Source organism: Fibrobacter sp. (assembly GCF_045112255.1).
GTDB lineage: Bacteria > Fibrobacterota > Fibrobacteria > Fibrobacterales > Fibrobacteraceae > Fibrobacter.
In genome coordinates this window covers 57,672-104,908 of the sequence record NZ_JBGUHR010000120.1, presented here as the reverse complement: position 1 = coordinate 104,908, position 47,237 = coordinate 57,672, and the positions used below count along the sequence as shown (strand labels likewise).

33 protein-coding genes (1 of these 33 only partly in view) are annotated in these 47,237 nt (G+C 48.5%); 13 read left to right on the top strand and 20 right to left on the bottom strand.

The genetic code is table 11. The features are described from left to right. The 3 genes from glnS to ACJMM9_RS15775 form a co-directional block, all read left to right on the top strand. On the top strand, positions 1-1,216 hold a 1,216-nt coding region (gene glnS, locus ACJMM9_RS15785), incomplete at its 5' end, for a glutamine--tRNA ligase (RefSeq protein ID WP_405329080.1). Positions 1,217-1,325: 109 nt separating this feature from the next. After that, entirely contained in the window at positions 1,326-2,318 is a 993-nt protein-coding gene (locus ACJMM9_RS15780; RefSeq protein ID WP_405329077.1) for a tetratricopeptide repeat protein, read from the top strand. A gap of 75 nt (positions 2,319-2,393) precedes the next feature. Further along, positions 2,394-3,452, top strand: a complete 1,059-nt coding sequence (locus ACJMM9_RS15775; RefSeq protein WP_405329074.1) for a DUF3300 domain-containing protein — start codon at positions 2,394-2,396, stop codon at positions 3,450-3,452. Between the two features lie 31 nt (positions 3,453-3,483). On the opposite strand, the gene nth is transcribed toward ACJMM9_RS15775, so the two are convergent. The 6 genes from nth to ACJMM9_RS15745 all read right to left on the bottom strand — a co-directional run bounded on the left by nth (position 3,484) and on the right by ACJMM9_RS15745 (position 7,990). Continuing rightward, entirely contained in the window at positions 3,484-4,116 is a 633-nt protein-coding gene (gene nth / locus ACJMM9_RS15770; RefSeq protein ID WP_405329071.1) for an endonuclease III, read from the bottom strand. A 152-nt stretch (positions 4,117-4,268) separates the two neighbouring features. Then, a complete protein-coding gene (gene cysE, locus ACJMM9_RS15765; protein WP_405329068.1) occupies positions 4,269-5,054 on the bottom strand; it encodes a serine O-acetyltransferase in 786 nt (261 codons plus the stop codon). A 54-nt stretch (positions 5,055-5,108) separates the two neighbouring features. Continuing rightward, a complete protein-coding gene (locus ACJMM9_RS15760) occupies positions 5,109-6,293 on the bottom strand; it encodes a phosphotransferase (protein WP_405329065.1) in 1,185 nt (394 codons plus the stop codon). A gap of 205 nt (positions 6,294-6,498) precedes the next feature. Then, the gene (locus ACJMM9_RS15755; RefSeq protein WP_405329062.1) at positions 6,499-6,861 is read right to left on the bottom strand and encodes a hypothetical protein; all 363 of its coding nucleotides are present in this window, start codon (positions 6,859-6,861) and stop codon (positions 6,499-6,501) included. A gap of 8 nt (positions 6,862-6,869) precedes the next feature. Further along, the gene (locus tag ACJMM9_RS15750) at positions 6,870-7,004 is read right to left on the bottom strand and encodes a hypothetical protein (RefSeq protein WP_254917272.1); all 135 of its coding nucleotides are present in this window, start codon (positions 7,002-7,004) and stop codon (positions 6,870-6,872) included. Positions 7,005-7,177: 173 nt separating this feature from the next. Next, entirely contained in the window at positions 7,178-7,990 is an 813-nt protein-coding gene (locus ACJMM9_RS15745; protein WP_405329058.1) for a nitrilase-related carbon-nitrogen hydrolase, read from the bottom strand. A gap of 66 nt (positions 7,991-8,056) precedes the next feature. On the opposite strand from ACJMM9_RS15745, the gene ACJMM9_RS15740 reads away from it, so the two are divergent. Both ACJMM9_RS15740 and ACJMM9_RS15735 read left to right on the top strand, forming a co-directional pair. Further along, positions 8,057-10,408 (top strand): hypothetical protein, encoded by a 2,352-nt coding sequence (locus tag ACJMM9_RS15740; protein ID WP_405329055.1) that lies wholly within the window; start codon positions 8,057-8,059, stop codon positions 10,406-10,408. Positions 10,409-10,460: 52 nt separating this feature from the next. Then, entirely contained in the window at positions 10,461-11,183 is a 723-nt protein-coding gene (locus ACJMM9_RS15735; protein WP_405329052.1) for a M15 family metallopeptidase, read from the top strand. Between the two features lie 161 nt (positions 11,184-11,344). On the opposite strand, the gene ACJMM9_RS15730 is transcribed toward ACJMM9_RS15735, so the two are convergent. Together ACJMM9_RS15730 and ACJMM9_RS15725 are read right to left on the bottom strand one after the other, a co-directional pair. Beyond that, positions 11,345-12,343, bottom strand: a complete 999-nt coding sequence (locus tag ACJMM9_RS15730) for an L-threonylcarbamoyladenylate synthase (protein ID WP_405329049.1) — start codon at positions 12,341-12,343, stop codon at positions 11,345-11,347. A gap of 27 nt (positions 12,344-12,370) precedes the next feature. Beyond that, on the bottom strand, positions 12,371-15,283 hold the full coding sequence (locus ACJMM9_RS15725) for a DUF349 domain-containing protein (protein WP_405329046.1): 2,913 nt from the start codon (positions 15,281-15,283) through the stop codon (positions 12,371-12,373). A gap of 130 nt (positions 15,284-15,413) precedes the next feature. On the opposite strand from ACJMM9_RS15725, the gene priA reads away from it, so the two are divergent. The 3 genes from priA (at position 15,414) to ACJMM9_RS15710 (ending at position 18,761) form a co-directional block, all read left to right on the top strand. Continuing rightward, positions 15,414-17,471, top strand: coding sequence for a primosomal protein N' (gene priA / locus ACJMM9_RS15720; protein ID WP_405329043.1), 2,058 nt, complete (start codon positions 15,414-15,416; stop codon positions 17,469-17,471). A 96-nt stretch (positions 17,472-17,567) separates the two neighbouring features. Then, positions 17,568-18,209: a hypothetical protein gene (locus ACJMM9_RS15715; RefSeq protein WP_405329040.1), complete on the top strand. Its 642-nt coding sequence runs from the start codon at positions 17,568-17,570 to the stop codon at positions 18,207-18,209. Positions 18,210-18,221: 12 nt separating this feature from the next. Further along, complete coding sequence (locus ACJMM9_RS15710) at positions 18,222-18,761, top strand: hypothetical protein (RefSeq protein ID WP_405329037.1); 540 nt, start codon at positions 18,222-18,224, stop codon at positions 18,759-18,761. A 3-nt stretch (positions 18,762-18,764) separates the two neighbouring features. Here the strand turns inward: ACJMM9_RS15710 and ACJMM9_RS15705 are convergent, their stop codons facing one another. After that, positions 18,765-19,460, bottom strand: coding sequence for a hypothetical protein (locus ACJMM9_RS15705; protein ID WP_405329034.1), 696 nt, complete (start codon positions 19,458-19,460; stop codon positions 18,765-18,767). Positions 19,461-19,889: 429 nt separating this feature from the next. Here ACJMM9_RS15705 and ACJMM9_RS15700 point away from each other — a divergent pair, with 429 nt between their 5' ends. Further along, entirely contained in the window at positions 19,890-20,801 is a 912-nt protein-coding gene (locus tag ACJMM9_RS15700; RefSeq protein WP_405329031.1) for a PD-(D/E)XK nuclease family transposase, read from the top strand. Positions 20,802-20,865: 64 nt separating this feature from the next. Here ACJMM9_RS15700 and ACJMM9_RS15695 read toward each other — a convergent pair whose 3' ends face one another. The 3 genes from ACJMM9_RS15695 to ACJMM9_RS15685 form a co-directional block, all read right to left on the bottom strand. Then, entirely contained in the window at positions 20,866-21,261 is a 396-nt protein-coding gene (locus tag ACJMM9_RS15695; RefSeq protein WP_405329028.1) for a hypothetical protein, read from the bottom strand. Between the two features lie 264 nt (positions 21,262-21,525). Continuing rightward, positions 21,526-22,419: a hypothetical protein gene (locus tag ACJMM9_RS15690; RefSeq protein ID WP_405329025.1), complete on the bottom strand. Its 894-nt coding sequence runs from the start codon at positions 22,417-22,419 to the stop codon at positions 21,526-21,528. Between the two features lie 15 nt (positions 22,420-22,434). Next, positions 22,435-23,379 (bottom strand): hypothetical protein, encoded by a 945-nt coding sequence (locus ACJMM9_RS15685; RefSeq protein WP_405329022.1) that lies wholly within the window; start codon positions 23,377-23,379, stop codon positions 22,435-22,437. A gap of 221 nt (positions 23,380-23,600) precedes the next feature. Between ACJMM9_RS15685 and ACJMM9_RS15680 the strand changes: the two genes are divergently transcribed. After that, on the top strand, positions 23,601-24,608 hold the full coding sequence (locus ACJMM9_RS15680) for a hypothetical protein (RefSeq protein ID WP_405329019.1): 1,008 nt from the start codon (positions 23,601-23,603) through the stop codon (positions 24,606-24,608). Positions 24,609-24,716: 108 nt separating this feature from the next. Here ACJMM9_RS15680 and gmk read toward each other — a convergent pair whose 3' ends face one another. The 3 genes from gmk to ACJMM9_RS15665 all read right to left on the bottom strand — a co-directional run bounded on the left by gmk (position 24,717) and on the right by ACJMM9_RS15665 (position 29,014). Then, a complete protein-coding gene (gene gmk / locus ACJMM9_RS15675) occupies positions 24,717-25,277 on the bottom strand; it encodes a guanylate kinase (protein WP_173465465.1) in 561 nt (186 codons plus the stop codon). Positions 25,278-25,420: 143 nt separating this feature from the next. Next, positions 25,421-26,332 (bottom strand): glycosyltransferase family 2 protein, encoded by a 912-nt coding sequence (locus ACJMM9_RS15670; RefSeq protein ID WP_109571725.1) that lies wholly within the window; start codon positions 26,330-26,332, stop codon positions 25,421-25,423. Between the two features lie 120 nt (positions 26,333-26,452). Then, positions 26,453-29,014, bottom strand: coding sequence for an NPCBM/NEW2 domain-containing protein (locus ACJMM9_RS15665; RefSeq protein ID WP_405329014.1), 2,562 nt, complete (start codon positions 29,012-29,014; stop codon positions 26,453-26,455). Between the two features lie 193 nt (positions 29,015-29,207). Here ACJMM9_RS15665 and ACJMM9_RS15660 point away from each other — a divergent pair, with 193 nt between their 5' ends. The 3 genes from ACJMM9_RS15660 to ACJMM9_RS15650 all read left to right on the top strand — a co-directional run bounded on the left by ACJMM9_RS15660 (position 29,208) and on the right by ACJMM9_RS15650 (position 33,084). Beyond that, positions 29,208-31,283 carry a transketolase family protein gene (locus ACJMM9_RS15660; RefSeq protein WP_405329011.1) on the top strand — a complete coding sequence of 692 codons (2,076 nt, stop codon included), beginning with the start codon at positions 29,208-29,210 and terminating at the stop codon, positions 31,281-31,283. Between the two features lie 172 nt (positions 31,284-31,455). After that, positions 31,456-31,899, top strand: coding sequence for a transcriptional regulator NrdR (nrdR, locus tag ACJMM9_RS15655; RefSeq protein ID WP_012820241.1), 444 nt, complete (start codon positions 31,456-31,458; stop codon positions 31,897-31,899). 138 nt (positions 31,900-32,037) lie between these two features. After that, positions 32,038-33,084 (top strand): class I SAM-dependent rRNA methyltransferase, encoded by a 1,047-nt coding sequence (locus tag ACJMM9_RS15650; RefSeq protein WP_405329007.1) that lies wholly within the window; start codon positions 32,038-32,040, stop codon positions 33,082-33,084. 98 nt (positions 33,085-33,182) lie between these two features. Here the strand turns inward: ACJMM9_RS15650 and ACJMM9_RS15645 are convergent, their stop codons facing one another. The 5 genes from ACJMM9_RS15645 to ACJMM9_RS15625 all read right to left on the bottom strand — a co-directional run. Beyond that, positions 33,183-34,754 carry a sigma-54 dependent transcriptional regulator gene (locus ACJMM9_RS15645; RefSeq protein ID WP_405329004.1) on the bottom strand — a complete coding sequence of 524 codons (1,572 nt, stop codon included), beginning with the start codon at positions 34,752-34,754 and terminating at the stop codon, positions 33,183-33,185. Between the two features lie 10 nt (positions 34,755-34,764). Then, entirely contained in the window at positions 34,765-35,139 is a 375-nt protein-coding gene (locus ACJMM9_RS15640; protein ID WP_088639330.1) for a response regulator, read from the bottom strand. Then, positions 35,139-37,433: an ATP-binding protein gene (locus ACJMM9_RS15635; protein ID WP_405329000.1), complete on the bottom strand. Its 2,295-nt coding sequence runs from the start codon at positions 37,431-37,433 to the stop codon at positions 35,139-35,141. Before ACJMM9_RS15635 ends, ACJMM9_RS15640 begins: the two co-directional genes overlap by 1 nt. A 108-nt stretch (positions 37,434-37,541) precedes the next feature. Next, positions 37,542-43,376 carry a glycoside hydrolase family 9 protein gene (locus ACJMM9_RS15630; protein WP_405328997.1) on the bottom strand — a complete coding sequence of 1,945 codons (5,835 nt, stop codon included), beginning with the start codon at positions 43,374-43,376 and terminating at the stop codon, positions 37,542-37,544. Positions 43,377-43,445: 69 nt separating this feature from the next. Next, positions 43,446-47,237 carry the 3' portion of a glycoside hydrolase family 9 protein gene (locus ACJMM9_RS15625; RefSeq protein ID WP_405328994.1) on the bottom strand. Its footprint extends 2,637 nt past the window's final position, so 3,792 of the gene's 6,429 nt are visible here — the last part of the coding sequence; its start codon lies off the right edge, out of view — the gene reads right to left on this strand; it ends in the stop codon at positions 43,446-43,448.

Sequence of the window (47,237 nt, the reverse complement as noted above, 5' to 3'; positions counted from 1 at the left end):
GAACATGAAGCTCTTCCACGAAATGCGCGACGGCAAGTACGCCGACGGCGAGAAGTGCCTCCGTGCGAAGGTGGACCTTTCTAGCCCGAACATGAACATGCGCGATCCGGTCATCTACCGCATCAAGCATTGCACGCATCACCGCACCGGCGACAAGTGGTGCATCTACCCGATGTACGACTTTGCCCACCCGATCAGCGACTGGATCGAAGGCATCACGCACTCCATCTGCACGCTCGAGTTCGAAGCCCACCGTCCGCTTTACGACTGGTTCCTCATTGAACTTGGTTTGCAGAATCGTCCGCAGCAGATTGAATTTGCCCGCTTGAACCTCACGTACACGATGATGAGCAAGCGCAAGCTCCTCGAACTTGTGCAGACAAAGGCTGTGCTTGGCTGGAATGACCCGCGTATGCCGACCGTTTGCGGTTTCCGCCGCCGTGGCTTTACCCCGAGCTCCATCCGCGAGTTCTGCAGCCGCATCGGTGTTTCCAAGGCCGACTCCATGGTCGACGTGAACCTCCTTTACTTCTGCATCCGCGAAGAATTGAACCAGACCGCTAACCGCGTGATGGCCGTGATTGATCCGGTCAAGCTCGTGATTGACAACTGGGAAGCGGGCAAGGTCGAAATGATCGAAGTCGAGAACAACCCGAACGACCCGAACGCTGGTACGCGCAAGGTTCCGTTCAGCGGTGAACTCTACATCGAAGCTGACGACTTCATGGAAGAACCGCCGAAGAAGTACTTCCGCTTGAAGCCGGAAGGCGAAGTCCGCCTCAAGGGTGCTTACTTTGTTACTTGCAAGAGCGTCGAAAAGGATGCTGACGGCAAGGTCAAGGTGATTCATTGCGTCTATGACCCGCTCAGCAAGGGTGGTGAATCTCCGGATGGCCGCAAGGTCAAGGGCACGATCCACTGGGTCTCTGCCGCACACGCTGTGGATGCCGAAGTGCGCCTCATTGATAACTTGTTCACGCTCGAAGATCCGGCTCAGGTCCCGGAAGGCGAAGACTGGCACGATTACCTGAACCCGAATTCCATGGTCATTAAGCAGGCCAAGGTGGAACCCGCTCTCGCCGACGCGAAGCTCGAAGACCGCTTCCAGTTCATGCGTCAGGGCTACTTCTGCCTCGATAGCGAAGACAGTAAGCCGGGTCACCTCGTGTTCAACAGAACTGTGGGCCTGAAGGATTCCTTCAACCCGACAAAGTAAAATCCGAATTGATGGTTTTAGTTGCCCCGGTACAACAGCCGGGGTCTTTTGTTTTATGATGAATATTTTGTATTTTATTTTGTAGACTAAACTAAGAAGGAATGGGTTTATGAGAAATAAAATCCTGGTGTTGCTTTGTGTGTTTGTTTCGCTTTCTTTTGCCGAAGTTGAGAATCCGCTAAAAAAGGCTATGGATCTTGTGAATGAATCCAAGACTCTTTATTCGCTGAAAATTGTGGATAAATCGTTTCCGCTGCCAGATCGAAGCCGGTTGATCAACTTCCCGGTCTATCGCGAGAAAAAGGGCGATAGCTATGATGTTAAGGCGATTAAGGCTACGGGCGAGGCTAAAAAGTTGCTTGATAAGGCTGAAAATTATTTTGGTTCGCATCAGTATGCAAAGGCTCGTGACGCCTACACGCTAGCCTTGCAAGAAGACCCGAAACTGTATAGCGCGATAACTTATATTGGACAGACTTACGGTATCGAACGAAATTGGGACAAGGCTGAACTTTGGTATAAAAAGGCGATTGAAGCAAACTATGTGGATTTTCTTGCACACTGGCTGCTTGCCGATGTCTATAAAGTTAAGGGCCAAAAGGAAAAAGCTCTTGAAGAAATTTCAATCGCGAAAGTCTTGAACCGTAATAACCCGCGACTGGAAGCGTTGCGCAAGGAAATTTACGGATTAAATGGATTGAATATCAAGAACTGGACTTTTAACCCGCAGATGCGCATTGATCGGGACTCTGCGACTGGGAATGTGAATATGCAGTCCGATTCCATTTGGACGTATTATGCGTTTGTTCAGGCGGCATGGCTGTATGAACCCTATTATAAAGAAAAGGCGAAAAAAGTGCTGATGCCGCAAACCATGTACCGTGAATGCCTGATGGGCTTGTTGCCTTTTATGGAAAATAAATCCCTTAAGGAATCTGTTGAAGTGCTTCGCCGGCTTGATAAAGCTCTCAATGCGGATAAATTGAGCGAATTCGTATTCTATGAAATTCTCCTTCTGGATTATCCGACTGCGTCTTTCCAGTTGGATAAAAAGCAAATCGAGGACCTCAAGGATTACTTGATTTGGGCTAATCGAATGTAGTTTTTGGATAATCATGAAACCAAGGGGTGGTCGGCAGCATCTAATAAGATGTATTTTAAGGATAAGGAGGTTCCTATGTTTAAAAAGACGCTAAAATATGTTCTGCCATTGGTGTTTCTTTGGGCCGGATTGGCAAATGCCCAGGCGCGCTATACGCCTTCGGAACTGGATACGCTCGTTTCGACGATTGCACTTTATCCGGACCCGCTCCTGGTTCATGTCTTGGGTGCTTCCGTGCATGTCGATGACATTCCGAGAGCAAGTGCTTTTGCAAATGCCAATCGTCATTTGAAGGGCGACGATTTGGCTTATGCCATTGAACGTGCCGAATTGGAATATGATGAATCGGTGATTGCGCTCATTCCGTTCCCGGATGTGCTCCGTAAAATGTCGAAATATGCGACATGGACAAAACAGCTTGGCGAAGCTGTTGAAATGCAAAAAGCCGATGTGATGGATGCTGTGCAGAGAATGCGCAAGGTCGCTCACAAGAATGGTTATTTACAGAGCGATGACAAGGTTGCGGTGACGGTTGATGATAACGTATCCATTCAGCCTGTTCGCGAAGAATATGTGTACGTTCCCGAATATGACCCGCGTGTTGTTTATTATGTCGTATCGAGTGATAATGCTCGAATCCGTTATGTCGGTGGCGCATGGACGGGTGCGGGACTCATTTATTGGGGCTGGGATCCGTTCTATTATGACTGGGTGCACCGCCGACCGCATTACCGTCATCCGCACCGTTACGCACCGCCTCCGCGTCATCGCGCAAGGCCGCGCTATGATAGACCTGCGCCGAGGCCTCGTTTGGACAATCCTCCTCCGCGTGGGCGTTTCAACAATCCGCCGCCTCCGCGCCCGCATTCTTCGTGGGAAAGGCGACCCTCCGCTCCTGCGCCGGCTCCGTCGCGCACGTTGAACAAACGTCAGGAAACACCATTGGTACAGCCGTCAAACAATAGTCGTCCGGCTCCGCCTCCTCCGCCGAATTACAAGCGCCCGGCGCCACCTCCGCCACCGCCGCAGGCTTCTAGTTCGAATGATGAAGAGGATAACCGCTGGAATTCTCGTCGTTCAGAACGCCATCACGGCTCACATAACCCTCCTGCGCCACCATCGCGTAGAAGGTAAGGTCAAAGACGCTGAATCTATTCTTTCGTCTCTAGTCTCTCGTCTTTCGTCTTATTGTGCTGCAAATCGGGCATTCTTCGTCTTTGTGCCCACGCGCCTTGCAGTAATTGCGCCCAAAATAAATGATTTGCAAGTGACGCTTTTCCCATTCGCTTTCGGGAAAAGCTTTTTTTAAATCTTCTTCGGTTTTTTCGACGCTCGAACCGTCGCTTAAGCCCCAGCGTTCGGCGAGACGGTGAATGTGCGTATCGACCGGAAATGCCGGGAGCTTGAAAATGTGGCTCATGATGACGCTTGCCGTCTTGTGGCCGACTCCGGGGAGGCTTTCGAGTTCTTCGAACGTGTGCGGAACTTCGCCTTTGAACTTCTCGACGAGCGCTTGCGAGAGCTTGAATATGTTTACGCTTTTGGTGTTAAAGAAACCGCAAGGTTTGATGATTTCGGCAATGCGGTCTACACCGAGCTTGATCATCTTGGCAGGGGTGTCTGCTTCTTTGAAGAGGACGGCGGTTACCTGGTTCACGCGGATGTCTGTGCACTGGGCGCTCAGAACGACTGCTACAAGGAGCGTGAAAGGGCTTGTGAAATCTAGCGGAATGGGCGGATTTGGGTACAGCTCGTCCAGCTTATCGCCGATGAATTTTATTTTCGCAGCTCTGTTCATTTTTCAGCTCCTTCAAACTTTACTGGATCCTTCACTTTCGTTCAGGATGACGAGTGCGTTTGTGCGATTCTTGCTCCTTCAAACTTTATCGAATCCCTTCGCCTTTGGCGTCAGGATGACGAGTGTGCTTGTATAATTCGCACTACTTTCGTTTAAACGTCGCGCGTGAAGTCCTGCTGCATGTTGAAGCTCGGCATTTCGTCGTGCGGGTGGCCTACCTGAACGGCCGGAACGCCTGCATACGTCGTGTGTGCCGGAACGTCGTGAAGCACCACTGCGCCGGCCCCGATCTTTGCTCCATCGCCAATGTGAATGTTGCCAAGCAGCTGTGCGTGGGCGCCGAGCATAACGCCGTTACCGACTTTCGGGTGACGGTCGCCAATTTCATTGCCTGTACCGCCCAAGGTCACGCCATGCAAGAAGCTCACGTTGTTCCCGACGGTTGCAGTTTCACCAATCACGATGTTTGTGGCATGGTCAATCAAAAGTCCGTGGCCGATCTTTGCTGCCGGGTGGATGTCCATACCGAACTTGCGGCTGATGATATTCTGGAGCATCTTTGCCGGGAAATGCCTGTGCTCTTCCCACAGAACGTGGGCTACGCGGTAAGCCTGCAATCCTTGGAATCCCTTGAACAGGAGGAGTGGTTCCAGATGGCTGGTGCAAGCCGGGTCGCGGAGGACCGTTGCGCGCAAGTCCTTTGTCGCGCAAATGAGCAGATTGGGGTATTTTTCGTACATGGCACTGAACATCTTCTCGAGTTCCGTGCGGTCGATGACTTCACCGGCGAGCTGACAGGCGAGGGTTACACCAAGCATATCCGCAAAGTTCTTGCGGTTGAGGACTTGCTCTTCGAGCATTAATTTCGAAAGCGGCTCGGTATTGACGAGTTCTTGCGCTTCCTTGCGGAGAATAAGTTCGATTTCTTCTGGTGCCATGATGCGCCCAAATATAGAAAATATGCAGTCGTGGCGCGTTTCTATTTGCTTTTCTTATAACTCAAGCAACGCTTTGGAGGGGATCCAGAACCAATCGGGCCTAAATTCCAGCTCGTAACACGCTTCGTAGATGGCTTTTGCCAAAATGTAGGGCTTGGATTCCTTCTCGATTTCTTCGGTGGAAATCCCGGAGACCTTGGAGTATCCTGTGACAAATGCTTTTTGCGCTTCGGTTGGGTCGGTCTTGGCGACGGCGCCTGCGTAGGCGAAGCTGCGCAGCATCCCGGCGATATCGACAGCGGGGGAGCGGATGGTTCGCCTGTAGTCGAGGCTGCGCGTGGGTTCGCCTTCAAAGTCTATAATCTCGAAATGCTTGGTGCCGTTTGCACTTTGCGTAATCAGCACTTGCCCCAGGTGGTAATCCCCGTGGATGCGTTGCTTTTTGATGGTCTTGTCGCTGAAAGTCTCGCGGAGTAGGTCGCTATAGCGGATGCGCAGTTCCGGGAGCTTCTCGCGCAGTTGCGGGGCATATTCAGTGTCCGTTGTGTTTTGAAGCAATTGTTGCAATCGGTCAAATGGCGGATCGATGCCGCTGTACTTGGGGCCGCTTAAATGCTTCAGGCTTTCGTGCATCTGGGCGGTAGACATCCCGAGCTGGAAGGCGTCCGTGCTGTTCATGTTGCTGCAGAACTCGCTCCAGGCGTCAAGTGCATTCGGGAAATGCTCTTCGAGGATTCCCCACGTGTAGATTTCGCCGCCTTTCGTCTTGTAGTTGCACACGGCATAGAGCCTCGGGACGCGGCTGCTGTCGGCTTTATTCATGGCTTCCAGAATTTCGGCTTCGGGGTGGATGCCTGGTTCTAGCCTGCGGTAAAGCTTGAAGAAAAACTTCCCTGGAGCGCAAAATGCGGAGTTGCTTTGCTCTTTAGAAATGGGCTTAATGCTTGTCAGGGCGCCCCTAGAAATCGGTCTTGTAAGCCGAAACGAAAAGAATCCTTTGTCGCCTGAAAATATGGATTGCTGCGCGCCGTCGAGGAATGCGTCTTCGAGAATTTTTCCGACCGCGTTCTCGTCATCGATGATTGCGTAAATATCGCTTTCGCCATCGGCAAACGAGACTTTTGCAAGCCTGATGCGAGTGCCTCCGGCCTCTGTGGAATCGAGCTGATCCACACGGGTTACGTTTCTGTTTTTCCCCATGAACCAGCGTTGTTTGCTAAAATATTTTATGAGGTTCATGTTTCGAATATATAATTTCTGAGATGAAAATATTTTTTTAATAACAATTTTTCTCGATCAAATAATATATAATATAAACCATAGGAGATGGAAGGGTGGATTCTCCTTGGAAAAATAAAGAAAGTGTCTTCGATTATGTTTCGACTAGTTCATGACTAGATTCGAGCGGGATTAGGAGAGGGCACTTTCTTTTTCGTTTTATCAGCTATTTACCTGGATTTGTGAGAGGTGCGAAATATCCCTGGGAGCGCAGTGAGGCTAAAACTTTCAGCTGCTGCGGGACGGGTTCGCGTGGAAGGCCTTCGACGACGAAGGGCGGAATTTGCTTGATGGGCTTGAATGCTTCTGGAACATCACTGTAGTCGCAGAGTTGCCATGCGGCAAGCAGTTTTTCGATGAATGTACTCCACGGAAATTTGTCGGTGGGGTGCATCGTGAATCTTGCGGGTTTGAGGTTGTCCCTCGCATCGAGCAAGAGGCTCCCGTCTTTGTAACAGGCAATAACGGCGGCTTTCCTGGATATGCCGTCTGTTGCTTTCTGGGCGGGAATGTCTAAAATGAGCTGCAAAATAGAACTTATGCTGTAGCGAGTTCGCGTTGGATCAGGCTGTACTCGTATTCGGAAATGGAGGTCATCTTTAAGATCAGTTCGCGCTTGAGACCTGCTTTGATAAGTTCCTTTGCTTCATCAATCTTGCTTGTTGTTGCCATATAGAGCCTCTTATTTTACAGAATGTAATATAAAAATAATTTTTCTGTGGCAAAAATGTCAATATTGGAAAGAAAAATTTTTGGCAAATATATAAAAAATGTGTTCTGTAACACATTGATGGTCAATGAATTAGAATTGACAGATTGTCCAAGGCCGATTTTTGGAACTGGGCCTATAAAAATTCCGGTGGAACAATTCCGTCGAGAACGGGGAATGACTTGCGGTAGTGGCGCTCGGCCTCGAGGTCCAGTTCGGCAGAAATGACGGCTTCGCTTTGGGCAGGGCCTTCGGCCAGGATGTCGCCGTTGGGCGAAATGATGAGAGACGTGCCGGCGAGTGGAACCTGGGTGTCTGGGGATTCACTTACGGCATTGACGGCGGCGATATAGACCTGATTTTCGATGGCTCGTGCCTTGAGGAGCGTTTCCCAGTGGGTGCGCCTTTTGGCGGGCCATGCCGCCTGGATCGTGATGAGGTTTGCTCCTTTTTGTGTTGCCTTGCGGAAAATTTCCGGGAAGCGCAAATCGTAACAGATAAACGATGCTACCGTCCAATCTTGTAGTTTAAATAAATTAACCTCAACCCCTGGTCGGAACGAATCCTTTTCTGGGAAGAATAAATTCATTTTATCGTATCCGCAAAATTCCTGGGCTGAGCGCGGATTGTATATGCTGACGTGGTTTAAAAATTGATCGCAGCTGTTTGCTTCACGCGCTCTTGAAATGCCAGCACCCATGATGGTGCAGCCTGTTGCGGTCGCGACTTCGGAAAGCATGTGTGCGGTTTCGCCGGATTTGCAAGTGCTGAAGTCTTCGGCAGCTTCGCTTAGATTGGCCGGTACGTAGCCCGTGGCAAACATTTCGGGGAGGAGCACAAGGCTTCCTTCTGTAGGCTTTTTTTCGAGAATAATTCTCTTTGCTCTTGCGATATTCTCGGTTTTATCGCCTTTGGCACTGTCCAGCTGGATTAAATAAACTTTAAGCATGCGTATAATATAAGATGTTGCGACGTGGCTAAAAATTTTCTTGCATAAATTATCTATTTTGAAAGCATGAATTTTCGCCTAATTTTCAGTTTTGTCCTATTTGTTGTGGTTGGGGTCCTTGCTGCTTCGCCAACAACGGTTATTGGTGTCGTTCTTGAGGCTGAATCGGACTTGCCTATCAAGGATGTCGCTGTCTCGTATCAGTCCGGCAAGCGCATCGGGGAGACTGATTCCCGAGGTCGTTTCGAGCTGACGGTTGATTCTAAAAATGCGACGCTCGTGTTTAAAAAGGAAGGCTACGATAGCGTCTTTGTGGAACTGCAAAATTTTGCAGATCTTCTGGACATGGTCATTACGCTTAGCACGAATGTTACAAACCTCGGCGCAAGCACGATTATCGGTGATGGCGAACCTATCAAATGGGAAGTCGAACGCACTGTGAAGCTCGAAAAACTTGAAGATGCTGCCGGCATGCGATTTGACTTGACGGAGCATTTGAGCCAGATGCCTGGGGTTTCGGGCCAGAAGGATTTTAGCAGTGCCCTTTATTATGATGGATCGCGCGCAAGCGATGTGGCATACCATTTGGGCCGCCTCCGCATTCCGAATATGCGTCACTTGGACGTCGGTTTTCCGGGTAACTTGTCCATCGTGAATCCGCATACGTTGAGTGGCATTGAAGTCCACGACCATTACGGTCAGGGACCGCTTGGGCAAGGACTTGCAACTTCGATCCAGTACATTCCTGAGCAGACTAAAGGCGAATGGGGCTTAAGAGGCTCTGCAGGGCTTACGCTTCAGGAAGTTGTCCTTGATGCTCCATTCTTTATCTGGGATAGTTTCCGCTTTGCATTCCGTCGCCTGGATGGTGATATGCTCAAAAATTTGGGTGAAAAATTCTTTACGGAATTCCGCAAGCGTAACGACGACTGCTCTGGCGACTGCAAGGTGAAGTCTTCGGACCCGTTTGACCTTTCGGCGTTTGACATTTATGCGCAGTTGAACGGTTCTGATTCCTTGGGAAATGCGACATGGGCTTTGCGTACTTTGTACAGTTCTGATGAATACAAGGTGAGTCAGGATACATCGTCTACTTATGGCGCTGTCAATTCAATTGATATTATTGAAGGTAGTCAAAGTTATTTGGTTATCGGTGCTGAGTATGCATCGAAGTTCGGAACGAGTTTCCATGCGGGACTTGTCCGTGAAAGTCTAAGCGACACGCTGCGCGATACGACGGGATTCCGTACGGGCAAGATTTCGGACCCGACGGCAAGATCGTTTATTGATGGTTACAGCCAGACTCATACAACACTGAGTGCCGGTGCTGACAAGAATTTTAATGCAGATATTTTCGGTGCTGATTTGCGTGGTGCTGTTCTTTATGAACATCACTTGGTTGAACGTAGCTATCCGGTTCCTGGTGGCGAAGAAAGTAGTGACTACCAGACAGGTGTCTTGTCGGGTGCTGTAACGCTTGACTGGAAAAATGATTATTCAGAACACATGATTTCTGTGGGTGCTGTTGCCGACGCTGCTGACCATAGGGCGCTTCCGACGGCTTCGTTTGATATGGAACGCAATTTGTCCAGGACGGATACCGCTTACTGGAGACTCTTTGGTAATGCCGCTTATCGTGCAGACTGGAAACATTATTTTGATGACGGTGATTTGACGGGGCGCCTGGAATCCGGTACGTCGCTCAAGTTGGGCTTGGGCTACCGTTCAAAATATCTGGTCGCCCAGTTCGCGGGCTTTGGACGTTTCTACTTTGATCCTTTGTTGCCGTTGCCGAAAGCTTTTGCAAATTATAAAGATGTGACTCCGATTGATTTTGCCTGGGTTACCGGCGCTTCGGGTTCGTTCGAATGGAAAACTTCGCACCACTTCTCGATGGCAATGAATGCAAGCTCTGTTTATGGTGAATATGAACTGAAGGGAGGCAAGTCCTTGCCGTGGGAAGCCAACTCCCGTCTGGATGTAGTTTCGCACTTTAGGTATTATCCGCGAAAGGATTCCATCGTGTCGGTTATTTTGACGCACCATGCGGCATGGCATAGACCTCTTTATTACTATGCCATTAAACCGGCATCGGATGGCAAGAGCGGAACCCGAGAACTCAAGGACTATAACAAGTTTACGGATTTGTACAGAACCGACGTGCGCGTGAATCTCGATTTGACGAAGACGAAGGGATTCTTTAGAAATGCAAGATTCTATTTGGAACTTGACAACATCTTCTCGAAGCTCGATGTGGCTGCGCTCAAGTTCCTTGGTTCTGAAAATGGTCGTGAACGCTCTTGGGTCGCTCGCGATAAGGACAAGAATACTGCGAATGGCTATGACCTTGTGCCGTTTATCGCAAAGGGCATGGGACTCTTTTTTCAGTTTGGCGTAGAAGTGCAATTGGGAATTTAATTAGACGAGAGACGAAAGACGAGAGACTAGAGAAAAAATGTCATTGCGAGGAATGAAGTCTATTCTTTGGGTAATTGCATTTTTCGCTATTTTTTCGTTTGCTCACGTGACGGATAGCTTGTTTGTACCGCCGAAGCCTGCTAAGCCTTTGCGTTATTGCACTTCGGCTAAGCAATGGGTGGATTATGCCAGTCACGATTCTAATTTAGTTGAAATTACGCACATGCGCGGGCTGCGCATAGATTTGCGTTATGCCTCGTTTAACAATGTGACCGGTCATGATATGTATTGTGGGATCCAGCGCGCTTTTATCCATAAGGATGGTTTGGCGAAGCTGAAACGTGCGCTTTCGATTCTCGCCAAGGAATTACCGGGATATTCGCTTGTGATTTTTGATGCAGCGCGCCCGATGTACGCGCAATCGGTTCTAAAGCAATCTGTTGCTGGGACGCCCTACAGTCATTTCGTTTCATCGGGCAAGACTGGCGGGCTTCATAATTACGGGCTTGCGCTTGATTTAGGAATTGCCGATAGCACTGGCAATTTGCTTGACATGGGTACGGATTTTGATTCGTTTGAACGTTGTGCAGGTGCTGTGGGCGAGGCCGAAGCTTTACAGAGCGGGCGCCTCACGCAACAGCAAATTGATAACCGCAACTTGCTCCGCAATATCATGAAACGTGCGGGCTGGGTGATGCTCCCGAGCGAATGGTGGCATTTCAACGCATTCACGCGTACTTATACCAAGGAAAATTATCCGCTGTTCCCGATTTGAGTTAAGAACTCTGTGTTTTTGTTAGTCATCCTCCGTTCTGCCTGGCTACAGACAGAACGGAGGATCCATACAATAAAAAAAGTAATGTATGGATTCCCTCCTTCGCTACGCTCAGTCGAGAATGACTTTTTTAACAATCTCTAGTAACTATAATCTCGTATTTACGATAATGACTTTATACTTGCGCGTTTTAAGCGGTCGTTGAGCGCCATGCCAACGCCTGTGTTCGGGATAGGGTCCACGAGAATCAAATCGAACTTGGGATCGTCAAGGTCGTGCATAAAGGCGTAAAGTTTTGATGTGGCTTCGACCATGTCGCCTGTAGCAGACAAGTTTACGGTCGCCGGAATAGGGCCTGCTTGAGTGCCAAACGCAATGCGTACGGTATGCTCAGGGAGCGTGTAGCCTGCTGGAATTTCGCCGTAGTAAAGCGGAACTTGCGGGCGGTAATGCGTATCGCACTGGCCGGGGGCTAGCATCGGCTGGCCCGGCTTGGATGTAGATTCCTTGATTTTGACTTCACCGAGGATGGCCTTGAACATCTCGGGCGTGATGGCGCCTGGACGCATCACGGTCGGTTCACCGACGAGCGAGATGATGGAACTTTCAACGCCAACGGAGCAGGGGCCACCATCGACAATGCCGGCAATGCGGTCGGCGAGCTGGGCGGCGACATGTTCTGCCGTTGTCGGACTCACGTGCTTAAAGAGGTTTGCACTCGGGGCGGCGAGCGGGAGTCCTGATTCCTTGATAATCGCCTGTGCAATTGGATGGCTCGGGAAGCGCACGGCCACGGAGGGGAGGGCGCTTGTGCAAAGGTCGGGAATGCAATCCTTCTTGGGAAGGATGATGGTCATCGGGCCCGGCCAATAGGCTTCAGCGAGCTTGTAAGCGCTATCGGGGATGTCCTTGGCAATGTCGGTGAGCTGTGCGATGTCTGCGATATGGACAATCAGCGGGTCGAACGTCGGGCGTTCCTTGGCGGCGAAAATCTTGGCGAGAGCTTTGGGTTCGAATGCGTTACCGGCGAGCCCGTAAACCGTTTCTGTCGGGATGGCGACGACTTCGCCTTCCTTGAGGAGGCGGGCTGCTTCGCTGACACTTGTCCATGGCGGGAATTTCATGACCCAAAAATAGAAAAAGGATGGCTTTTCTGCCATCCTCTTTTTTGCTTAAATGTTTTTCGCTTAAGCTTCGGTCGTTGCGGCTGCCGGAGCTTCTTCCTTCTTTTCGTCCTTGCGGCCGAAGGCAAACACCTGGTCGCAAGCAGAATTGAAGCGCTTCCAGATCTTTTCGGAGTGTTCACGAGGAACGGCACCGACTTCCTTCCACAAGCGGCGGAAATGCTTGACCTTGTTCATCGAGGCAACGACCGTCTGATCGTTCAAGTCGGTGAGCAAGTCTTCAGCCTGTTCGCAGAGGAGAATCTTCTTCTGGAGGTTGTTCTGGCGAGCTTGTTCCTGAATGTCGAGCTGGTCACGACGGCGGGTGAAGAAGTCATCGCAGACATCGCGGAATGCCTTGCGGAGTTCGTCATCGTCGTTACCGCAAGAACCAAGCGTGACCCATTCCTTCTGGATGTCACGAACGGCATCGGCGAGCTGGTTGGAGCCTGCGCTTTCGGCAAACTGGCGGACCTTTTCGATCATTTCCTGCTTTTTCTTCTTGATGTCTTCAATCTTGGCCTGGAGTTCCGGGTCAGATTCAGCCATCTTGGCGACAATCTTATTCACGATTGCGTTGAAGCGTTCGTTGATGGATTCGACAGCGTCCTTCGGGACCATGCCAATCGTTTTCCATTCAGCATCGATGGCCTTGTAAGCTTCGATGACTTCCGGAGTGATATTGGCAATGTCGAGAGCTTCGAGCTTTTCGCAGAGAGCCTGCTTCTGTTCGAGGTTCTTCTGCTTTACGGCATCCATTTCTTCAAAGTGGCTGCGCTTCTTTTCGAAGAAGGAATCGCAAGCGGTGCGGAAGCGAGTCCAGATTTCGTCGGACTTGCTCTTCGGCACTGGGCCTGTAGCCTTCCAGGCGTCCTGCAACTGCTTGAGCTTCGTGGAGGTGGCATTCCAATCGGTCGAATCCTTGATGGCTTCGGCTTCGATGCAGAGGGCGACCTTCTTTTCGTAGTTGGCTTCGCGGCTTTCGTCTTCGTGCTTCACGTTTTCTTTGTGCTGGGCATAGAAGGCGTTCACGGCGTCCTTGAAGCGCTTGTTCAAAGCGGCAAATGCTTCCTTCGGGACCATGCCGATATTCTTCCAGTTTTCCTGGATTTCCTGCACGGCCTTGAACTTGTCCTTCCAGAAAATTTCGGCGTTTGCAACGAGTTCTTCGACCTTCTGGCAGAGGGCTTCCTTGTCAACGAGGTTCTTCTGGCGTTCGGCGTTCTGTTCTTCGATGAACGGAGCGCAGTTTTCCTTGACCTTGTCTACGAGAGCCTGGAAGCGGTCGCGGTAGTCCTGGAACTTGGCTGCAGAAATCGGGCCGATTTCACGCCACTTGCCGCAGAGTTCGCGGAACTTGGCAAGCACGGCCTGGCTCGGAGTTTCCTTGGAGAGCGCGTCCATTTCTTCGATGATGGTGTCGCGGTCCTTTTCGTTGTGCCAGTTTTCCCACTGCTGCATTTCCTGGAAACGGGAGGTGGCAATCTTGTATTCCTGCCAGAGATCGTGGTACTTGAACTTCTGTTCGCCGACGATTTCCTTCCATTCCTGATAAGTGTCGCGGAGAATCTTGTGGATTTCGCGGAACTCCTGGTTCTCGTCGATGTTCTGGATGCGTTCGATGAGACCGCGGAGCTTCTTGGAGTTTTCTTCGATGACCTTCTGGGCTTTTTCGTTGAATGCGCTGATGAGTTCATTCAGCTTGGTGCGGAGTGCATTGTAAGCCTGGAGGATCGGATCGTCGCCTTCGAGGAGGGCGAGCTTTTCCCATTCGCGGACGATGGCATGCAGATGCTTGCCCGTGTTTTCATCGATTTCCGTTTCGGAAAGAGCCTGGAGACGTTCGAGAAGGCTCTTGCGGATTGCAATTTCTTCTTCGCTTGCGTTTTCAGATTCTGCGGACGGAATTTCAATCTTCTTTGCTTCCTGGGACTTGAAGTAGGCGTTGTTGAAGCGCTTGATCAAGGCGGCATCCATGACGGACTTGCCTTCGTTCCATTCCTGGATGATTGTATTTACGCGGTCAGCGTTTTCTTCGGTCGTGCCGGCTTCGAGCAATCCTTCAAGTTCTGTGAGCGATTCCGTGAGGCGCGCAATCTTTGCCTGCTTTTCGGCTTCGGCATTTTCGGCGGCCTTCTTTGCGGCGTTTGCTTCGTCGTAGAACTTGTTGAAGCTTTCGTAAATTTCATTGAGCGTTGCAGCAGATTCGCCCATGCCGAGTGCGCTTGCTTCGTTCATCAGGTCGTCAAACTGCGGCTTGGTGGCAAAAGCGTCCTTCTGGGCGGCGAGGAAGTGAGCCTGCTTGATGAGGGCTTCGCGCTTGCTCTGCAAGAGTTCGGCTGCCTTTTTGCCGTTGTCTTCAGCATCTTTCTTTGCACGAACTTTGTCTGAAATCTTCTTGCGGACGGAGGTGTGCTTGGAATTCTTGATGAGATCTGCTTGCAGGGATTCCGACGTGACGCGGTCTGCGGCGTCGAGTGCAATTTCTTCGCTGGAATCGCGTGTTGCAATCTGGGCGAGCAAGGACTGCTTGCAGCACTGCTTGACAAGTTCTTTCTTTAAAATTACGTTGTCTGTAGCCTTGAGGACGTCTTCGGTATAACGAGTATCCTTGATGGCATCGATATAGCCAAGAACTTCGCTGTTCAGTGCAGATTCGTTAAAGCTCTTCAATTTTTTGACGATTTCTTCGAAGGCTCTTGTTTCGGCCAAACGGCGTACGCCGGAGTCATTGTCTTTCGTAGAAATTTCCTGAAGTGTCTTAATAATTGCAAGTTTCTTAACTGCAGCCATTCGCACTTCGACATTATCATCGGAAAGGGCAACTCGTTCAATAATATCTTGACAAGTGAGTTCATCCAAGTCGGCAATGGCTTCGATGCGCTTTGCTGGGTTGGAATTTTGCCATTTCGGTTTAAATGCGTCAAAAATGCTCATAATATCTCCAATAGGTAGGTGGGGCTTCCTCAGCTCCATATAGCATAATCTAACTAAAAAAATATTACGGTCAGGAAAAACAGTGCGAATTTATGCCCATTTAAGCTTGTAACAATACTATCTTTGCCCCGTGGCTAAAAGAATACCCAAGACAACGGCTCCAGAGATGGTTAAGGAACGCTGCAATTCGGCGCTTCTCTCTCGTTTTTGCGAAGTCTATATTCCCTTGTCCCCATCTGTTTTTACTTACGGGGTGCCTGAAGGCGTAAATATTCAGCGGGGGAGCGTTGTCTGGGTGCAGCTGGCTCGACGTAAGCCTGCTCTTGCCTTGGTCAGCCGCGTTCATGACGAAAAGCCTGCTTTTGATGTTCGGTATGCATGCCCGCATGAGTCTGGATACGTCTTTTCCGGACGTTATATGGAATCGCTGGAATGGGTCGCTAAGTATTATATAACAACGCCCATGCGCGCATTGAATGTATTTTGGCCGGCAGATTTTGATAAGTATCTTGATGCCTTGCTTGCCGAAAAAAATGCTGAACCTCGGGGTGAGGCTCCATCGGTTGGACCTGAAATGGTCGTCTGTTCGAACTTGCCCCCCTTGACAGCGGAACAGGAGACTGCACTTGCCAGTCTTGTGGATGATTTGGATAAGGAAGGTTTTCGCGGATCGCTTTTGCATGGTGTGACCGGCAGTGGCAAGACGAGAGTTTATCAGGAATTGGTACGCGAAGCGCTTAAGCGCAATAAGCGTGTACTCATTCTCGTGCCTGAAATTGGGCTTACTCCGCAGACGGCGTCTCGTTTTGAAGACTATTTGAAAGTTCCTGTGGTTGTGTTGCATTCGGCACTCTCGGCTCCGCAAAAGCGCGCTGGTTACTTGTCCGTACTCGACGGTTCGGCTAAGGTTGTGCTTGGAACACGCAGTGCGATTCTTTCGCCGTTTGATTTTGATGTCGTTATCTTGGACGAAGAGCATGATTCTTCGTTTAAGCAGCAAGACCCTGCGCCGCGCTATCATACTCGCGATCTGGCTTTCCATTTGGCTCAGAAGTACGGGGCGCTTGTGGTGCTTGGTTCTGCAACACCTTGCCTTGAAACGTATCGCAATGCAAAGACAGGGAACATCAAGCTTTTGACGCTCAAGAATCGAGCCACGGCGGCACCGCTCCCTGAAGTGAACGTGATTGACATGGGCAAGGTCCGCCAGCAGAAGGGAATGCTTTTGTCGCCTACGTTGCGCGAAGCGCTTTCGGATTGCATCACGGGCGGCGACCAGGCGATTATCCTCATGAATCGTCGAGGTTATTCTAAAATTAGAGTTTGTTCTAAATGCGGTGAAACTCTTTATTGCAAACATTGTCATATACCATTAGTTTATCATAAGCAGTACAATGCGCTGATGTGCCATTACTGTGCGGCGCTGTATCATGTTGATACGCCGTGCCCGACATGTGGTTCGGAAACTTATGAGTTTGTGGGGGGCGCCATTGAAAAGCTTGAAGAAGAAATTCAGGAATGGATTGCCAATGCAAAGGTGATTCGCATGGATCGCGATACAACGCAGAATGTCGGCGCTGTCGAAAAAATATTGACATCGTTTCGGAATCGCGAATACAACATTTTGCTTGGAACGCAGATGGTTGCGAAGGGCCATGATTTCCCAGGCGTAAAACTTGTGGGAATTGTCGGTGCTGATTCGGGCCTTGGAATCCCTGATTTTCGTTCGACGGAACGCTTGTATCAGCTGTTGAGCCAGACGGCGGGCCGCGCGGGGCGCGCCGATGGCGGAGGCCGCGTGTTTATCCAGACTCTCAATCCGACAGAACCCGTGATGCAGTATGCCATTCGCCATGATTTTAATGGATTTGCCAATATGGAATTTTCAAATCGGCAAATGGCTTTTTATCCGCCGTTCTGCAAGCTTGTTGAAATCAGTTGCGGATCGAAAGATGAAAACTTGCTTCGCGATACGGTCGATCGTTTAGAAAGTATTTTGCGCAAAGAATCTTCGATGACGGTGCTTGGGCCTGTCGATGCGTTTGTGCCGAAAGTGCAAAACGTGTTCTGGGTAAAGCTCTATATTAAAACGCAAAATCTTGCGGTTGTGCGTAAAGTTCTGGCTCCGATTATGAATGCGCCCAAGGCATGGGTTCCTGGCGTAGAAATTAAAGTTGAATTTGAATAAATAGCGAATTATCTTGGTAAAATATTTTTACATAAAAAGTTGACTCTGAAAAGCGAATTTTGTAAATTTACGAAAAACTTAAAAAATGGAGCTGGAATGCTTAAAAAGATTTTTGTGTTTTCCGTAATGCTTGCAAGTATGGCTTTTGCAGGTAATCCCTATGGTTATGGCTCTTCTGAAGATGCCGATGCTGCTGCAGGCGTTCTTGAACAGAATAAAGCTTCTGCAGAAAATCAATCTGTAGTTAACCAAACTCAATATGAAGATAAAAAGTTTGCCCTTGTGTTCCACCCGATGAGCACAATAATCAATGGTGCGCAAGGTGTATTTACCTTTTACTTAAACTTTGAAGCCGGCTTTGGTTCCCTCTTTTCCTTGATAACCCGTCCTGCTTATTTGAATGGCACTAATAACGGTGTTACTGCTTCTGGTTTTGGCATTGAAGAAGGTTTCCGTTTCTATGTAAGCGGTAAAGGCCATAAGGGATGGTATGTGGAACCAGAAGTATTTTTTGGCTCTTATGATATTTCCAATTCTCGCGTTAGTGCAACTGCTAGTAATTTTGGCGCGGCAGTAGTTGCAGGTCATAAATATGTAAATGGACACTTTGTGTTTGGCTTTGATGCTGGCTTTGGTTTTGCCTCTGCGTCTGCTTCGTCTGATGATGTGGATGTTGACGATTTTGTCCAAAATTCCTTTGGTATAGCAATGGATGTCTATTTAGGTTTTGCTTTCTAGTCAGGAGAAAAAATGCGCACGTCTATTTACGCCGTTCTTGTTTCCCTATTGATGCTTGTGGGTGCATCTTTTGCCCAGTCCTGGGACAGCTACTCGTCTAATGGTTCGACAAGTGAATATAGCGAAACTTCTTCTGCACCGAAATCCAATGCTGGAAAAATTTCTCAAGTAGAAAAGAAGTGGTTCATCGGTGAAAACATGGTGACGCAGGATGCTGTCGAAGCGGCCTTGAAAACGAACTCGGAAGCTGCAAGTGATCTGAGCACGTCGAAGATTTTCTACTATCCGGCTCTTGTTATTGCCACTGCGGGTGGTGCTGCTGTTGGCTATGGCGTTGTAGCCTGGATCAAGGGCGATAGCGATCTTGGCATGCCGCTTACACTTGGCGGTGTGGGCGCTTGTGGCCTTGCATTCTTGCTTGGCTATGTTTCTGGGAATTATTTTGATTCTGCTGTGGAAATCTACAACAAGGCTCTTGATTCCCAGACTAGCTTGCAGGTAAAGTTTGGCGTGATTCCGCAGGGCGGAATTGGCCTCGCTTTTGCTTTCTAGAATTTAGTTGTCTGCAAGCAGACCAAAAAATTGACCTTTCACGAGCCAGCTCACGCCAAAGAACGTGAGCGCAATGGCTTCGACTATGAATATTTTTGCAGAGAAGGTGATGGGGAGGATCAATAAAATCAGCGTGGAGAACATTCCGATTCCGCAGACTTTATAAATGATGTTCCTTATCCTTTTCTGCTTGGTATTGCTTTCGCCGAGTGTGAACAGGAACAAGCTGTTTATGGCTAATAGCAGGAAAAATAGAACTGCTGCTGTACAGTGAATCTTGTCTGAAATCTCCACCGGCAGTTGGAAAAATCCGACAGTGCCTGGGGCAATTGAACATTTGCATGGGAATATGACAATCATCAGTCCAAAAATGCCGGACAGCGTGGACACAAGATCGTCGCGCCAGTCATAGCCTTTATAGCAAATCAGGACGATTGCCGCTGTTGTAAGGATTCCGGTCAGAGATGGCGTCAGGTAATAGGTCGCTGAAATGGAGAGCGTTTCCCAGAAATCGTCGGCGATGATGTTTGGCTGTGCTTTGGCCACGATTGCAGCGCCGGTGAGTGCTATCCACGGGAGAATCATTCCCAGGAAACCCGCAAAATTGCGGATGCGCTTCATCCATGTTTCGGCGCATTTTTTTGTAATGGCTTTAACGTCTTCTGCGTTGCATTCGCTAGTAACCTTTTCTTCGCTCATAAAGAACCTCTTTGCTCCGTTTGCTTTTCAACAGAAGCTTAATATAATAAACTCTTGAAAAAGTCTTGCTTATAATTCTACGATAAATCGGTAAAAACAGAGCGCGGAAACACCGAGAATAAAGATGAGCACGATTACGAATTGTATCGGGTGTTCATGAAAATCATAATCGGCTTGACCGTACGTAAACTTGCCGCGGACAATCGCGCTTATGAAAAGAGCCAAGAAAAGTATGCCTAAAAGAAGTGTCATGGCGGATAAAATAGAAATTAAACGTGATTGTGCTTTAACCCCATTGAAAAAGTGCTTGTTCAATAGTTGACAAAATAAACGATTTTGCAAACGGTTGTTTGCAAAATTTACAATGTTTTGCTTTTTGAAAATTTTCTGTTGTAGATTAACACCTCCAAACTTAACGGAGGGACATTTATGAACCAATCTATTCCTGAAAAATTGAAAGGCAAAACATACATCGACCCGAGAACCGACATTGGATTCAAAAACCTATTTGCAAGCAAGGATGCCATCAAGGACTTTGTTGACGGAATTTTGCACTTAAAGGGCGATGATCAAATCAAGGATTTGAAATACTCGTTCGATGAGGCTATCCGGTTTATGGTTCCCGAAGAGCGGAAGGTCATCTTGGATGCTTTCGCAACTACGGGATCCAAACGCTTTCTTAATATTGAAATGCAGAAGGCTGACCATAGTTTCTTTATAGACCGCACTATACTGTATAAGGCGTTCCTAGTTATTAAAGGCAAGCATGAAATGGAAAAATCAGAAGAATTCAAAACGCTCACAAAAGAAGAGAAGGAGTATCGGCGTTATGAAATCCCCGAAACAATTTCCATTTGGATTTGTAATTTTGAATTGCCACATCGCATGGGAAATTACATCGATGAATGGGCTATTTATAGCAAGGAAATGCTGAATAGAGGAACTGTTGAGACTGTTTTCCCTAAAAATAAGTATATTATTGTATGTCTGCCGAAGTTCAATAAGACCGCAGATGAGGTAAAAGACCCTGTTGATGCTTGGCTTTATGTGCTCAAACATGCACATGAGGGCGACCCGCTCCCTGACTTTGGAAACGGAATTGTCAATGAAGCTTTAAAACGCATCAAAATCGAAAACTTGGACAAAACAACCCTGACTGAATTGGAGCGAGAAATGATTGCGAAAGAAGAAATTGAATGCCGTTTGGCTGGAGCCAAGATTGAAACTCGATATGAAATGATTGATGCTATGTTTGCTAACCCAAAATTGACAGATGAAGATATTTCTGCCATTTCTCGAATTTCTTTGGACGAAATCAAAAAGCGCCGCGCTCAACGCTGATGTCTAGAATGTTTTTGATTGTTTTTTCGCCCGGCTCGGCTGGGCTTCTTTATTTTAACCCCGCTCAAAGCAAACTCTTATAAGATTGTGGAATTTCAATGAGAAGCTCATCTTTATTGGAATTCCATTCTTTTTCTTTATTTTTATCCCAATACCATACCGTATAGTGATAAATCGTATCGTTTGTTCCGTCGAGTACAATGGGTTCTGCTCTGTCCCATTCAAAGTTTAACCTACTTCTAGTTTTATATAGTTCTTTATCGGAACCGAAATGTACCTGTGTCAGCAAAACCGAGCGATGGAAATCCCTTATGTCAACGGTCTTTTTGGCAAGCAATTGTCGCCCACCTCCCGATTTACGTTTTATATAGATTTCCATATCAGCAACATCTCTTAAACGACGCCGGCACGGAAAAATATCCCCCCCCCTGCAAAAAAACATTGCAGTATTTTGCAGCATAAAATTTCAAATTTCCACTCCAAGTTTGTTTATAATTTGAATCATTTTGACTATAGGAAATATCCTTTTGTTCCTTTCCATTGATAGTGTATTCCAGCACATATTTTTCAGTAAACTTAAGAGGACCATCAAGAATTCCATAAACAAGCATTTGTTCAGCATCTTCATAATACGAGTGCATTCCTTCCAAAACAGGATAAAAGCACGATGACAGCAGAATGGATATAGAAAAGAATAAAATATTTCTGAGCATACAAATAACCGTTAGTTACTGCAACCTTTGGTCGGGTCGATTTTTGAATCGTTAACAAGACTCGTGATTTTCTTTGCTAAACGCTGGGCGTTGGGATGATATTCATCAATGTCTGGAAGTTTCAATATTATCGTTGTTGCGTTTTTATTATTGGCAAGTTCAATAAATACGAATGGATGAAAACATAGGTCTCCTACCCAAGAGTATTCAATCTCCGGTTGATAATAGGTGATTTCTTCAATGATGTCTTGAACTAAGTCACGTGGCAAGTCGTTGCGATAACAAGAATCTGTTTGCGATTTTTCATTGCTTATATAACGGAGTTCCGTTGTTTTTAGAGTTATAGAATCTTTATATACGGATATATTTGCTGTGAACTCATCTGCTCCGGTTTGTATAGATGCGAATATATTGATGTCGCTGTTTTTATCAGCTTCAGGATGTTTCGAGTAAAAATCGTTTATGGATAGTTCAAACCGTTCCGTTTGAAAAACGTATCCAAACGCTCGATTGTATAGAAATTCAGATCCTGACAGAATTAGGAAAAACGTAATAAATGAAATGGTGAGATAACAGGTCTTTTGCTTTTTTGTTTTTTTGCTTATAGTGAGGTAAAATGTTGATAAAGGAAAAATAGCTATGAGTAGCCAGCAAATACACCATGCAAAAATATAGGGTCGCTGTGTGGAATCCTGCTCGTTGATTGCAAATATTACGGATATCGAAAGTGAGATGACAATGAAAATTGTGAGTAAAATCGATACGGTTTTCCCTGCAATGAACATTGCCCTGGGATGCTTGGTCGAAATGTTGGCGAAAATGCCTAATAGTAAAGGAATTATTGCAAAAATGATAAAAAGTACAATATTTACAATTATCATGAATAATGCGTCTGTCGGTTCCATAAATTCATTCCTTTTTTAAAATAAATCCAGCGTACTGTCCAGATAAATTTCTTCGCGAACTTTGAGTTGGTGTTCGGGCTTTGTCATGTAGTAAAGCAAAAATTCCAGAATGAGGGCGCTGCCGAGACTGCGGCCTTCGATTTTAAAGTGCTGGAATCCTGCGGGGGCGTAGATGTTTTGAATGTCCTCGATTCCGATGAAGCCGGGATTCTTCATGGCATCGGAGAAGCGATAGCCTCTTTGGGCTGTGGGCGAGACGCAGACATGGTCTTCGCTGTTTTCGCCGAGGTTTTTCTGGCTCACGTTCTCGTAGCATTTTTTGCGGTCGTAACAGCCGAACCAACAACATTCATTGCAAAGGAATTCGACTTTTTGCTTTTGCGCGTCCGTGAGCGCATTCAGCTTATCGAATTGCTTGTTGAGCCTAAAATCGGGAACGACATAGCGAAATTCTTCGCGGTCAAGCTCCGCTTTGAACGGTTCAAAATCGGTAATGACTTTTGTGGTCGATGATACAAAGTAATAACTGGGGTACTTTGACTTGATGTAATTCAACAACAAATCGGAATGAACAATGATTCCGTTTTGAACTTCGCGCATTTCGCCATCGTCTTGAAAAGCGCGATTTTTGTTTGCATTGGAAACTGCGCCGCTTTCAAACATTTTGCACAACTTGTTGCATCGGGTGTCAGCGAGGTGTTCTTCGCGAATCAATGAATTGCTGAAAGTGAGCCGTGCTGAAATCCTGTATTCGCGCATGAGTTCCGCAACTTTTCGCGGCTCAGCATCGCCAAAGCCTACGCGGCCTCCACCCCAGATGCAATCGCTCGGCGCACCGTATATGGAACCGATTTCGCACCAGTTGTAAAAATATTCCCGGTGCTCGCGCCAAAGCGGCAAGAACGCCTTGTACAAGTCGTAAAATTCAAATAATCCGGGAAGGTGGTAGTAGATTTTCATTGGAAATGAGTGAAATCCTGTTCAAATGATGTCAAAAATATATAAAAAGCGATAATGAGAAAATATGGTAAGATAAATTATTTACTATCCCAAGAAATATGCGCAATATGGATTTTGTTCTGTTTCCCCAGCGAAAAAATTTTTGCAAAATTTTGAAATGTCATTATATGACACTGTTAAAATCTAAGTTTACATTGTAACCTTCAGAAAGGAGGCCTGCAATGGCAAATGAAATGTTTTACGTGAAGATTGAAACGTCCCGGAACATAACGGTTTACGGGTTCTCGCGAAGCGCGACCGGGATTCTTGATTTTGTTGATGGCGCATCGGCAAAGGATGAGGATCTTTCGCAGATGCAGTGCGTTGACGGGAGTGCTTATTTCACGCCTTCTTGGTACATGTTCCTGCCCAAAGATCTGCAAGCGACGATCAATGTCTATTTGCCTAGCGATGTCAAGAATCTGGATGTCGGGCAGTATTCGTTCTTGCTGCATGTAGGCGCGCTGTTGCTTGCTGTCGATGAACGTGATGGCTTGCTTGTCGCCGAACTTTTACGCCGCCGTGTGACAGTGTTTTCGAGCTTTTTACCGCTAGTGCTTCACCTCATAAAGCCTGTGGCGGCGGAAGCTTTGTTTGCATATGTCTATGGCGGGTTCCGTGGCGATTCGAACTTTACGCAGATTTACAAGGCTAATGTTCCGATTGCAACGGGCGAAACGGATGTTTCTGCGATTCTCCTAGAGGCTGCAAAGGATGCTCTCAAGCCGAATCCCGAAAAGGAATCTCCTGAAGAAATGTTCATCCGCTATTTCCGCGAAAAGGAATCGTTTGACTTTACGATCGGGCTTGTGGGCGCAACGAACCACCCCTGGATTGCTGGTATCGAAAAGTATGAATCCGTTGTAAAGGCGGCGACGGCATTTCGTTTCTTTGATGATGCTGCGGTTGGCTCCAAAAGTCAGGAGTTCTTCGCATCGCTTGCGACCAAGGTGCAGGCGGAACCGTACAATCCGCATGACCACAACGCGATTAGCGTGAGCATTGATGACTTGGGGGCAAAGCTTAAAGGTCTGTCGTCCAAGAGCAAGGCTGGGTATCTGCGCGCGACGGGGGCTGCAATTTTGCGCAAGGCTCGTCCGAACGTGTTTGCGTACGGGTCTAAGCTGTGGCGCTTGGGAGCGGATCCGAGCTTTTTTGAAAATTCCATTGTCGTAAGAATTCACACATAACACCTCACACAAAAATTCCCGCCTCTCGTTGAACGTTTGAGGCGGGAATTTTATCAAATGCGAATTCGATGTAGGATCATGGCCAATGACTAATGACCAGCAATCAATTTACTTCTGGCTCAAGATGGCGCGGAGTTCGTCAGCAGCCTTTTGCAAGTCGTCGTTCACGATGGTGTATTCGTACTTGCCTTTGGTCTTTGCAAATTCGATTTCCTTCTTGGCGTTTGCAAGACGGAGCTGGATGACATCTTCGCTATCAGTGCCACGGCCGCGGAGACGGCGTTCGAGTTCTTCTTCGCTTGGTGGCAAAATGAAGATGCCGGTTGCGTCAGGGTAGACCTTGTCGAAGTTCACCTTGCCGAAAACGTCAAGGTCAAACAGTACGCGGTTCCCTTCAGCGAGAGTCTTCTCGACAAAGCTCTTGGGCGTTCCGTAGTAGTTGCCGTGGACCAGGTTGTATTCGACCAATGCGTCGTCTTTGATCATCTGCTCGAATTCTTCCTTGGTCTTGAAGAAGTAGTGGACGCCGTCAATTTCACCTTCGCGCGGCTTGCGCGTTGTCGCGGAGATGGAATACTTGATGTCCGGGAAATCCTTGATGACAAGATCCTTGAGGGTGGTCTTGCCCGCGCCACTGGCGGCACTCATAACGAAAAGCTTGTTTTTCATTTTTTTAGTCAATGGTCGATAGTTGTTAGTCAATAGTCATTAGCTTTAACTAGGCTCTATATGCGCCAAATATAACTAATAACCAAAGACTAACAATCCTCTCGTCTGTCGTCTGTAGCCCGCTATAGCGGGCGTTCTTTCGTCTATTTCTTGTCTTCGATGTACAGCGGGCGCTGCTTGACTTCGTCGTAGATTCGGCCGATGTATTCACCGAGAATGCCGATGGTCAAAAGCTGCACACCTGCGAAGAACACGATGGCGGTCATGAGCGATGCCCAGCCCGGAACCGTTGTTGCAGGGGAGAGGAACTTTTCGAGAATCGACCAGACGAGGAGCGCAAAGCCAACGATTGTTGCGATGAAGCCCATGTAGAAGCTGATTTTGAGCGGAGCCGAGCTGAAGCCCGTGATGCCGTCGAACGCGAGACGCAACATCTTCTTGAGCGGATACTTCGAAGTGCCTGCGGTGCGTTCGGCGCGGTCGTACTTGACGCCAATCTTCTTGAAGCCGACCCAGCACACGAGTCCGCGCAAGAAGCGGCTGCGTTCCGGGAGGTTCTTGAGCTGGTCCACCACGCAGCGGTCCATGAGCCTGAAGTCGCCTGTATCAGGCGGAATGTCGATGCTCGTGAGCTTGCCGATGATGCGGTAGAAGCAGAATGCCGTAAAGCGCTTGAAGAGAGTCTCGCCTTTGCGCTTGTTGCGCTGGGCGTAAACGACCTGGTAGCCTTCGCGCCATTTTTCGAGCATCTCGTGGATGAGACTCGGCGGGTCCTGCAAGTCGCCGTCGATGATGACGACTGCGGCGCCCTGGGCGTGGTCGAGGCCTGCACTGAATGCGGCCTGGTGACCGAAGTTACGGCTAAAGTTGATGATCTTGTTGTTCGGGTTCCCGGGGAGGAGTCCTTCCACGATTTCTCGGGTGCGGTCCTTGGAACCGTCGTTTACGAAAATGAGTTCGTGCTCGATATCCTTAAGCTCTTCCTCCAAGACGCGGTAAGTTTCGGCAACGATCTCTTCTTCATTAAAAACAGGTATAATTACGGATAAAAGCATAATGCAATTATAGCAATTTTATGATAAAGTTGTTAGTAGTTGGTCATTAGTCATTAGCTAAACAATCGCGGCTTTGCCGCCATACGTAAAAACTAATGACTTGTGACTATTGACTGATGACTATGGTATAAGTACCGGGTTGATGATATCGACGTGGCTACAGTTGATGCCATCTTTGGGGAATGTCCTGATGGTAAGCGTTTGTACGCCTGCGATGTTTGCTTCGACTTTGTGCAATTCGCCGTTCCTAAAGAAAGGAGTCTTTGCAAGCGACTTTCCGTCACCGAGAACTTCTACAGCAACGCCTTCGCTGCAAAGGGATTCGTCGTCAAGTCCTGTAGAAAATTTGAGCGTCGAAAAACTTTTCTCGATATCAAAAACTGTTGTAGAGGAGGCGTGGACGCCGATGCCATAAATATAACGCTGTCCGTTTACGTTAAACTTGTTTCCTTCGATGCTTTCGTTCTTGTGCATCTTTCCCCATTCCTGAGTGTGGCTTTTAATGGGGTAATCGGAAAGCGCAATGACGCCATTGACATCGTAAAAGAAAAATTTTGAGATATCGGCAAGCTTGCTTTTGGTTGCTGCGTCCTGTACTGTAAAGCGGATTTGGTTATAACCTGGCTGCAATCTTTCGATCTCAATATCCTTGCTGTATTCGCCAGCTTGGTATTGCGTTGCGGTAGCAGGTTCGTCATTCACTGTTAGTGACAAGGACCAGTTGGCTGCTACAGCTCCTTTCTCATTCAAGTTGTAGTTTATTCTTAATGACTTCGCTTTGCTATTAGTGGAATCTTCCGGCACGACTTCTAGTTCGCTGGTGGAAATGATTTTTTCTGGGTTGTAATTTTTACGTCCGTTGAACTTTGCGATTTGGACCCAGTAGTTGTTTGTAATCAGGATGTTCTTGACGCCTGTCAAATCCATTTCTCGTTCAAAGATATCGCAGGTCGTGGCGATGCGGTGTTCCACGGCTTTCCTGTGGTAGGTGTGGCTATCCCAGCAGTCCAGTCCACGGATGTAATAGACTTCGCCTTTGTACTTGTCGATGAGTTCGTTCATTTCGTGGTTGGACATCTTGCGCGCGTTGTCATAATGGATGGATGACATGCCGTAACCCACAAAGTGCCATGGACGACCGTAAATAAAGAACCTGTCGGCTTTAGGCTGTTCCTTGAGCCATCCGAGAATTTCGTATTCCTCAATGGTCAAGTGGTTGCGGTTGTACATGATGTTTTTGTTAAAGTCGTTTTTGTAGTGGTATGTCCAGCCGCTGAATATCAATGCGGCAATGAGAATGCCGAGAACGGCACCCTTGCCGTTCTGTTCGCGGCTTCCGCTCGGTGTGGCGAAGTACTGGATCATGTGTGTTACCGGGAGGGCTGCTACAAAAGCCATGGAAGGCAACATCACGAGACTATAGCGCTGGTTGATTTCAATGCTGAAATCGCCGGAGACATTTTCCAGAATCACAAATGTTTGCAGATGGTACAGGAGTAAAAATCCGAGAATCTTGAGGTATGTGAAGTTGTTCCTTCTGGCATCGCTGATAGCGCGGAAGACGAGGTAAATGCCGCCAATCGCAAACAGGTAGTTGAAGTAGCTGAGGAACGGGTTTTCGAGTTCTCCGTTGCTCTTGAGTGGCTTTGTCATTACTTCCCAGTTCTTGGCGAGGTCTTCAAAGAAGTGCCCATGGGCGTTGAACTCGCCTCCCTGGAATCCAAATCCCTGGAAGTAGCTGATGGTGAGAAGCGCTGGCACCGAGAAAAGCGAAAGTGTCACGAAGAAGATAGGGGCTTTTTCGTCTTTCTGGTCGAGAAGTTTCGGGAGTGCAAAAAGGATGAATGCAAAGATGCAGAAGATTGTTTCCTGGCGTGTCTGGGCGAAGAAGGCGAGGATGAGCGCGAGAAGTGTCCAGTGCCAGACGGTGTTTCTGTCGTATGCCCATTTAAAAACAAGGAGCGACAGCGCGGAGAGGAAAATATAGAGCGGTTCAACGGACATCGCGCGGAACTGGAATAGTACGGTCGGCTGGAGTGCCATGAGGAGTGATGCGAGGAATGCAAGGAGCGGTTGCCTGGTCCAGGCGACAATCGCAAGGAACATGAGCAGGAACGCAAGCGGCAACATCAAAAGTTCAGCTTTGAAAATCCAGCGAAGGTCGCTACCGAACAGTGGCATGCCAATGCGGTAAAGGAACGACAGACCTTTCGTCTTGAAACTGTTGGAGGTGGATTTACATGTTAGGGCGCCGTTCTCGAATTCGCCCTGGTTGCAGGTGCCGGATTCGTTATTGTAGTACATGTTCTGGGCAACGGACATGAATACGCTTTCGTCGCTCTGGACACGGTGGCGGGCTTCTATTTGTGTGCCTGCAAAAATTGAAACTGCAACGGCGAACACGAGCGTCATGATACTTATGGACTTTGCGGGGAGGATTCCCTTGATCCATTCCCTGAAATCCTTGCTCAACATGCAGAACAGGACGATGCCTGCGATGAACTGTATCGCAAAAAGCGGCAGGGGAAGGTTCAAATCCATTTGCCGGATGGTTTCCCTGCGATTAATGTTCGGGGCGAGGTAAATTAGGAACGGAATGGCTATGGCAATGAGGGTGCCGAAAATGCCGGCGGGGTGAGCTAAGTTCTTGAAGAGTTTCAAGATAGCGTCTTTGTAGTTCATTTTAATCCTTCTCGAAAACACGTAAAATCGCTCCAGGAATTGCTTCTTTTGGGGCGTTTGGGCTTATTTTAAGTTGTTGCTGAAATATAACTTTTTATTGCTTTGGGCTTTTCATTTGACAATATACCTTGAGAGTTTCGCAAGAAAAAACTAAATTTGCCGCGTAAAAACAAAACTCTAAAGGGGTTAGACCGTGCAAGATTCATTAGTTACAAAAGCAGCTGACAACGTCCGTATCCTTTCTGCCGCGATGGTGCAGAAGGCCAAGTCCGGACATCCGGGTGGAGCCATGGGCGCCGCAGACGCCATCACGCTTTTGTTTGCCGAGTTCTTGCGCTATGATCCGGACGACGCCAACTGGATGGCTCGCGACCGCTTCTTCATGGACCCGGGCCACATGAGCCCGCTCCTCTACTCCGAACTCGTCCTTACGAACCGCCTCACGCTCGAAGATGTGAAGAACTTCCGTCAGCTTGGCAGCCGCACTCCGGGCCATCCGGAAGTCGATGTCGCTCTCGGCATTGAAAACTCCTCGGGCCCGCTCGGTATCGGTCATGGCATTGCTCTCGGTGGTGCTATTGCCGAACGCTTCATGGTCGAACGCTTTGGCTCTATCCTCGAACACAAGACCGTCTGCCTCGTTTCTGACGGCGGTCTCGAAGAAGAAATCGCATACGGCGTGGGCCGCATTGCAGGTCACCTCAAGCTCTCGAACCTCATTTTCTTCTACGACGCAAACCAGGTCCAGCTCAGCTGCAAGACCGAAGACGTGATGGACCACGACTTCGTGAAGCAGTACGAATCCTGGGGCTTCCGCGTCATCGAATGCGACGGTTCCAACATTGCAGAACTCCGCAAGGCTTTCAAGGCCGCTTGGGCCGAAACTGAAAAGCCGGTGCTCGTCTACGGTCACACCACGATGGCCAAGGGCGCTATCGCCGAAGACGGCAAGAGCTACGAAGGCGCTGTCTCTACGCACGGTCAGCCGCTCAATGCCGCAGGCGCTTCTACCTCTGCTACGGTCAAGAATCTCGGTGGCAATCCGGACGATCCGTTCCAGGTCTTTGACGACGTGAAGGCTGCTTTTGAAGCCCGCGCAAATGAACTTCGCAAGCAGGTCGCCGAATGGAAGAAGGCCAAGGCTGCTTGGGACAAGGAAAACGCTGAAAAGTCTGCTACCCTCAATGAATGGCTTTCTGGCAAGGGCTTGAAGATAGACCTCTCCAAGCTCAACATCAAGGAAGGTGTTGCCACTCGCGTCACGAGCGGTACGGTTCTTGGCTACCTTGCCGAAAACTATCACAACATCATCTGCAGCTCTGCTGACCTTTCGAACTCTGACAACACGCAGGCATTCCTCGACAAGACGGGCATTTTCCGCGCTAACGACTTCAAGGGTGCATTTGTCCAGGTTGGCGTTGCAGAACTCACGATGGGCGCTATTGCAAACGGTATCGCTCTCCACGGCGGTCTCTATCCGATTTGCGCAACGTTCTTTGTCTTCAGTGACTTCATGAAGCCGGCAATCCGTATGGCTGCTCTCATGGGCCTCCCGGTCAAGTACGTGTTTACGCACGACAGCTTCCGCGTGGGTGAAGATGGCCCGACGCACCAGCCGATCGAACACGAAACGCAGATCCGCTTGCTCGAAAGCCTCACGAAGGCTAGCGGCAAGGCCGAAATGCTCGTGCTCCGTCCGGCAGACGCTTATGAAACTCTCGCCGCATGGGAAATGGCTTTTGAAAACAACGACAGCCCGACGGCTCTCATCCTCACTCGCCAGGTCGTGAACACGCTCCCGGGTGACAACCGCTACGAAGCTGCCAAGGCTTGCCGCAAGGGCGCTTACATTGTTAGCGACAACACCGCCGCAGGCAAGAAGCCGGATCTTACTTTGGTTGCAAACGGCAGTGACGTTCTCCTCGAACACCAGGCTGCTGAACTCCTCCGCGACGAAGGCAAGTCCGTGCGCGTGGTTTCTATGATCAGCCCGGCCCTCTTCCTCAAGCAGCCGAAAGCCTACCGCGACAGCGTCATTGCTCCGTGGACTCCGGTGTTTGCAAAGTCCAGCGGTCTTCCGCTCCTGTTTGCTCAGGTTGTGGGTGGCTTCGGTAAGGTCTCCGGTCTCGAACGCTTCGGTGCTTCTGCTCCGGCAGGCGTCCTCGAAAAGGAATTCGGCTATGTTCCGGAAGCTGTTGCCGCAGCCGCTAAGGAATACCTCGCTGAATACGCCAAGAACGTCGAAGACTTCAAGAAAGCTAACGCTTAAAAATCGGGGCCTCGCGGCCCCTTTTCTTTTGTCATCCCCATTTCTGTTTTTTGTCATCCCCGCCTTCGTGCGGGGATCTCCTTTTTTGGTTAACTTCAAACATCCTACTAAAACAATGTAATTTTATTGTGATTTTGCGCACATTCTCTTCAAAAAGTGTTATATTCAAGGCATGATTTGCCCGTTTTGCAAGAATGATAACGACAAGGTTGTCGATAGCCGCGTGAGTGGCTCGTCGATTCGTCGTCGTCGTGAATGTTGCGCTTGTGGCCGTCGCTTTACGACCCGTGAATATATCGAAGTCCAGCCGCTGACCGTTATCAAGCGCAGCGGCGAACGTGAGCCGTTCCAGCGCGAAAAATTGCAACGAGGCATCATGAACTCCTGCAAAAAGCGCCCGGTGTCCATGGACGATATCGAACAGCTTGTGACGCGCGTGGAAAATTCGTTGCAGATGTCGGAAGGCTTTGAAGTGAGCTACGATCAGATAGGCAACCTCGTGATGCAGGAACTCAAAAAGCTAGACGCTGTGGCGTATGTGCGATTCGCTTCCATCTACCGTGAATTCAAGGAAGTGGGCGAGTTCGTGGATCAGATCAAGACTCTGGATAAGTAAATTAGGATTTCGGAATTAGGAATTCGGAGTTGTCTGAATTTTCTATTTTTGCTGTGTCATCCTGAGCCTTTCGACTAGCTCAGGGCAGGCTTCGCAACGAAGTTGCGAAGTCGAAGGATCTAGGATTAATTTTCGCGAATGGCTTTTGATTTAAAAAACAAGTTAGCGATTGCGCTTGAAAAGCGCGCTCCGTTATTTGATGTTACGGATGCTTTGCGCATTGTGAATGGCGCTGCCGATGGTTTCCCGGGACTTACGATTGACAAGTTCGGCGATCGATACCAGATGCAGTTTTTTGGACCGGAGCTTTTGACGAGCAAGACTGAAATTGTCGAGGCTTTGGTCGCTCTTTTCAATCCTGTTTGTGTTGTGACAAAGGAACGCCTTTCAAGTTCTGGGCGTTCGCTTGAAAACGCTCCGATGGATGTTGTGGTTGGTTTGCGAGAAGATGCCGTGGGTACCGTTCGCGAAGGCAATGCCAATTTTCATGTGGACTTGCTCGATACGATCAATCCGGGGCTTTTCCTCGACATGCGTCACGTGCGCCTTGAAGTCGAAGAACGCTTCCGCGCCATGTCCGGCGCATCCTCCGCGCATCTTGAAAATTCCGCGCATCTCGAAACCACATCATCGGCGAATCTCGAGAATCCCGCGCAACCCGGCCTTCGCTTTTTGAACTTGTTCAGCTATACGTGCAGTTTTTCTGTGCATGCCCGTCTAGGCGGTGCTGCTGTCGCGACAAACGCCGATATCAGCGGCAAGATTCTCGACAAGGGTCGTGAAAATTATGCTTTAAACGGCCTCGATTTGCGCCCAGGAGAATTCTTCCGCGGTAATGCTATCGAATATGTGCATTGGGCACAAAAGAAGGGACTCCGCTTTGACGGTATCGTGCTTGACCCGCCGAGCTTTGCGCGTTTCAAGGGCTTTAACTTTAACGTGCGTGAACACCTGATGCCGCTCGTTGCCGACTGCGCGACGCTTTTAAATCCCGGCGGATTTTTCATGGTGAGTTCCAACTACAGTGAGTTTAACTTGTCCGCTTTTGCCCGCGATGTCCTCGCCGCAGTTTCTTCCGTGCACCCGAAAGCAAAAACGTCTTGGAAAAAATCCCAAGACGTAGACTTTGTCGGTAGCGGTTCTACAAAAGATTCTTGCTTAGTCGCGACTCTCGTAGAAGTGTAGATCTGAAAAATAAGATATTAATTCTTAATTCGGATTTCGAAATTAGGATTTACAATAAAATATAATTCCTAATTCCTATTTCCTAACTCCTAATTGCCTTAGTCCTCGCCGCCGTCCATTTCAATTTTAAGCTCTTTGAGCTTGCGCCAGAGTGTCGCACGGCTAATGCCGAGCTTCTTACAGACTTCAGTCTTGTTGCCTTTGCAAATGCTTAAGGCATGCAGAATGTGCCTGCGTTCCATCTCGTCGAGCGAAAGAATTTCTTCTTCTTCGGGCGTCGGATTATGCGTGATGAACTTTGTCGGGTTGTGCGTCAGAAGCCCTGCGCTATCCGTCTTGCCCGAAATCGGTTCAAAGTGAATCGGTTTTCTGAGCGGATTCTCGGCAGACTTTTCCTCTTCCTCGACTTCCTCGACAATGTCGCGAGCGGTTTTATCGTAAGCATGCTCGCTGGCACTATCTTTATTGCCCACAGCATCCTTGATATGCGGAATCGCAACCGTCTTTTCGCGGGCTTCGATCTGCACGTATTCCGGCAAGTCTTCGAGCTTGATGATTCCACCTTCAGAAAGCACGATCGCATGCTCCATGATGTTTTCAAGTTCGCGGATGTTGCCGGGGTAGGGGTACTTTGTCAAAGCATAAAGAGCCGCCGGTTCAAGGTCATGGATTTCCTTGCCTTGCGCCTCCTTGTTCTTTAAGATAAAGTAACGAATTAAGTTCGGGATGACGGGCTTCCTGTCGCGGAGCGGCGGGAGCTGCAAGTGGAACGTGTTTAAACGGTAGTAAAGGTCCTCACGGAATCGACCTTCGTGCATCGCCTGTTGCAAATCGCGGTTGGTAGCTGCAATAATGCGAATGTCGAGGTAACGTGCTTCCGTTTCACCCACGCGACGAATCTCGTGGCTTTGTAGAAAACGTAAAAGCTTCACTTGCGTTGCGAGTGAGAGTTCACCGACTTCATCGAGGAACAGCGTACCGCCATTGGCGGATTCGAACAGACCTTTCTTGTCGGCTGTAGAACCTGTGTACGATCCCTTCTTGCTACCGAAGAGTTCGCTTTCTACAAGGTTCTCGGGAATGGCTCCGCAGTTGACTGGCACAAACGGTTCGTTCGCGCGCTTGCTGTAGCGGTGGACGACGTTTGCCAAAAATTCCTTGCCCGAACCAGACTCGCCGGTTATAAGCAGGGTACTGTTGGTCGGTGCGACCTTATAAACGGTCTTTAAAATCTTGCGCATCTCGGGCGTGTCGCCGAGAAGGCTGTCCAACACCTGGGATTCCATGAGCTGCGTGTTGGACTTGTTTTGCTGTTGAGCCTGGATCTTGCTTGCCGTGCTCTCAAGGAGCGAAAGCGTGACCGGCTTTTTCAAGAAACTGCTTGCACCACGTGTAATGGCGCTAGCGGCTCCCTGCCAGTTGCGGTCATCACACAGTACGAAAATTTCGACACCAGGCTGGCGTTCCTTCAAATAGCTGATCAAATCCATATTGTCGAGCATTAAAAAAGGAACCTCGATAAACGCAAGGTCTATCGACGTCTTTTTTATTAGCGGCATCAAAGTTTTTTCGTCGGAGCAGACCAGGAGGTTCGTTCCGGCGATAGACCAGTTCCGCTGTAGCTCCTCGACAAATTTCCGATCAAAATCAGCGATCAGGATATTCATCATTTATGCGCTATTACGAATGTGCTTTGATAATCTCGTCAACTTTGTTGCGAAGCAGCTGGAGATCCAGCGGCTTGCTGAAAATTGCGGCAACATCGAAGTGCTGCGCTGTTGCAAGGTAGTCTTCTGCAGAAGTACGGCCACCACCGCTAATGGCGATTGTGCGGTCGCTCATGCCCATGCGACGAAGATCAAGGACAACTTCAAATCCATCACCTTCCGGCATAATGATGTCGGTGATAATCACATCGTAGGTATTCTTCTGATAAAGGGACTTTGCTTTCTTACCGTTGCTAGCAGTATCGACAGTGTAACCTTTCAATTCCAAAGCAGACTTCAACATGAGGTTGAGCTGAGCGTCATCGTCAATGATGAGTATTGTAGACATTAAGCCTCCATTTTCTCGTTTCTTATAGACCAATATAGATTAAAAATAGTTCCTTCGCCCAAGGTTGTTTGAACTGTATAGCCCGCATTGCCTTCTTTTAGCAGTCTTAATGCTGACGACAAGCCCAAACCGAGTCCTTCACCCGGTGCCTTGGTCGTAAAGAACGGTGAAAAGATGCGTTCGAGGGTCGCCGTATCCATACCGGTGCCTGTATCCTCGACTGTGATTTTGGCATATGTGCCTGCATCGATTTGCGGGGCGTATGGCGTAATGAGCGGTTCTGTGAGCACTTCGCGCTTGAGTGCGATCGTGAGTGTGCCGCCGTTTTCCTTCATGGCGAAGATGGCGTTGTTTGCAAGGTTGCTGATAATGCGGTCGAGTGCCGATACGTTTCCGACAATGCGAATGTTCTTGTCGAGGTTGTCCGCCTTGACCTTTACGTTTGGCGGGAGCGTAATCCAGAGCTTCTTCACCACATCGTCGATAATCATGTATGGGGCAAATTCGGTAAGCTTGTCCTTTTCAGAAGTCTTTCCGCGAATTGTGTTCAGGAGTTCTTCGAGAGATTCCTTGCCGCGGGTGGCGGCCTTACGCGCTTCCTGAATGAACATGTAAGCCTGGTTGTCTTTATCGAGGACTTCGAGCGCGAGATCGCAGAACCCAATTTGTGAACCGAGAATGTTGTTGTAGTCGTGGGCAAAACCACCGCAGATGGTGCCCAGTTCTTCGAGCCTTGAATGAATGTGCTTTTGTTCTTGCAGCATGTCTCGTTCTTTTTCGAGACGCATTTCCTTGGTAATATCGATCTTGATACCGATGATTTTGTACGGCTTGCGCGGGGCCATAATCGGGATGAACATGTTGTTGAAAATCATGATATCCTTCGCAATTCCTTTGCGGACGGCCATGTTGTAGTCGTCCTGATTCAAAATTTCGATATCGTCTTCTTCTTCGTTTTTGTCGTTGATTGTTTTCTTAATCTGTTCGTAAGAAATGAAGCTTTGCGGTTCGCCTTCATTACGGGCCAGGAGTTCCTGAGGCAGAATCTTGTTATCTGGCTCGGATGTCTGTAGCATATTTCCGCGACTTTTGATGTCTGTCTGGTTCTGTGTCATGAACACGCCCTGTTCGTTCTTGGACCAGAAGCGGAACGGAAGTGTACTGATAAGCGTATCCAAGAAGTACTTGCTTTCATCGACTTTCTTTTTCCAGATGTTCAGGCGTTCCTGGTAGCGGATCTGGTCAAGCTGGTATTCCTTGAACTGTTCGTCGCGAATCTTTATAATTTGTTGGTAATGCAGGGTGTTTGAAACATCGCTAAAGAATGCAACATTGTAGTTGGTTGTGAGTGATTGACGAATTTCAAAAATCGAGACGTTGAAAATGTGGTCTTCGTTGTCGATTTTGACTCTTATTTTATTGTAGGTCGATTCCCTTGACGGATCGGTAATCTGCGGGAAAATCGAGGTCATTTTTTTATTGTGTAAAGCTTCTTGCGTTGTGCGCAGAATGCTTAATGCAGCCGGATTTGCAAGCTGGATTTCGCCTTTGTAGTTGTAGTATAAAAGCCCATCGACCATTCTGTCTCTTAACTTGTCCAGAAACCAGGATGCGCTTTTATTCTTGAACGAAACCGAAGTGAAGTATTGGCCTGAAAGTATTGCTAAAAATACCGAGATGAACTGGGTCCATTTCAGTATTTGATCGTAATCGGTAAAATTTGTAGAAATAGGAATTATAAAGTCAAACAGTGCCGCCAGCATTATAAAAAACATGAAGCTGATCAACATGTAGATACTGACCTGGTGGGGGAGAGTCGTATCACTAGATTGCACTATATTGCGAAGAATGATATAACCAGTGACAACAATGTTGGGTACGACAAATATGCAGAATAGAAAACTGAAATAATAGAACATCGGCCTTTCGGCGAATGGTCTATATCCAAAAATGTTTAGGCTCGGGATAAAGTTTGGATCTCTAATGAAAATGTAGGTTGAAACAATAACGGCGAGACCTCCGAAAATATTCAGGAGTTTCCAGCCATTCTTCCGCTTTACCTTGAGGCTAACTTCTGCAGTGTGGTGTACTGCATTCCCCAGTTGAATCCAGCCAAGAGCTGCTGCTCCGAATATGAGCTGCCTTGCTGTAAAAGGTTTAGTTCCTGCAATAAAGTTTTCGCCGCTAAAGAAGATATCGCCAATCAAGTTGCTCGCTTGCCAGAATATGCTGATAATCACCAGCTGGTGTATGGGGCGCGGGAGCTGCTTGACTGACGTCTTCTGCCCAAGCATTATGGGAAAATAGCATACGATGATTAGCGCGACAACAGATAACGCTATAACGTAAGGAGAGCTTGAAAAAAGACTTTCTTGCATATTTTCCCAGTGGCTTAAGCTGTTTTACTTTGTTCTCTTGATTCCGAATGTCTTTTTCTGTTCGAAGGATGTCTTTGTAGAGAAGTTCTGGATAAGCTTCTGATTGTTCTTGATTTCAGAGTTGCTCAAGTTGGGGGAGAACTTCGCTTCAATTTCAGCCTTGTAAATGTAAGCGCCTGTTCCGACGGCTCTGTCTTCATGGGTGCGGATGCCGGACGGTGCCTTATTTGCCCATTCGATAGCAAATATCACCTGGTTGTTTGCATCGAGGTACTGCTTCGGATTGACGTTGAACGATTGCTTGAATCGGTTGACATAGTTACCGAGATTCGAGTATATCGGAATATTGAACTTGACAAGGAGATTTTCCCAAGCGCAATCGTCGCCGATAGATACACCACGGGGAACTGTGAGTTTCACATCAAATATGGCTCCGCCGATGTCGGCAGAATCAATACCCGTTTGTGTCACTTGTCCCTTCTGGATCATGTCAAACTTGTCAGTTGCCGCATTCTTGATATAGAAACGCATCGCTTCGTTGGCTTCTACCTTGGTACGGTTCAGCGAATTCAAGTTGTTGATTGTTTCGCGGAGCTTCACGTCGAACTTGATTCTCGGAACGCCGTTTCCGTTGACCAGAACCCATGGCACTTCAAATTCAGGATAGTTGCCGTTAGCATCCTTGAATGTGCTTGTCATCATCGAACCCATTCTTACAAAGTCGCCTTCCATGACCGTTCCGGAAAGGTCATCCATGTAAATGAATGTGAGAACGTTGTTGTTTTGAGTGATGTTCCAAGAAGAGAAGCTGCCTTTGGTGGCATTGGACTGCTTTTCGCCTCGCTTGTGTCTAAAGTATTGCTGAGCCGTATCCGCGACAACCAGCGGTTCACTTGCGGTGATTGTCAATACGTCAGCTGAAGATGTTTGGTTGATCTTTGCTGTCACAAAGACTGGACCCACCTTGTCTTCGGCGAGTACGGAATTTGTTTCGAGAGCGGCTCCTTTACCGAGGAACTGCGTGACAAGTCCTGCGTTTACAAGGCTCTTTCCGCCAGGAACGGTTCCTTCGTAATTACCTGCGGTATTGCCATACTTGAATGGCTTTTCAAGGTCGATAGAGAGATTTTCGCCATTAAAGACGAAACTGCTCTTTTCGACGGTGAGCGTTTCAGGCTTTGCCGTACCGAAGATTATTTCCAAAGTCTCTGGCGTGTGTGTGGCATCGAGTGGCTTTGCAAATGTCACATCGACATGGCTTGCGTAACCGTTTTGGTGCTTGTCTGTAATGACCGCATAGGTCATTGGGATCGGCAAGACCTTGAGCAGTATTTCGATCTTTTCTGGAGTGCAGAGACCTGCGACTCCGTTTCCGTTCAAGTCCGTAATCGTGCCTGCTGGGTTGAGCTGTCCCCACATGCCCGCTGTGACAAGAGAGCCGTTTCCTGCGTCGAAGGCGATTTCAAAGTCCCAGATGTTCTTCGATTCGTTGTAAAGCTTTGCCGAAAGAACCGTAGGCGTTGTAGCCTGGGTGACGCCATCCTTAGCATAAAGAATGAGCGGGAAGCTTGTGCCTGGAGCAGAAATCGGTTCACTGAACTGCAAGTAGAGGTGATCTGTAGTTGCTGTATCTAGGCGTTCAAGGACCGTTGCAGATAGCAGTGCCGGCGGCATGCCGTCATAATAGGAATCTTCGACTGTCTTTACCTGACCCTGAACGTCGCTTGAAAGCGTGATTTTTCCAGTAGCGTTCGTAACAATGTCCTTGATATCGTCGAATTCGACAACGAGAGACTTGCCGTTCAACGATTTGACCTTATTCGTGGTGTATGACGTTCCTTCGTAGACAAACGAAATGCTTATGAACTTCTGGTTTTCGCCATATTCCGAAGAAAGGGTAATGTCCATTGCATCAGGAATGTTGTCGCAGTTCAAGTCAACAATCTTGGCGACGTCGATAATCGGCCATGGCGGCAAATCCTCGATGACCAGTTCTGCGATTGCTGGCGAGTAAGAGTAATCCTTTGTATTGTCGTGTTTTGCATAGATCTTTGTTGTCACGGCAATATGGGAGCTTACGTAAATTGTCGCTACGCCATCGTAAAGTGTAACGGTGTTGACCGGGATCGTTGCCGTCGGATCGGTGTAGAAGAGAACATTGGCATCGTCGCTGACGAGTTCAACATTCAAATTCTTTTCGTCCTTGAGAACGTCCAGATTGCTGTCAAGGAGCGAAATCTGCACTTCGACGAACTTGTCCTTGTATCCCGTAATTTTGCTCTTGTCGAACACGAGATAGCGCTTTTCAAGAGGCTTGGTAATGCTGTCGATTTCGACATTTGTACGGGCGATTGCGCAGGCGCAGTCGTAAGGATTCTTGGTCTTTTGGTTTGCATTTCTGTTGTGCCAGCTGACCCATTCCATATAGTTGTTGCCGTAGGCGAGTGTCGTATCTACGCCAAAAAGGATTGAATCGGCTCGTTGTTCGATGGCCTTTTTGAACGGATAGGGGTTGCCATTCATTTCTACGGCGTCGAGGAGACCTGTCGGCTTAACGGTACTTGTTGCTTCGTATAACGTCTGTGCATCGATCTTTTCGACAGAATGGATCGGGGAGACGAACGGGCTTGTGAACGAAATATCGACTTTGCGGATAATCTGAGGTCCGTCTTCTGGGGTGTAGTCGGGACCGTAGCCGTAAATGTGCTTGCCGTGGTAATAAACCGGAATGTAGGGGTCACGTGTAAAGGCTATGACCGTATCACCGCGGTCATTTATTTCTAGTTGTTCTGATTCGCGGCCTTTGAAATACGGTGCCATTTCTAGGTCTATGCCGTCAAATACTTCTGGGGCGTTTTCGTCCTTGTGGGCTATAAGCGACCAGCCGTTATTGAAGGCACTATATGTTGCATTGAGCCATTTCACATGGATAATAATTCTACCGGAAACGGCAAGCTTGCCGTTGACTTTGATGGGCATGTAATAGGCGCCTGTAGCATCGGCGGTGTTGGGGCCGAAGTCTATTTGAGGATTACCTGAATATGTGCCGGTACCGTCATAGCTCATGCTGTTGTAGCTGACCGGTATTTCGAGCTTGTCGTTTGCGCCCAGATAAAAGCGAAGTTCAAAGTCTTCAAAGGCGGTCGTATCGTTGTTGTCAATTTCAATAAAGAAAATACTACAGTTCTGCCAGCCGTTTGTGGTATTGCATTTGTTTTCGTCCTGGAATGCGCTTGGCTTGACGTAAATATCGAGGTCGGCGTAGGTGGCGTATGCATCCGTCGTGAAAGAGTATTCTTCGGATTCTGCCGTTCCGGAATAAGCTTTGAAGTAATAGGTTGTTCCCGGTTCGAGATTTGTGAGTTCTGTTTCATGGAAGAGCACGGCGCCGTCTTTTGCAGTGGCTGTTTCGGTGTAGTGGCCTTTAGCCTTGCCGAACTTTACGATGCCGTTCATGCGGTTAGAACTCCACCAGTAAATCTTTGCACTGCGGTGATCGACTTGGCAAATTGTGACGCCAGATATTTTCGTTTCTGTCGTAGTCATGGTGAACTGGTACCAGTTTCCATGGTTGTCATCGGTGGTGATGTTTTGCTTGGTATCGATTCCTTCGAGGAAGAAGTAGTAAGTCTGTCCCGGAGTAAGGCCGGTAAGCGTTATGCTTCCGCCCTTGGAGGCCGTCTTTTGCTGAACGGACTTTACGTTTGTTGCGCTAGTGGTAATGTCGTAGAATACCGTGACGAGAGCGACTTCGTTTGTTTCCCAGGTGATAATTGCAGTGGTATCCGATGTCGGAATGCCCATGATATTGCTGAAGAGCGGCCCTTCGTTGTCAGGCGGGAGCGTTTCTGCAAGGCTTTGTGCAGGCATCAAAAGCTGGACAGAGAAGTCAATGCATGTTTCTGTAGCGGTATAGTCTTCCCAGTCTTCAAGTAGCGGCTTGTCCGGAGCGCGTCCACCCATAAGGGCACCCTTCGGGCATTTATACTTGTATGGCATACCACCGGCGTTGTAGCCGTCCGGGTTTGCGGCGCGGTTATGGGGGTGGTTCGGATTCTTGTCGCCAGCGCCCATCAAGAAGGATATATCCCACGGATTTGCGCCAAGGTTATAGTAAATGTTGTCAAGGGCGAGGTTCTTGTAAGCTTCTTTTTCTGGACCCGGAGGAAGAATTTCCGAGAGCATGAAAATGGCGTTTGCGGCTCCAAGATTGTAGCGGTTAAAGCCCCAGTCACTGGAGGTCCATACAAGGTTGTAAGGCGGAACGGCCGTTACGCTTCCGAAGCGGTTCGTGTAGATATTCTTGGAACCTTCAGAACCGTCGTCCGTAAGGCGGCGGAGGGCATTTGTCGTACGCTGCAAGAGGGTATCGCGTTCAAGTTCGTTGATGCCGTAGGACTTTGCAATTTCTGCATCCTTCAAGATGAGCTTTGCAAATGAGAAAAGCACATAGGAATGGACGTTTTCAAAGTCGGTCATCCATCCGCCTGGATAAAAGCCGCTTCTGAGACCGAGATAACCGGCCTTAAAATATGGACCTGCATCATTCGGTTCGTTGTTGTACATGTAGTTTGTGCTGTTGTCATTGATATCCATGTTCTTGTACAGGTCGTACTGGTACATGGTATCTTTTGTGGCATACCAAAGAGCAAGTGCTGCTGCTGCTGCGTCGTCGATCATGTTCGTTTCGCTAGAGCCACCCGGATAGAATCCGCCAAGTTCATCGGTCGTCTTGTAGGTGCCTTTTTTATAGGGAGATACGGGTCTCATCACTTTTTTATAGATGTCTTCGGCTGCATCCAGGAGCTTCTTTGCATACTCTGGTTCATAGACGCTCCAACCTACTGCAAAATAGGCGAGAGCGGCGGCGTACATGCCGGATGCCGTTCCGATACCCTTTGCGACGTGACGGTCAGGGCCGCCTTTAGACTGCGGCTGTGCATCTTGTTTTTCAGGAACATCCCAGAACTGGTGGTCGGGATCTCCGACGGCGATGGAATGGTACATGTCGCCCTGATCGATAAGTCCGTCTGCCTTAGACGCTAAATAAAGCTTGTAGATATAGTCGGCACCGATTTTTGCTTCATAGAGAATATCAGGATAGCCGTCAACAATGGTTGTGTCATTGTAGGATTTTCCGTAGCGGTCTTCAGCCTTGTCCTTGTAAACGAGGTATGTCGTTGCAAGAGCGTAGGCTGCATAGCTCAGCGTTTCTGAAACCTTGAAATGGTCTCCGCAGTCATGCCAGCCGCCTGTCAAGTCGTGACCGATTTCGGAACCGTCTTTCAGGTGGCAGGGGCCGTGGAGCTGGGAATTTGTATTACCGCAGCGCTGGACGCCAAAGAACTTGAGCGCGTTTTCAAGAATGGCGTTATAGATAGAAGGATGAACATGGAATGTGGCCGAGGTGTCTTTTCCAACAACAAGGAAGTACTCGCCTGTTGTCGAAAGCGGCGTAAAGTCGGCTTTGTAAAGCGTCTCAGTTCCGGTTGTTGTCGTATCGCCGAACTGGTAGAGCGAAGCGCCGATCGATTTGAAGGCGCCACGAACCCAAATGGATGGCTTGGGATATGTTCCAAGTTTCTCCAGGTTTCCACCACCGGGAACTTCCTTACCCGTATTAGCGTCGATCACCTTAAATGTCGTTTCCTTGGTGTCGGCAACGTAGGCGTATTTATTGTCCTGCGGCCTAAAGCCTGCCTGGTTGACGCGGATGGGGCGCCTGTCATAGACATTCAGGGAGTCCAGATATCGACGGTCGCAGTTTGTGCATGTTCTGTCGATGTTTGGAAGCTGTGCTGTAGCATGATCGATGCTAAGCAATGCTAATAAGGTTATTGCGCTGAGTAGTTTTTTCATACTTCCATCTTTTGTTCAAAAAATAATGAAGCCGCCTGGATCGCCAAATCCAGGTGGCCTGTTTAAAAATTACTTCTTTCTCTTGAAGCCAAGAGTCTTGGTCTTGTTGTCGTTTGCCTTTTCGACTTTGTCTCCTACAGTCTTACAGGATGCCTTGTAGTCGTTACTCGATTCATCGAATGTTGTAGCGCAGTAAGTCTGTGCCTTAAAGTCAAATTTCGCAATGTAGGCGCCTGTTCCAATCTTGTTGCCCTTCTTGGAAACAGGTGCTTCATTGTCCTTAGCAGCCCATTCCAAATTCAGCTTGAGAATGCCGTTATTGACGAGGTTGCGCAACGAGGGCGAATTTTCCTTCGGGACATCGAGCGTGTACGTGTTGATGTACTGGCCGAGGTTGTCGTAGAGATCTGCAACAATCTTGAGGCTGAAATCGTACATGGGCTTGCCGTCACGAGTTGTGAATCCAGCCGAAGGCATTGTCACTTCAATTTCGAAATTCGGACCGGAACCGACGTATGCGGCAGAATCAACCTGACCGATGAGCGAACCGTCGCGGCTGATGAAGTTGTACTTGCCGTTGGTGGTGGTAGATACAACGAATGCATCATCCTTGAGGGTTTCGGGGCGGCTTGCGTAGGCGCCAGCCTTCGGTGTGGTAACAGGCTTTGACAGCGTCACCTTAAAGCGGATGTTGTCATCACCCGTGATACGGATGTAGGGGTTCGAATTCGTTGGGGCAATGTTGTTCTTGTCTGTATAGCTGGATCCAAGAATGTCAGGAACGAGGCGGATCCTGTCGCCGACATGTACGACATGGTCTTTTTCGTTGTAGATGAACACCGACGACTTACCTGTGCCTTGCGGTTTATCAGGTGGAATGTAGCCATCGCGTTCACGCTGGATGTATTTGCCTGCTGCACCCGTTTCAATGATGGTGAGCGGCTCAGACATGTTGACGGTCAGCATTCCCTTGACAAGGCGTGCTGAGGAGATGACTGGAGCGCATTTGTCGTACAACGTGTAGTCTGTCTCAAAGAATCCGCTTGCGGCACCCTTGAGCGGAGATACTGTACCGTTGCCGTCCTTGTCGCCATTTGTTGTACCGTAAGGATAAGCCTTGTCCTGCGGGATTGTGATTTCGATAATGCTATATGTATTAACGGAATCCTTAGTCGTAGAATCAGGCAGAATTACGGTGAATGGAGCCGAGACAGAGTCGCGGATGGTCCAGTAGGATTCCTTCGGCTTGATGACGCCGCCGGTTGTATCAGCCGTTGTAATGAACGTGCGCGTGATACCCGGATCGCCCCAAACGGTTACGATGCTGTCGAATACATCCTTCGTCTTGAGCTTTCGTTCGAACATCATGTAGACGATGTCTGGAATGCCATCGCCTTCCAGGTCGATCATGTCTGCATGGTAAATCGGTACCGGACGGGAAATGAGCGTTATCGGTACGGACGGCTTGCAGCCAAACGGATCAATCTGGTTGAAGTTCTGGTCGGTGATTACAAATCCGCCTGTCGTCCTTGGCGATGCTTTACCGCCTATTGGAACGAGGGATTGGTCGGCATTGCCGCTAATAACCAATTGCCAGCTCTTGCCGTTGTTTGTCGTTGTTGCCTTTCCAACGACAGTCGGCATGCCAGGTGCACCTGCCACCGTGAGCGGCCATTCGGTCTCGGACGAGAAAATAACCGGTTCAGAGAATGCGATCAAGATTGTGTCAAGTCCGCTTGTGTCGTCATCGGATTTCTCGAGAATGGAAACGCTTGTGAGCGTGGGGAGGATGCCGTCTGCGATTCTTGCGGTTTCTGCATTGGCAGTACCGTGATCAGCAATATATGTTGTGATCTTTCCAGAGGGGCTTGCGTTTACCGGAATCAAAGCCGTGTCAATGGCTATGATGATCTCGTTCAAGTCTACAAACTTTTTGGCATCGAGCGAAACCTTGACCGTATCGGACATTCCTTCGATAAAGTACCTGATGCTGTCAAGCGTGTAGTCTTCGACGAGCTTGTTCGTAAGCACGATCTTCAGCTGATCTGCCTTATTGTCGCAGTCAGAATCGATGGCGAGAACCGTTTGCGGTGTGGGCACCTTTGTCTCGGCAAAGAACGTCTGTTGGGAAACATCGTCTTCATCGTCCGGGTCGGTGTAGATGACCTGGATTGTATCGCCTGCGAAGAACGAAATTTCGGAAGCCTGGTCTCTTGTTTCCTTAGAATGGTTGACGGCTTTGATCGGTCCACCGACAAAGTGTCCCGGATTGTTGGCATCAGCCTTCAAAACAACTTTCAGGACATCGTTCTTTTTCTTGTTGATGACCTGGATTTCAACAGAGGTTGCCTTGCTCTTGATCTTGTCCTTGTCCATCAAGTCGATATAGAATGTCGTGCCTTCTGGATCTGCCGGGCTTGCGATCGGGTTGCCCTGAGGATCCTTGATGATAAGTGTCGAAGCTGTTGCGTCGCCCTTAGAGAAGTTTACGTAGTAAGTTCTATTCAGGAATGCGCAACCACCGTTTTCGGTACATTCTTCGCATGTTGGATCTGGGCCGGCAAAGATGGTGATGTCAATTTTGTTACTTCCGATACCCATTTTTACAGGAATATCAAGGTCCCACATGTCTGTGGCGAGGTCGTACATGGCAATTCTGTCGGTACCAGCTTCGTTCAAAATCCATCGTTCTGTACCCTTAGCAAAGACTTTGCCGCTCACTTTGACGCCGTTGGCCCAAACTTTTGTCACGTAGCCGCCATCGGTTATGTGGGCTTTACCCGTGACATGAACGGTGCTGCTTGCTTGGTCAAGATCGATATGGGAACCGTTGGAAACATCGAACGGATGGTCTAAAGCAACGTCAATTCTGTAGTTTGCTCTCTTTGTTTCCATTTCCTTCTTGGACGGGCTAAAGCCCCAGATGAACTGGTCCTTGCGATAAACGGTAATGTATGGATCTTCTGGAACATCGGGGGCCTTGTCGCCGTAGTCCTTGTCTTCGACAGGCATGCCGTCGTAGTCTGCACCGTCTTCCAGGTAGGAATGTGGACGCCAAGACCAGTCGCCGGAGTTCTTGCTAAAGCGCTTTTTGCCGGCGATGCGCAATGTTTCGCAAGTCTTGTATCCATCGTTTGAAAGACCAGAAGAGAAGCCGAAGTCTACACGGAGACGAGATTGTGACTTGATGACGGAGGATCCAAGCGGGGCGGGGAAGTAGTAGGAATACTTACCCGTAGCCGGATCGTAAGTGTCGTCCAGTCGGATGGGCAATGCGGCGCGTAACAGGTCACGGAGTTCACGGTCGTTTTCGCACGGAACGCTGTATCCAGCTTCGTCGTATGCAAAGCAAATGTCGGAATCTATCAAAGTTGCGCATTTATCAACTTCTTCTGGCAATGCGGTGAAGTATAGGCGCAGTGTCAAACTGTCAAATTCTCTTGCTTCGTTGTTGATGACGTTCAAGTTCAGGAAGTCCATGTTGTCAACGATGTACTGATAGCCGCGAACGCTAAAGTCGTACCAGGTTACCGGGGTCTTGAACTTGAGCAAATTGCCTTCGTCATTCAAGTTGGTCACGATGCCGTTGCTTTCGACCATGTAGTAGTAAGTCGTCTGCTCCTTGAGACCGCCAATCTTTACGTAGTGGAATTGTGTCGGCACACCGGAGATATCGGCATTGCCAGAACCTGTGTTGAAAGCAAATTCAGCCGCCGTGGAGTGCGGAATGGTATCCCAGTAAACTTTAGATTCGTATTCGCCGTTCGGCGTGTACCACATGATTTCAGCGGAATCAGCGGTGACGTTACAGACGGTGACGTTTGCGATACGGGCTTCTTCGATAAAGGAAAGCGTGGTAAA

Excerpts from the sequence above, each read along its gene's own strand:
- ACJMM9_RS15780 (WP_405329077.1), top strand. The coding sequence starts at position 1,326 with ATGAGAAATAAAATCCTGGTGTTGCTTTGTGTGTTTGTTTCGCTTTCT.
- ACJMM9_RS15775 (WP_405329074.1), top strand. The coding sequence starts at position 2,394 with ATGTTTAAAAAGACGCTAAAATATGTTCTGCCATTGGTGTTTCTTTGG.
- nth (WP_405329071.1), bottom strand. The coding sequence starts at position 4,116 with ATGAACAGAGCTGCGAAAATAAAATTCATCGGCGATAAGCTGGACGAG.
- cysE (WP_405329068.1), bottom strand. The coding sequence starts at position 5,054 with ATGGCACCAGAAGAAATCGAACTTATTCTCCGCAAGGAAGCGCAAGAA.
- ACJMM9_RS15760 (WP_405329065.1), bottom strand. The coding sequence starts at position 6,293 with ATGAACCTCATAAAATATTTTAGCAAACAACGCTGGTTCATGGGGAAA.
- ACJMM9_RS15750 (WP_254917272.1), bottom strand. The coding sequence starts at position 7,004 with ATGGCAACAACAAGCAAGATTGATGAAGCAAAGGAACTTATCAAAGCA.
- ACJMM9_RS15745 (WP_405329058.1), bottom strand. The coding sequence starts at position 7,990 with ATGCTTAAAGTTTATTTAATCCAGCTGGACAGTGCCAAAGGCGATAAA.
- ACJMM9_RS15740 (WP_405329055.1), top strand. The coding sequence starts at position 8,057 with ATGAATTTTCGCCTAATTTTCAGTTTTGTCCTATTTGTTGTGGTTGGG.
- ACJMM9_RS15735 (WP_405329052.1), top strand. The coding sequence starts at position 10,461 with ATGAAGTCTATTCTTTGGGTAATTGCATTTTTCGCTATTTTTTCGTTT.
- ACJMM9_RS15730 (WP_405329049.1), bottom strand. The coding sequence starts at position 12,343 with ATGGCAGAAAAGCCATCCTTTTTCTATTTTTGGGTCATGAAATTCCCG.
- ACJMM9_RS15725 (WP_405329046.1), bottom strand. The coding sequence starts at position 15,283 with ATGAGCATTTTTGACGCATTTAAACCGAAATGGCAAAATTCCAACCCA.
- ACJMM9_RS15715 (WP_405329040.1), top strand. The coding sequence starts at position 17,568 with ATGCTTAAAAAGATTTTTGTGTTTTCCGTAATGCTTGCAAGTATGGCT.
- ACJMM9_RS15710 (WP_405329037.1), top strand. The coding sequence starts at position 18,222 with ATGCGCACGTCTATTTACGCCGTTCTTGTTTCCCTATTGATGCTTGTG.
- ACJMM9_RS15705 (WP_405329034.1), bottom strand. The coding sequence starts at position 19,460 with ATGAGCGAAGAAAAGGTTACTAGCGAATGCAACGCAGAAGACGTTAAA.
- ACJMM9_RS15700 (WP_405329031.1), top strand. The coding sequence starts at position 19,890 with ATGAACCAATCTATTCCTGAAAAATTGAAAGGCAAAACATACATCGAC.
- ACJMM9_RS15695 (WP_405329028.1), bottom strand. The coding sequence starts at position 21,261 with ATGCTGCAAAATACTGCAATGTTTTTTTGCAGGGGGGGGGATATTTTT.
- ACJMM9_RS15690 (WP_405329025.1), bottom strand. The coding sequence starts at position 22,419 with ATGGAACCGACAGACGCATTATTCATGATAATTGTAAATATTGTACTT.
- ACJMM9_RS15685 (WP_405329022.1), bottom strand. The coding sequence starts at position 23,379 with ATGAAAATCTACTACCACCTTCCCGGATTATTTGAATTTTACGACTTG.
- ACJMM9_RS15680 (WP_405329019.1), top strand. The coding sequence starts at position 23,601 with ATGGCAAATGAAATGTTTTACGTGAAGATTGAAACGTCCCGGAACATA.
- gmk (WP_173465465.1), bottom strand. The coding sequence starts at position 25,277 with ATGAAAAACAAGCTTTTCGTTATGAGTGCCGCCAGTGGCGCGGGCAAG.
- ACJMM9_RS15670 (WP_109571725.1), bottom strand. The coding sequence starts at position 26,332 with ATGCTTTTATCCGTAATTATACCTGTTTTTAATGAAGAAGAGATCGTT.
- ACJMM9_RS15665 (WP_405329014.1), bottom strand. The coding sequence starts at position 29,014 with ATGAACTACAAAGACGCTATCTTGAAACTCTTCAAGAACTTAGCTCAC.
- nrdR (WP_012820241.1), top strand. The coding sequence starts at position 31,456 with ATGATTTGCCCGTTTTGCAAGAATGATAACGACAAGGTTGTCGATAGC.
- ACJMM9_RS15650 (WP_405329007.1), top strand. The coding sequence starts at position 32,038 with ATGGCTTTTGATTTAAAAAACAAGTTAGCGATTGCGCTTGAAAAGCGC.
- ACJMM9_RS15645 (WP_405329004.1), bottom strand. The coding sequence starts at position 34,754 with ATGATGAATATCCTGATCGCTGATTTTGATCGGAAATTTGTCGAGGAG.
- ACJMM9_RS15640 (WP_088639330.1), bottom strand. The coding sequence starts at position 35,139 with ATGTCTACAATACTCATCATTGACGATGACGCTCAGCTCAACCTCATG.
- ACJMM9_RS15635 (WP_405329000.1), bottom strand. The coding sequence starts at position 37,433 with ATGCTTGGGCAGAAGACGTCAGTCAAGCAGCTCCCGCGCCCCATACAC.
- ACJMM9_RS15630 (WP_405328997.1), bottom strand. The coding sequence starts at position 43,376 with ATGAAAAAACTACTCAGCGCAATAACCTTATTAGCATTGCTTAGCATC.